The 57671-nt window shown below is 69.9% G+C and carries 44 protein-coding genes and 4 pseudogenes (1 of these 48 running past the window's edge); 32 read left to right on the plus strand and 16 right to left on the minus strand.

What is annotated here, in order from left to right; genetic code table 11:
* Nucleotides 1-69: 69 nt before the first annotated feature.
* Nucleotides 70-501 (minus strand): transposase family protein, encoded by a 432-nt coding sequence (locus tag ACLZN2_RS39420; RefSeq protein ID WP_416984417.1) that lies wholly within the window; start codon nt 499-501, stop codon nt 70-72.
* Between the two features lie 529 nt (nt 502-1030).
* On the opposite strand from ACLZN2_RS39420, the gene ACLZN2_RS39425 reads away from it, so the two are divergent.
* The 3 genes from ACLZN2_RS39425 (at nt 1031) to ACLZN2_RS39435 (ending at nt 2220) form a co-directional block, all read left to right on the plus strand.
* Nucleotides 1031-1420, plus strand: a complete 390-nt coding sequence (locus tag ACLZN2_RS39425) for a hypothetical protein (protein ID WP_416984418.1) — start codon at nt 1031-1033, stop codon at nt 1418-1420.
* A gap of 297 nt (nt 1421-1717) precedes the next feature.
* Complete coding sequence (locus ACLZN2_RS39430) at nt 1718-1948, plus strand: hypothetical protein (protein WP_416984419.1); 231 nt, start codon at nt 1718-1720, stop codon at nt 1946-1948.
* Nucleotides 1948-2220, plus strand: a complete 273-nt coding sequence (locus tag ACLZN2_RS39435; protein ID WP_416984420.1) for a hypothetical protein — start codon at nt 1948-1950, stop codon at nt 2218-2220. Before ACLZN2_RS39430 ends, ACLZN2_RS39435 begins: the two co-directional genes overlap by 1 nt.
* A gap of 314 nt (nt 2221-2534) precedes the next feature.
* Here the strand turns inward: ACLZN2_RS39435 and ACLZN2_RS39440 are convergent, their stop codons facing one another.
* Nucleotides 2535-5084: a GH32 C-terminal domain-containing protein gene (locus ACLZN2_RS39440; RefSeq protein ID WP_416984421.1), complete on the minus strand. Its 2550-nt coding sequence runs from the start codon at nt 5082-5084 to the stop codon at nt 2535-2537.
* A 353-nt stretch (nt 5085-5437) separates the two neighbouring features.
* Between ACLZN2_RS39440 and ACLZN2_RS39445 the strand changes: the two genes are divergently transcribed.
* The 9 genes from ACLZN2_RS39445 (at nt 5438) to ACLZN2_RS39485 (ending at nt 19204) form a co-directional block, all read left to right on the plus strand.
* Nucleotides 5438-6445 (plus strand): LacI family DNA-binding transcriptional regulator, encoded by a 1008-nt coding sequence (locus ACLZN2_RS39445; RefSeq protein WP_416984422.1) that lies wholly within the window; start codon nt 5438-5440, stop codon nt 6443-6445.
* A 188-nt stretch (nt 6446-6633) separates the two neighbouring features.
* Nucleotides 6634-7641, plus strand: a complete 1008-nt coding sequence (locus tag ACLZN2_RS39450; RefSeq protein ID WP_416984423.1) for a LacI family DNA-binding transcriptional regulator — start codon at nt 6634-6636, stop codon at nt 7639-7641.
* A gap of 479 nt (nt 7642-8120) precedes the next feature.
* Nucleotides 8121-9419, plus strand: coding sequence for an extracellular solute-binding protein (locus ACLZN2_RS39455; RefSeq protein WP_416984424.1), 1299 nt, complete (start codon nt 8121-8123; stop codon nt 9417-9419).
* 51 nt (nt 9420-9470) lie between these two features.
* Nucleotides 9471-10457 (plus strand): carbohydrate ABC transporter permease, encoded by a 987-nt coding sequence (locus ACLZN2_RS39460; RefSeq protein WP_416984425.1) that lies wholly within the window; start codon nt 9471-9473, stop codon nt 10455-10457.
* A 6-nt stretch (nt 10458-10463) separates the two neighbouring features.
* On the plus strand, nt 10464-11348 hold the full coding sequence (locus tag ACLZN2_RS39465; protein WP_416984426.1) for a carbohydrate ABC transporter permease: 885 nt from the start codon (nt 10464-10466) through the stop codon (nt 11346-11348).
* A 65-nt stretch (nt 11349-11413) separates the two neighbouring features.
* Nucleotides 11414-13714: a glycoside hydrolase family 3 N-terminal domain-containing protein gene (locus ACLZN2_RS39470; protein WP_416984427.1), complete on the plus strand. Its 2301-nt coding sequence runs from the start codon at nt 11414-11416 to the stop codon at nt 13712-13714.
* A gap of 72 nt (nt 13715-13786) precedes the next feature.
* Nucleotides 13787-15265 (plus strand): glycoside hydrolase family 32 protein, encoded by a 1479-nt coding sequence (locus tag ACLZN2_RS39475; protein WP_416984428.1) that lies wholly within the window; start codon nt 13787-13789, stop codon nt 15263-15265.
* 73 nt (nt 15266-15338) lie between these two features.
* Entirely contained in the window at nt 15339-18275 is a 2937-nt protein-coding gene (locus tag ACLZN2_RS39480; RefSeq protein WP_416984429.1) for a discoidin domain-containing protein, read from the plus strand.
* Between the two features lie 122 nt (nt 18276-18397).
* The gene (locus ACLZN2_RS39485) at nt 18398-19204 is read left to right on the plus strand and encodes a hypothetical protein (protein WP_416984430.1); all 807 of its coding nucleotides are present in this window, start codon (nt 18398-18400) and stop codon (nt 19202-19204) included.
* Between the two features lie 86 nt (nt 19205-19290).
* Here the strand turns inward: ACLZN2_RS39485 and ACLZN2_RS39490 are convergent, their stop codons facing one another.
* Complete coding sequence (locus tag ACLZN2_RS39490) at nt 19291-21369, minus strand: RICIN domain-containing protein (protein ID WP_416984612.1); 2079 nt, start codon at nt 21367-21369, stop codon at nt 19291-19293.
* A gap of 215 nt (nt 21370-21584) precedes the next feature.
* On the opposite strand from ACLZN2_RS39490, the gene ACLZN2_RS39495 reads away from it, so the two are divergent.
* Nucleotides 21585-22664 carry a LacI family DNA-binding transcriptional regulator gene (locus ACLZN2_RS39495; RefSeq protein ID WP_416984431.1) on the plus strand — a complete coding sequence of 360 codons (1080 nt, stop codon included), beginning with the start codon at nt 21585-21587 and terminating at the stop codon, nt 22662-22664.
* Nucleotides 22665-22698: 34 nt separating this feature from the next.
* Here ACLZN2_RS39495 and ACLZN2_RS39500 read toward each other — a convergent pair whose 3' ends face one another.
* Together ACLZN2_RS39500 and ACLZN2_RS39505 are read right to left on the minus strand one after the other, a co-directional pair.
* A complete protein-coding gene (locus ACLZN2_RS39500) occupies nt 22699-23310 on the minus strand; it encodes an RICIN domain-containing protein (RefSeq protein ID WP_416984432.1) in 612 nt (203 codons plus the stop codon).
* Nucleotides 23283-23678, minus strand: a pseudogene (locus tag ACLZN2_RS39505) (hypothetical protein); the annotation flags it as partial. The gene ACLZN2_RS39500 and the pseudogene ACLZN2_RS39505, both read right to left, overlap by 28 nt.
* Between ACLZN2_RS39505 and ACLZN2_RS39510 the strand changes: the two are divergent.
* Entirely contained in the window at nt 23653-23802 is a 150-nt protein-coding gene (locus ACLZN2_RS39510; RefSeq protein ID WP_416984433.1) for a hypothetical protein, read from the plus strand. The pseudogene ACLZN2_RS39505 and the gene ACLZN2_RS39510 overlap by 26 nt on opposite strands.
* A 20-nt stretch (nt 23803-23822) precedes the next feature.
* On the opposite strand, the pseudogene ACLZN2_RS39515 reads toward ACLZN2_RS39510, so the two are convergent.
* The 3 genes and pseudogenes from ACLZN2_RS39515 to ACLZN2_RS39525 all read right to left on the minus strand — a co-directional run.
* Nucleotides 23823-24323 (minus strand): annotated as a pseudogene (locus ACLZN2_RS39515) (MGH1-like glycoside hydrolase domain-containing protein); the annotation flags it as partial.
* Nucleotides 24324-24416: 93 nt separating this feature from the next.
* The gene (locus tag ACLZN2_RS39520) at nt 24417-25724 is read right to left on the minus strand and encodes a HupE/UreJ family protein (RefSeq protein ID WP_416984434.1); all 1308 of its coding nucleotides are present in this window, start codon (nt 25722-25724) and stop codon (nt 24417-24419) included.
* Nucleotides 25725-25744: 20 nt separating this feature from the next.
* Nucleotides 25745-26881, minus strand: coding sequence for a DUF3500 domain-containing protein (locus ACLZN2_RS39525; protein WP_416984435.1), 1137 nt, complete (start codon nt 26879-26881; stop codon nt 25745-25747).
* Nucleotides 26882-27154: 273 nt separating this feature from the next.
* Between ACLZN2_RS39525 and ACLZN2_RS39530 the strand changes: the two genes are divergently transcribed.
* Together ACLZN2_RS39530 and ACLZN2_RS39535 are read left to right on the plus strand one after the other, a co-directional pair.
* Nucleotides 27155-27859 carry a response regulator transcription factor gene (locus ACLZN2_RS39530; protein WP_416984436.1) on the plus strand — a complete coding sequence of 235 codons (705 nt, stop codon included), beginning with the start codon at nt 27155-27157 and terminating at the stop codon, nt 27857-27859.
* The gene (locus ACLZN2_RS39535; RefSeq protein ID WP_416984437.1) at nt 27856-29949 is read left to right on the plus strand and encodes an ATP-binding protein; all 2094 of its coding nucleotides are present in this window, start codon (nt 27856-27858) and stop codon (nt 29947-29949) included. Before ACLZN2_RS39530 ends, ACLZN2_RS39535 begins: the two co-directional genes overlap by 4 nt.
* Before the next feature lie 9 nt (nt 29950-29958).
* Here the strand turns inward: ACLZN2_RS39535 and ACLZN2_RS39540 are convergent, their stop codons facing one another.
* A complete protein-coding gene (locus ACLZN2_RS39540; protein ID WP_416984438.1) occupies nt 29959-30873 on the minus strand; it encodes a helix-turn-helix domain-containing protein in 915 nt (304 codons plus the stop codon).
* 327 nt (nt 30874-31200) lie between these two features.
* Between ACLZN2_RS39540 and ACLZN2_RS39545 the strand changes: the two genes are divergently transcribed.
* The 10 genes from ACLZN2_RS39545 (at nt 31201) to ACLZN2_RS39590 (ending at nt 41579) form a co-directional block, all read left to right on the plus strand.
* Nucleotides 31201-32223, plus strand: coding sequence for a phenylacetaldoxime dehydratase family protein (locus ACLZN2_RS39545; protein ID WP_416984439.1), 1023 nt, complete (start codon nt 31201-31203; stop codon nt 32221-32223).
* Between the two features lie 15 nt (nt 32224-32238).
* Complete coding sequence (locus ACLZN2_RS39550) at nt 32239-33792, plus strand: amidase (protein WP_416984440.1); 1554 nt, start codon at nt 32239-32241, stop codon at nt 33790-33792.
* Nucleotides 33789-34481 carry a nitrile hydratase subunit beta gene (nthB, locus tag ACLZN2_RS39555; protein ID WP_416984441.1) on the plus strand — a complete coding sequence of 231 codons (693 nt, stop codon included), beginning with the start codon at nt 33789-33791 and terminating at the stop codon, nt 34479-34481. The genes ACLZN2_RS39550 and nthB overlap by 4 nt, the downstream gene beginning before the upstream one ends.
* Nucleotides 34482-34483: 2 nt before the next feature.
* Nucleotides 34484-35095: a nitrile hydratase subunit alpha gene (gene nthA / locus ACLZN2_RS39560; RefSeq protein ID WP_416984442.1), complete on the plus strand. Its 612-nt coding sequence runs from the start codon at nt 34484-34486 to the stop codon at nt 35093-35095.
* The gene (locus ACLZN2_RS39565) at nt 35092-35502 is read left to right on the plus strand and encodes a nitrile hydratase accessory protein (protein WP_416984443.1); all 411 of its coding nucleotides are present in this window, start codon (nt 35092-35094) and stop codon (nt 35500-35502) included. Before nthA ends, ACLZN2_RS39565 begins: the two co-directional genes overlap by 4 nt.
* A gap of 129 nt (nt 35503-35631) precedes the next feature.
* Nucleotides 35632-36525 carry an alpha/beta hydrolase gene (locus tag ACLZN2_RS39570; protein WP_416984445.1) on the plus strand — a complete coding sequence of 298 codons (894 nt, stop codon included), beginning with the start codon at nt 35632-35634 and terminating at the stop codon, nt 36523-36525.
* Between the two features lie 69 nt (nt 36526-36594).
* On the plus strand, nt 36595-37302 hold the full coding sequence (locus ACLZN2_RS39575) for a TetR/AcrR family transcriptional regulator C-terminal domain-containing protein (RefSeq protein WP_416984447.1): 708 nt from the start codon (nt 36595-36597) through the stop codon (nt 37300-37302).
* A gap of 137 nt (nt 37303-37439) precedes the next feature.
* Nucleotides 37440-38429 carry an NAD(P)-dependent alcohol dehydrogenase gene (locus ACLZN2_RS39580; protein ID WP_416984614.1) on the plus strand — a complete coding sequence of 330 codons (990 nt, stop codon included), beginning with the start codon at nt 37440-37442 and terminating at the stop codon, nt 38427-38429.
* Nucleotides 38430-38545: 116 nt separating this feature from the next.
* Nucleotides 38546-39337, plus strand: a complete 792-nt coding sequence (locus ACLZN2_RS39585; protein WP_416984448.1) for a hypothetical protein — start codon at nt 38546-38548, stop codon at nt 39335-39337.
* A 184-nt stretch (nt 39338-39521) separates the two neighbouring features.
* Nucleotides 39522-41579, plus strand: a complete 2058-nt coding sequence (locus tag ACLZN2_RS39590; RefSeq protein ID WP_416984616.1) for an alpha-galactosidase — start codon at nt 39522-39524, stop codon at nt 41577-41579.
* A 54-nt stretch (nt 41580-41633) separates the two neighbouring features.
* Here ACLZN2_RS39590 and ACLZN2_RS39595 read toward each other — a convergent pair whose 3' ends face one another.
* Nucleotides 41634-42821, minus strand: coding sequence for an FG-GAP repeat domain-containing protein (locus tag ACLZN2_RS39595; RefSeq protein ID WP_416984449.1), 1188 nt, complete (start codon nt 42819-42821; stop codon nt 41634-41636).
* 285 nt (nt 42822-43106) lie between these two features.
* On the opposite strand from ACLZN2_RS39595, the gene ACLZN2_RS39600 reads away from it, so the two are divergent.
* Both ACLZN2_RS39600 and ACLZN2_RS39605 read left to right on the plus strand, forming a co-directional pair.
* Entirely contained in the window at nt 43107-44258 is a 1152-nt protein-coding gene (locus tag ACLZN2_RS39600) for a glutathione-independent formaldehyde dehydrogenase (protein ID WP_416984451.1), read from the plus strand.
* A gap of 122 nt (nt 44259-44380) precedes the next feature.
* The gene (locus ACLZN2_RS39605; RefSeq protein ID WP_416984452.1) at nt 44381-46765 is read left to right on the plus strand and encodes an FdhF/YdeP family oxidoreductase; all 2385 of its coding nucleotides are present in this window, start codon (nt 44381-44383) and stop codon (nt 46763-46765) included.
* Here the strand turns inward: ACLZN2_RS39605 and ACLZN2_RS39610 are convergent.
* The 5 genes from ACLZN2_RS39610 to ACLZN2_RS39630 form a co-directional block, all read right to left on the minus strand.
* Nucleotides 46746-48665, minus strand: a complete 1920-nt coding sequence (locus ACLZN2_RS39610; RefSeq protein WP_416984453.1) for a hypothetical protein — start codon at nt 48663-48665, stop codon at nt 46746-46748. The two genes, ACLZN2_RS39605 and ACLZN2_RS39610, sit on opposite strands and share 20 nt — an antisense overlap.
* 61 nt (nt 48666-48726) lie before the next feature.
* Complete coding sequence (locus tag ACLZN2_RS39615) at nt 48727-49626, minus strand: LLM class flavin-dependent oxidoreductase (RefSeq protein ID WP_416984454.1); 900 nt, start codon at nt 49624-49626, stop codon at nt 48727-48729.
* 88 nt (nt 49627-49714) lie between these two features.
* Nucleotides 49715-50806 (minus strand): glycoside hydrolase family 5 protein, encoded by a 1092-nt coding sequence (locus ACLZN2_RS39620; RefSeq protein ID WP_416984455.1) that lies wholly within the window; start codon nt 50804-50806, stop codon nt 49715-49717.
* A gap of 162 nt (nt 50807-50968) precedes the next feature.
* Nucleotides 50969-52009 (minus strand): rod shape-determining protein, encoded by a 1041-nt coding sequence (locus ACLZN2_RS39625; RefSeq protein ID WP_416984456.1) that lies wholly within the window; start codon nt 52007-52009, stop codon nt 50969-50971.
* Nucleotides 52010-52839: 830 nt separating this feature from the next.
* Complete coding sequence (locus ACLZN2_RS39630; RefSeq protein ID WP_416984458.1) at nt 52840-53052, minus strand: DUF397 domain-containing protein; 213 nt, start codon at nt 53050-53052, stop codon at nt 52840-52842.
* A gap of 1115 nt (nt 53053-54167) precedes the next feature.
* Between ACLZN2_RS39630 and ACLZN2_RS39635 the strand changes: the two genes are divergently transcribed.
* Both ACLZN2_RS39635 and ACLZN2_RS39640 read left to right on the plus strand, forming a co-directional pair.
* Entirely contained in the window at nt 54168-55349 is a 1182-nt protein-coding gene (locus ACLZN2_RS39635; RefSeq protein WP_416984459.1) for a hypothetical protein, read from the plus strand.
* 24 nt (nt 55350-55373) lie between these two features.
* The gene (locus ACLZN2_RS39640) at nt 55374-55991 is read left to right on the plus strand and encodes a YdcF family protein (protein WP_416984460.1); all 618 of its coding nucleotides are present in this window, start codon (nt 55374-55376) and stop codon (nt 55989-55991) included.
* Nucleotides 55992-56115: 124 nt separating this feature from the next.
* On the opposite strand, the pseudogene ACLZN2_RS39645 reads toward ACLZN2_RS39640, so the two are convergent.
* Nucleotides 56116-56409 (minus strand): annotated as a pseudogene (locus ACLZN2_RS39645) (MMPL family transporter); the annotation flags it as partial.
* Between ACLZN2_RS39645 and ACLZN2_RS39650 the strand changes: the two are divergent.
* Both ACLZN2_RS39650 and ACLZN2_RS39655 read left to right on the plus strand, forming a co-directional pair.
* Nucleotides 56300-56626 (plus strand): annotated as a pseudogene (locus ACLZN2_RS39650) (DUF6245 family protein); the annotation flags it as partial. The pseudogenes ACLZN2_RS39645 and ACLZN2_RS39650 overlap by 110 nt on opposite strands.
* A gap of 139 nt (nt 56627-56765) precedes the next feature.
* Nucleotides 56766-57671, plus strand: partial view of an arylsulfotransferase family protein gene (locus ACLZN2_RS39655; protein ID WP_416984461.1) — the 5' portion only. The gene runs 765 nt beyond the window's last position; the window shows 906 of its 1671 coding nt (coding positions 1-906); the start codon lies at nt 56766-56768; its stop codon lies off the right edge, out of view.

The raw sequence follows: 57671 nt of genomic DNA on the forward strand, positions 1-57671 counted from the left end.
CCACAGTCGTAGCCGCCTGGTCAGGCCACGACCAGCCCGACAGCCCCACCCGAAAGCCCGAAACGGGCATCACGTCACGTACTGCCCTCTGAGTTCGGCGGCGGTCCGCTCGCCGAGGGCTCTCAGGTGTCGCAGCAGGGTGTTGGACATGCGGGTGTCGACGTGAAGGGCCTGTTCGGACTTGCCCTTTGGGCGGCGGACAGGGATGAGGATGCCGATGCCCGCACCGATGTAGCCCTTGTCCGCCAGGGTGGGCAGGCCGTCGGCCGCCGCCTTGTACAGGGCGGGTAGGGCGTGGATGCGGGCGGCGGTGATGTCCGGGGTGGAGCCCGGCTCGACGTCGGAGACCCACAGTGGCGTGCCGTCCGGGGCCGACAGGAACTGGACGTTGCCGCCGAACGCCTTGTGCTTCTGGCTGAACCACAGGTCGTTTCCGTTCTCGCGGACGCCGGCGAGGCGGTCCGATTCGACCAGCGTGCCGTCAAGGATCACGTGCATCATGCCCTCGCGCTGACACCGGCTCAGGACTTCATGCAGGTCAGGGGCCTGGTCGGCGAGGACGTCGATGCCTTCGTGCAGGTAGGGTACCCGGTGGCCTGGGAGACGCCGGCGTCGCGGGCCAAGCAGTGCACGCAACCGCGCTCGCGGAACCAGCGCAGCACCAGCACGGCCTGCCGAAACGGTCCGAGCGCCCGGGAGCGTCTTGGAGTTCCGATCCGGCGCCGGTGGGTGGCCAGCAGGCGAGCGAGGAACTCCACCACGTGGCGCGGAACGTCGAGCGTGGCAACGTAGGTGACCAACGTGAAGCCTCTGGTTGCTGCGGACATGATCTTGGCAGACCTGTCCTACCAGGGGCTTCACGTCTGTCCGCCGCCAGGTCCCACACGCCCGATCCATACCGATCGAGTCGGTTCGGCGCCTGTCCCTGAACCGAGTGCCCAACGGATCTCAGAGCTGGGGCGTGCCCCTACTGGCCGTGCTCAGGGGAGAATCCGCGTCTGTCGCGTTTCCGACGCAGTACCGTGGGGCGGTGGATGAGACGGCAGCCCCGATGACGGGTATGACGATCAGCGTTCGAATGCGCCAGGACGTGGTGATCGTCGATCCGGAGCGCTTTGTCGCTTCGGCCCGCGCGGCGTACCGCGAAGCCTCCCCTGAGATCACCGAGGAGAGGGCAGCCGAGGACATCCGCGATGTCTACGACGCTGTATGGGCTCTGCTGGACCGCTTCGGTCGGCTCGCAGCCGACGCGCCGACGTCCGCCGGACTCCCTGGCCGACGAGTTCTGGACCGCCCGGACGGACTCTCCCCTGCGGGCGAGTGCAAGCGCATCGTGCTGAACGATCCGCAACCACTGCAGGACTACGGCTGCTTCATGCCCGAGGGGTATGACCCGTTCGCCATCCCGCCAGGTATGTGATGCCGTCCGCCGCGACAGGCTACTTCGCGAAGATCATTTCGCTGAGAAAACCTCAGTGACTACACCACTCGGCGGGACGCCATCCCAGGCCGGACGTCATGGGCGCGCCCTACTGGTCACCGCTCGCAGGGCCCGCAGGGACCGGCACGCAGCGCCCCGCGATTGGGAGGCAGGGGAAGCCTGGGAACCCGTGGGCGCCATGGTCCGGCCCTACGTCGCCCACCTGGGCGAGGCGCCCAGGAACGTCCGGACAGGCGCCGAGGCGGGGCCGTGGGCAGGCCACTGGGGGAATGCCTGATGAGCGGAAAACACCCCTTGATTGGCAAGCAAGTGAGCGGCCCAGACGGGAAAGTCGGCATTCTTACCGACGTCATGGGCACGACTGCATATCTGCGCCCGGAGCGTGGCGGGCGGGGATGGCCTGTGCCCCTCGGCGACGTCGAGCCGGTAACCGAGAAGGCCCAGGACCGTGAAGCAATGAGCGTCAAAGTGGCCGAAGCAAACCGGCGCAGCCGAGGGGAACTGTGATGCGCGCGTTGATCAAAGCGGCTCAATGGACGCTGGGGCCGGAAACCGGCGAGGGCGCCCCGCAGGGCATCTACTCGGCGGAGTGCATGACGTGTGGGGCACAGGCGCAGCCAACTGACAATAAATGCTTGCCTGTTGAGGTCTGGACTTTGAAGCACACGGGCCTGAATCCGACACACCGTCAGTTCAGGGCAACGGCGGAAACCTTCTGGTGCGTGACTCCGGCAGAGGGCAACCCCTACCGCGAGAACGACACAGCCCAGGGCGCCTAGCACGCTCCGCCCTGCGGAGGCTGGAAGAGGACAGGGGCCTACGCCGCTAGGCGCCCGCCCAGGCGACCCCCGACCTGGCCGGGCAGCGCCCCCAACTGTGCGAGCAAGGCGCGCAGTTGGGGGCGCCTTGCCGTGCGCGTCCAGACGCGCGACCGGTCACGGTCTAGTCACGGTTTCTGACCCGGTAGAGTGCCCATATGCAGCCGTTCCCGCAGGTCACGGCCAGGTTCCCCCTAAACTGCGTCCCCTTCGCTCGAGCGGGGGGACCCCCATGACGCCGCGCGCTGATCCGACCGGGGATATGACACAGGCTCTCAGCGCCAGATGGACTTCAGCTGCCACGCCTGCATGTGGTCGAGGGTGGCGGTGCCACCCTCGGCGAAGGCGTCGACGCCGGTGCTGGAGGGGTCGGGGAAGATCTGGTCGGTGAGGGTGACCTGTTCGCCACGGCTGTTCTGGGCGTAGACCTCGACGGAGGAGGCGTCGACGAGGACGCGCAGGCTCAGCCGGCCGCCGTCGAGTGCGAGGGGGGCGCGCTGGACGCCGGAGAAGGTGGGGTCGAAGTCGGTCGCGCCGGAGTTGCTGCGGTCGATGTAGACCTCGCCGGTCGCGGTGTCGTAGCCGATGCGGGTGCGCTGTCCGGCGCCGGTGCGGACGTCCAGGCCGGCGCGGTCGGCACTGCCCGGGGTGAGGTCGGCCTGGAGTTCCAGGCTGCCGCCGTCCACCGCGAGGGGGGTGGCGGTGTTCTCGACCTGTGTGGTGGGCAGCTGGGTCCGGGCGCCGCGCAGGCCGGTCAGTTCGCGGACCGGCTGCTGGATCAGCCGGACCTTGCCGTCCACGGTCCGCAGGGAGAGCTGGCGGGGGAAGGAGTCGGCGCTGCGCCACGGGCTGGTGGGGATGGCCTGCCCGTAGTTCCAGTTGTTCATCCAGGCGATCATGACGCGGCGGCCGCCGGGGGCGTCGGTCCACGTGTTGGCGGCGTAGAAGTCCGCGCCGTAGTCGAGCCAGTGGGCCCGCTGGGTGCTGGTCAGGGCGGGCTTGTCGGCGACGGTGAACTGGTCGGCGAGGATGTGTCCCCAGCCGCCGGAGTTGGCGTCCACTATCTGGATCCGGGCCTTCTTGCCCTTGTGGGCCATGGTGTTGAAGGAGGCCCAGTCGAGGGCCTCGGAGCCTGCGCCGGTGGCGCTGTCGACGACCTCGCCGTCGACCAGCAGGTTGACGCCGGTCTGGACGGAGGGAATCTTCGCCTGGGTGTCGGAGAGGACGACCTGGTCGAGGTTGATGTGGCCCCAGCCGCCCGTGTTGGCGTCCACGACCTTGATCTGGGCCTGCTTGCCCTGCAGGTCGGACAGGTCCCAGGAGGCCCAGCTCAGGGCTTCGCCGTTGGATCCGGTGGCGGAGCGCACCACCTGGCCGTCCACGATGAGCTCCACCGCGGTGGGGGCGTCGGAGCTCGCCGGGTGGTAGCCGCCGCCGATGAGGAAGTCCAGGTACTTCTTGTCGATGGTGAAGGTCGGCGAGGTGAGAGTACCGGTGGTGGCGTCGCCGTTCAGGTAGCTGTTGACCAGGCCGTTGCCGAGGTAGCCGGAGACCTGGCCCTGGTCGGGGAGGGTGCCCTGGGCCGGTCCGGTGCCGAAGGCCTCGCCGGTGGCGGTCCAGTCGCCGATGGGGCTGGTGTAGGTGCTGCCCTCGAAGTCGGCGAGGGTTTCACCGGTGGGCGCCGGCACGTCGCCCAGGACGGCGTCGGGGTCGTACGGGTGGTCGCCGCCGCCGATCTTGAAGTTGAGGTAGTCGCCGGTCACCGTGAACTCGGGCGAGGTCAGCGTGCCGGTGGAGGCGTCGCCGCCGTGGAAGCTGTTGGCGAAGGCCTCGCCCTCGAAGCCGGTGACCTGCGACTGCCAGTCCACCGCCCCGGTCGCCGGCGCGCTGCCGAACGCGTCACCGGTGGCCGTCCAGTCGCCGAACGAGCCGGACTCGAAGTCCTGCGTGACGGTGCCGCTCGGCGGCGTGTACGAGCCGGTGTCGTCGGAGGTGAACTTCTTGCCGTCGAAGTCGCCGACGAAGTACTGGGCGCCGGAGCCGCCCGCGATGCCGCCGGGGTTGAGGTTGACGGCCAGCACCCACTTCGTCTTCTTCGGGTCTCCGTCGACCTGGAGCGGGAACAGGTCGGGGCACTCCCACACCCCGCCGGTGGCGCCGGCCGGGCCGAAGTCGCTCTGGTGGGTCCAGTGCTTGAGGTCGGCCGAGCTGTAGAAGGCGATCTTGTGCTGGTCGGCGAGGGAGACCGCCATCAGCCAGCGCTGCGTGGGGGCGTACCAGAAGACCTTGGGGTCGCGGAAGTTGTTCGAGCCGATGTCGAGCACCGGGTTGTCGTGGTACTTGGTCCAGGTGGTGCCGCCGTCGGTGCTGTAGGCGAGGGCCTGCTGCTGCTTGCCGGAGGCCTTCTGCGCGCTGGTGTAGACGGCGACCAGTGGAGGGTTCTTCCTGGTCCCGAAGCCGGTGGTGTTGTTCCTGTCCAGTACGACGCCGCCGGAGAAGATCATCTCCTGGTCGTCCTGGGGGATGGCGACCGGGAGCTGCTTCCAGTGGACGAGGTCGGTGCTGACCGCGTGGCCCCAGGAGATGTTGCCCCAGCTGTTGCCGGACGGGTTGTGCTGGAAGAACAGGTGGTACTGGCCCTTGTAGTAGATGAGGCCGTTGGGGTCGTTCAACCAGTTCTGGGCCGGGGTGAAGTGGAACTGGGGGCGGTACTGCTCGTGGTAGAGCGTGTCGGCCGTGGCGGGAGAGGCGGCGACCAGGCCGAGCCCGGACAGGACGGCCAGCGCGGCCAGGAGTCTGCGGCGCGGACGAATGGTTCTGGACATGGCGCTCCTTGCGGGCGGGCGGGCTTCGGCTCAGCCGGAGGGGACTGACGCGTGACGAGAGACGCTTGACGCGTGTCGGGTGCGGGCACGGGCGGCGGCTCCGCCGTGGCCTCGTCCAAGGCCGCGGGCGAGCCCGGCGTGTGGGGCAGCACGCACCGGCAGCTCCAGTCAGCGGGCTGGAAACGTTTCGCCGAACGTAAGGGCACGACGTCGCCGAAGTCCAGACCCTGTGCAGGAAAACTTCTGAATGCGAGGATCGGGACGGCTGCGCGGTGCCATCGACCGCAGCCCGTCGACCCCGGGAGAAAACGTTGCCCAGCCAGCACAAGGACACAGGTCGGCGACCGGCGACCATGCGCGACGTCGCGACCATGGCCGGGGTGGGCATCGCCACCGTCTCGCGGGTCGTCAACGGCAAGCCCGTCACCCCTGACCTGGCGGAACGGGTGACGCGCGCCGCCGAGTCGCTCGGCTACCGTCACGATCTGACGGCCAGCAGCCTGCGCCGCGCGGACCGCCGCACCAGCACCCTCGGCCTGGTCCTGGAGGACGCGGCCAACCCCTTCTCCGCCGCGCTGCACCGCGCGGTGGAGGACGCCGCCGCCGAGCGCGGCATGCTGGTCCTGGCCGGGTCCACCGACGAGGACCCGGTCCGTGAACACGGCCTGCTGAAGACCTTCACCGCCCGCCGGGTCGACGGCCTCATCGTGGTGCCCACCGGCCGGAACGACACCGACCTCGACGCGGCCCGCCGGGCCGGCACCCCCGTCGTCTGTGTGGACCGCCGCACCACGGCGCCGCAGGTGGACACCGTGACCGTGGACAACCGCGCGGGCGTGCGGGCGGCGGTGAAGAGGCTGTACGAGGCGGGTCACCGGCGTATCGCCTTCCTCGGGGACCTCCGCTCGATCTGGACCGCCGAGGAGCGGTACGCCGGCTTCGTGGAGGGGCTCGCCGAGGTGGGGTGCGTCCTGCATCCCTCGCTCGTCAGGCGCGGTCTGCACGGCGCGGAAGCCGCCCAGGAGGCCACCCGCGGACTCCTGGCCCTCGCCCACGCGCCCACCGTACTGGTCTCCGGGCAGAACCTCCTGACCCTCGGGGCCCGCACGGTCCTGCAGGAGCTTCAGCTGCAGCGCCGTGTAGCGCTGATCGGCTTCGACGACCTGCCCCTGGCCGGCCTGCTCGAACCCGGCATCTCGGTGATCGCCCAGGACCACGCCGCCATCGGCCGGGAGGCCGCGAACCTGCTGTTCGACCGGCTCGGGGGCGGGGGAGAGGGCGGACCCGCCCGGCACCGCGTGCTGCCCACCCGCTACCTCGCCCGCGGCTCCGGCGAACTCCCCGCTCCCGAGGACGCCTGACGAATTCCCCGTGAACGAGTTGTTTCCGGTGTGTTGACCGGGTGAGCCTCTCGGTGCTTCACTGCCGGAACCGGTACCGAAACCGGTTCCGGCACCGCTCCCGGTACCGGTTCCGGAGATCTCCGTACGATCGGCTCTTCGGTGCGGGAGAACGTCTTCCGCCTCTGCGTGGAGTGAGAGGAGGTGGCATGGGAGTCACCATCGCCGACGTGGCCGCACGGGCCGGCGTCAGCAAGACGACGGTCTCGCGAGTGCTGAACGGCAAGGGCGAGATCAACGAGAACACCGTCCTGAAGGTCCGCGAGGCGATCTCGGAGCTGGGATACGTGCCGAGCGCCGGGGCAGTCGGGCTCGCACGCGGCACCACACAGATGATCGGCATGCTGGTCCCGGACATGGCCTGGGCCTGGGCCGGCATCGTGCAGGCGGTCGTCGAGACGCTGGAGACCGAGGGCTTCGGGCTGCGCATGCTGACCTGGAACCGCGGTGAGGAGTCATTGCGCAGACTGGGCCTGCAGGTCGCCGCCAAGTCGTTCGACGGTCTGCTGGTGATAGAGCCCGAGGGCGCCATGGGATACATCACCGAACTGCACGAGGCGGGGCTGCCGGTCGTACTGATCGACGACCGCTTCCAGCGGCCGGGATTCCCCTACGTGGCCACCACCAATCGGGAGGGAGGCGCGCAGGCAGCACGGCACCTGCTGGACATCGGGCGCCGTCGTCCTCTGGTGGTGACCGGTCCCGAGACGTTCGGCTGCACTCGCGAACGGCTGGGCGGCTTCGTCGACGTCTATGCGCAAGCCGGGATCGAGATCGACCCACGCGGCGTCGTCCGCGGCGACTTCCAGTTCGAACGCTGCCGGAGCGCGGTCGCAGGCGCTCTCGCGGACGGCCTGGAGTTCGACTCCGTCTTCGCACACAACGACCCCTCGGCGGCCGGCGTCCTCGCCGCCCTGCACGAGGCCGGTCTCTGGGTTCCGCAGGATGTCGCCGTGGTGGGCTTCGACGATGTCGAGATGGCGTCGTACACCTATCCGGCACTGACCACCATCCGCCAGCCGATGCGGGAGATGGGCGAGGCGGCGGCACGTCTGCTGCTGGACCATGTGCGCGGATCGCCGCAGGCCGCCTCCTCGCGCATCATTCCCACCAGCCTCGTCATCCGTGGCTCGACGTTGACGCCGGGCTCGAACTGACGCCACGCGATCGAGACGCGCACAGCGTCGGCGTCTCACCGAACCGTCCGTCTCCGCCGTCCTGCCCAGCCCCGCGGGCGGGGACGGACTCCATCCGGCCAAGCGGCCGACCCGCCCCGCCTCGGGCAGGCCGGTAGGTCGTCCAGCTCTCCCTGAGGCCGCTCCACGCAGCGGCCCCGACCGGCCCGCTCGCCCGCCGGCCGACTTCACCACCCGTCCCGCGGGGGCGTGTTCACGCGTCACTGCCGAGGTGCCGTTTCCCTCGATGCCTTCCCGTTCCGGCACACCGAACGGTGCGCCTCGCCCAGCCGCTTCCGGCTTCGCGTCGGACGCGCCCGCCGCGACCCGCGGCTGACCCCCGATACCGCTGCCCCCGCAGGCGGCCCCCGCACATGGGCCGACCCATACGGGCGACCGTCCCTTTCCTCACCTTCGCCCCCCCTCGCGCCTGTATCGCCTCAACGGCAAGGAGCTGCACCATGCGTACCCCTACCCGTCACACCGTCAGAACCGTCCAGGCCCTGTGCGTCACCGTCACGGCGGCCCTCGTGGCCACCGGCTGCGGCCGCAGCGCCGACTCCGACTCCGGCAAGGACGCGCCCGCGAAGATCAGCAGCGGCAAGGCCACGGGCAAGGTCGTCATGTGGTCCATGGGCGACACCGACAAGAACCTCGCGAGCCTGGCCGAGAAGTTCGAGCAGGAGAACCCCGACGTCACGGTCCAGATCACGGCGGTGCCCTGGGACGCCGCCCACGACAAGCTGACCACCGCCATCGCCGGCGGCAACACCCCGGACATGTCCGTGGTCGGAACCACCTGGATGGCCGAGATGGCCTCCATGAACGCCTTCGAGGCCACCCCGACGTCGATCGATTCGTCGGACTTCTACCCCGGCCAGTGGGACACCACCAAGTACAAGGACACGTCCTACGGCGTCCCGTTCATCGCCGACACCTCCGCGGTCTACTACCGCACCGACATCACCACGAAGGCCGGCATCGAGGGCGCCCCGGCCGGCGACCGGGACGGATACCTGAAGGACCTCAAGGCCATCCAGGCCACCGCGGGCAAGGAGAACCCCAAGCTGCGCTACGCCACCGGTCTGGTGATGGGCTTCAACTCCTGGCTCTTCTGGGTGCCGATGGTCTGGCAGCAGGGCGGTGACATCTACGACGCCACGACCGGGAAGTTCACCTTCGACTCGCCCGAGGTCGCCAAGGCGCTGGAGTACTACGCGAGCGTTCCGCAGAAGGGCATGGCGCCGACCGACAAGGCGGACAACATGCAGCTCTTCCGGGACGGGCTGATCGCCACCTACCAGGAGGCCGGCTGGGCCGGCGGCAGCCTCCACAAGGACGCCCCGGAGCTGGACGGCAAGTGGAAGACCATGCCGGTGCCGTACAGCGAGCAGGCTGCCGGGTTCGCCGGTGGCAGCGACCTGGCGGTGTTCAAGGACGCCAAGAACCCCGACGCGGCATGGAAGTTCGCCCAGTTCCTGACCGAGCCCGCCAACCTCGCCACCTATGCCAAGGCCAGCGGCAGCCTGCCCCCTTCGCCCCGGGCGTGGACGGAGGGGAAGCTGACCGAGGACGAGAACATGAAGGCGTTCGCCGAGCAGCTCGAGGTCAGCAAGGCGCCGCCCGCCATCACGACCTGGCAGCAGATCGCCGACGCCATCGACTCCGAACTGGAGAAGCTGACCCTCGGCAAGGCCACCGTCGCCGAGGTGCAGAAGGCGCTGCAGTCCAAGGCCACCGGCATCGGCACCGGCCGCTGAGCGCCGCCACGTGAGCACCCCCGATACGGACGGCACCCCCCACACGGACGGATGACATCCATGTCCACGAAAACGCTCCCCGGGCGGGGCGACACCGGCAAACGGATCACCGCGCAGCCGGAGCGGAGCGCCGGTCGCCGGCCCCTCGCGCTCCGGCACTCGGCGCGGGGCAGGCAGGCACGGGCCGCCTGGATCCTCGCCGCCCCGTTCCTCGCCCTGTTCGCGGCCTTCATGCTGCTGCCGGTGGCCTGGTCACTGCTGATGAGCCTGACCGACACCAAGAGCGCCGACCTGCGCACCCCGCTGAACGTGTCGTTCATCGGCCTCGACAACTACGTACGGCTCTTCCAGGACGAGCAGTTCCGCCACGCCCTGCGCAACACCGCCGTCTTCGTCCTGGTCGGCCTGCCCCTGACGCTGGCCGCCGGGCTCGCCGCGGCGGTCGCCCTCGACCGCGGCATCCGCCGCTTCCGGGCCGTCTTCCGGGTCGGCTTCTACCTCCCGGTGATCACCAGCATCGTGGCCGTCGCCGTGGTCTGGAGGACGCTTCTGGAACCGCGCTCGGGCCTGGTGAACACCGTCCTGGGCTGGTTCGGCGTCGACGGCCCCTCCTGGCTGGCGGACACCCGCTTCGCCCTGCCCGTCATCATCCTGATGGCCGTGTGGCGCAACCTCGGCACCGTCATGATCATCATGCTGGCCGGGCTGCAGTCCGTGCCGCAGTCCCTGATGGAGGCGGCCGAACTTGACGGCGCCGGCGCCTGGCAGCGGTTCTGGCGGGTCACCTTCCCGCTGCTGCGCCCCGCCCTGCTGCTGACCGCGGTGACCACCGGCATCGGCTATCTGCAGTTCTTCGACGAGCCGTTCGTGATGACCCAGGGCGGCCCGCTGGACTCCACCCTCTCGGCCACGATGTTCGCCTACAACCAGTTCGGCAACGGCAACTACGACGTGGCGTCGGCCGCCGGCTACGTCATCTTCGTCCTCATCGTCGCGCTGACCGTCCTGCAGTTCCGGATGCTGCGAGACAAGGACTGATGCCCCATGACCACCGTCGTTTCCACCGCCGGCCCGTCGGCCACGGACAAGGCCATGAGGCGCCGCCGCGTCCGGCAGACCTGGGGCCACCCCTGGCTGTACCTACCGCTCGTCGGCGCCCTGCTGCTGATGATCGCGCCGTTCCTGTGGATGCTGTCCGGCTCCTTCAAGCCCGAGGCCGACATCCGCAGGGTTCCGCCCGTCCTGATCCCCACGGCGCCCACGACCGCCAACTACGGCGAGCTGTTCAGCAGGCTCGACTTCACGAGCATGTTCGCCAACTCCGTGATCGTGGCCCTCGCCGTCACCGCCGGAAACCTTCTCTTCTGCTCGATGCTCGGATACGCCCTGGCCAAACTGGAGTTCCGCGGCAGGCGCGCCGTGTTCGCCCTGGTCATCGCGACCCTCATGGTCCCCGGCCTGGTCACCTTCGTACCGCTGTACGTCCTGGTGGCCAACATGAAGCTGACGGGCTCCCTGCTCGGGCTGATCCTGCCGTTCCTGGCCACCCCCTTGGGGGTGTTCCTGATGCGGCAGTTCATCTCCACCCTGCCCGACGAACTCATCGACGCCGCCCGCGTCGACGGCTGCCGCGAACTCGCCATCTTCGCGAGGATCATCCTGCCGCTGACCAAACCGGCCCTCGCCACCCTCGGGATCATCACCTTCCTAGGCTCCTGGAACAACTTCCTGTGGCCCCTGGTCGTGGCCCAGAACGAGAGCCAGTACACCCTCCCCGTCGGCCTCGCCCTGGCCAGCAGCGGACAGTCCTTCACCCGCTTCGGCATCCTGCTCGCCGGCGCCGTGGTCGTCCTGCTGCCAGTGATGATCGTCTTCCTCCTCTTCCAGCGTCAGTTCGTGGCCGGCATCGCCACCACCGGCCTGAAATGACGCCCCGGCGCCCGCCGCCGGACATCGACTCTCCGCCCCTCACGACTCATCACCTGGAGAACAACGTGGGACAGCCGGTCCGCACCGCCGTGTACCTGGACCCGGAAGCGACCGTGGAAGCGAGAACCGAGGACCTGCTGTCACGGATGACCCTGCCGGAGAAGGTCGGGCAGTTGCTGATGCTCGACGCACAACACGGGGACCTGACGGACACCGTGTCCGCCAAGCTGGCCGGATCGGTCCTGCACGTGCCCCCCGCGCTGATGCCGCAGGCCATGGAACTGGCCCGGCGGACCCGGCTCGGCATCCCGCTGCTGACAGCCGACGACGGCATCCACGGCCACTCGTTCTGGCCGGGCGCGACCATCTTCCCGACCCAGCTGGCCATGGCCTGCACCTGGGACCCCGCTCTGCTCCACCGGGTCGCCCGTGCGGCCGCGACCGAGATCGCGGCGACCGGAATCCACGGGACGTTCTCCCCGGTGCTGTGCATCACCCGCGACCTGCGCTGGGGCCGGATCAACGAGACGTTCGGCGAAGACCCCTTCCTGATCGGTGAGTTGGGAGCCGCGATGGTGCGCGGCTACCAGGGTGAGGGCCTCGGCGACCCGACGGCCGTGCTGGCGTACGCCAAACACTTCGCGGGCTACTCCGAGACCCTGGGCGGGCGCGACGCCAGCGAAGCGGACCTCAGCCCGCGCAAGCTGCGCTCGTGGTTCCTGCCCCCGTTCGAGCGAGCGGCCCGGGCCGGCTGCCGCGCCTTCATGCTCGGCTACCAGTCGATCGACGGGGTGCCCATCACCGCGCATCAGTGGCTGATCAACGATGTCCTCAAGGGCGAGTGGGGCTTCACCGGAACACTGGTGACCGACTGGGACAACGTCGGCCGGATGGTCTACGACCAGCGGGTCTGCGCCGACCACGTCGAGGCGGCGGCGGTCGCCGTCAACGCCGGCAACGACCTCATCATGGCCACGCCGGAGTTCTTCGAGGGCGCGCAGGAGGCGGTCGCCCGCGGCCTGATCGTGGAGAAGCAGATCGATGACGCGGTACGACGGGTTCTGCGGCTGAAGTTCGAGCTCGGGCTCTTCGAGGACCCCCGCGTCCCCGACCCCGAGCGGCAGGCGCGGGTGATCGGCTGCCGCGCGCACGCCGACCTCAACCTCGAGACCGCCCGACGCTCCCTGGTACTGCTGCGCAACGACGGCACCCTGCCCCTCGAAGGCGGGCTGACCCCGGACGGAACCGACCGCGCCGCGAGCCGGGGAACACCGCGGACGATCGCGGTCATCGGCCCCAACGCCGACAGCACGGAAGCCATGCTCGGCGACTGGGCGGGCGCCACCGGCCAGGTGCCGTGGATGCCCGAAGGACATCCACGCGAGACGGTGGAGACGGTGCTGGACGGGCTCCGCGCCGTCGTCCCCGCCGACTGGACCGTCACGCACGCCCGCGGAGCCGACATCGAAAGCCCCGCCTTCAACCCCGACCAGTGGTCCCTCGGGCCCGACGGACAACCGCAGCCGCCCGTCTTCACCCCCGCCCCGGTCGACGAGGCACAGCTTCGGGAGGCCACCGCCGCGGCCCAGGCCGCCGACTACGCCGTCGTGGTCGTGGGGGACACCATCGCCCTGACGGGCGAGGTGCGCTCCACGGCCACCCTCGACCTCCAGGGAGGCCAGATCCCGCTGCTGGACGCGGTCGCCGCCACCGGCACGCCCATGATCGTGGTGCTGCTCCAGTCCAAGCCGAGCACCCTCCCCGACTCGGCACTGAACGCGGCAGCGCTCATCGAGGCGTTCAACCCGGGCATGCGGGGAGGCCGCGCCGTCGCCGAACTCCTCCTCGGACTCGTCGAGCCCAGCGGCCGGCTCCCGGTCTCCTTCGCACGCCACGTCGGACAGCAGCCGGTCTTCTACAACCAGGTGCGCGGCCAGCACGGGGACCGCTACGCGGACCTCACCCAGGACCCCCTGTTCGCCTTCGGCGAGGGCCTGAGCTACACCACCGTCACCTACTCCGACCTCGCCGTGCACGAGGACGACGTCTGCGCCGACGGCGCCGTCCACGCCACGGTGCGACTCACCAACAGCGGAAGCCGTCCTGCCCTGGAGACCGTCCAGGCGTACGTCAGCGACCTGACCACCAGCGTCACCTGGGCCGAGCAGGAGCTGAAGGGTCTCACCCAGGTCGAGGTCCCTCCCGGCGACAGCCTGGACGTCGACATCAGCATCCCTGCCGCGCACTGCTCACTCGTCACAGCCGACAACCGCCGCGTGGTCGAACCAGGTGAGTTCATGCTCCGCGTCGGCCCCAGCTCACGGCGGGAGCAACAGCTCAGCGCGGGATTCCGCATCCGGGCCTGAAGTCCGACGCCCGGCTGCCCCTCGGAGCAGCCGGGCCACCCGGCCCGGCCTGACATACCGAAAGGCACGCGTGTGTCCACTCCCTCCCCCGATCCGCACCACCCCGTGGCGCACCTGCGCCCGCCCCGCAACTGGGTCAACGACCCCAACGGGCTGGTCTTCCACGACGGCCACTACCACGTCTCCTATCAATACAACCCGTTCGGGGCGACCCACGCGAACCTGCACTGGGGCCACTTCCGCAGCTCCGACCTGCTGAGCTGGGAGCCGTTGCCGATCGCCCTGGCCCCGACCCCCGGTGGTGTCGACGCCGACGGCTGCTTCTCCGGCAACGCCGTCTCCGACGGCGACCGGCTCGTCGCCTTCTACTCCGCGCACCGCGAGGACCGCTCGTTCCAGCACCAGCCGGTCACCTGCGCCGTCTCCCACGACGGCGGCGTGACCTTCAGCCCGCGAGGAGAAACGATTATCCCCGCATGGCCCGAGGGCTGCGCCATGTACCGCGACCCGTACGTCTGGCGCGACGGCGACGGCGACGGCTGGCGGATGCTGGTCGGCGCCGCCCTCGAGGACGGCCGCGCCGCCGCCCTCCTGTACGAATCGCCCGACCTGGAGAACTGGACCTACCGAGGACCCTTCGCCACCCGCCACCCGGAGCCCGTCGGCGGCACCGAGCAGCTCACCGGCGACGGCTGGGAATGCCCCCAGTACCTCCCTGCGGTCGACGGCCGCGGCGCCCTCCTCTTCGGCACCTGGACCGAACCCACCGGCCCCATGAGCGTCGCGGCCCTGATCGGCGAGGAGCACGACGGCCGCTTCGAGGCCGGCCCAGCGGTACCCCTCGACCACGGCCCCGACTGCTACGCACCCGCCCTGCTGCGCGCACCCGCCGGCCGGTGGCTGCTGTGGGGCTGGTCATGGGAAGCCCGCGACGAAGCCTGGGCCGTCGCGGACGGATGGGCCGGCGTCCTCACCCTGCCCCGCGAGATCCATGTCGACGACGCCGGAACGCTGCGCCAGCAGCCCGCCGCCGAACTCCTGGCCCTGCGCGGCGACCACACCGTCCGGGCCGCAGGCGAAACGCACGGCCCGCAGCCGGTGAACCTCGGCGGCGTGGGCAGGGCCTTCGACCTGACGGCCCGTCTGGAGCCCACCGGAGACGCCGGCCTACGGCTGCTCACCACCCCGGACGGATCCGAGTACCTAGATCTCCGTCTCGACGCCGAGGCGGGCGAACTGGTCGTCGACCGCGACCACGCCTCGCTGGACCCCCGGGCCCAGGGCGGCTCCTACCGGATGCCCTGCCCGGCCGGCCGACCCGTCGATCTGCGCGTGGTCGTCGACCACTCCATCGCCGAGGTCTTCCTGACCTCCACCGGCCAGGTCCTCACCCTGCGCTTCTACCCCACAGGGCAGAGCCCGTGGCGACTGCAGGTCCGCAGCGCGCCTGGTGCGCACCTCGGCTACGCGGTCGACGCGTGGGAGCTGCGCCCACTCGTGATCAAGGATCCGAGCACCGGCGCCACAGAGCCGGCGCCGACGTCGCCGTAGAGCCGACTTCAACCCGTCATCAGCCCACCCGCCTTTCACAGTGCTGAACAGGCAACTCCAAGGAGGATCTCCCATGAGCTCGTACGGATTCGGACGACGCCGGTTCCTGACCACCGCCATCGGCGTCGCCGCCACCTGGACGGTTTCCGGGAACGCCGTCGCCGCCCCGCAGACGAAGCAAGCCTCTCCCGGCAGTTCCGTGAACGTCTGGCTGACGGACGTTTCGGCCGACAAATGGGTCGTCGGCCAGAGCGATGTGCTGTTCCGTACGAAGACGACGGACAATCCGCTGACGATCAAGATCGACGACAGCGTCAAGTACCAGAGAGTGCAGGGCTTCGGGGCGGCCATGACCGACTCTTCCGCCTGGCTCATCGACAAGCTGTCCACTGCTCGTCGAACGACGCTGATGCAGAAGCTGTACGACCCCTCGAAGGGCATCGGCCTCAGCCTGATCCGCTCCCCGATGGGCGCCACGGACTTCAACGCGTCCGGAAACTACTCCTACGACGACATGCCGGCGGGACAGACGGACCCGACGCTGGCCGAATTCTCCGTCAAGCACGACGAGGCGTACATCATCCCGGCACTGCGGGAGGCCCTCTCCCTCAACCCGTCCGCCAGAATCATGGCCAACCCATGGAGCCCGCCAGGTTGGATGAAGACATCGGGATCCCAGATAGGCGGCACCCTCAAGAGCGAGTACACCTCCGCGCTGGCCGACTATTTCGTGAAGTTCATCAAGGCCTACGGCGCAGCCGGCGTCCCCGTCTCCTACATCTCGCCGCAGAACGAACCCATGGGCACGCCCAGCTGGCCTGGCATGTTCCTGTCGGCCTACCAGGAATCCCAGTTGATCCAGGAGATCGGCCAGGCGTTCGCGGCCAACGGGATCTCCACGAAGATTCTGGCCTGGGACCACAACTGGGATGTGCCCTCGTACCCCGAGACGATCTTCAGTGACCCCGCTGCCGCCAAGTACACGGCCGGCACCGGATGGCACATCTACAGCGGCAACCCGACCTACCAGAGCCTGGTCCACAACGACTACCCGAGCAAGGAAACCTACATCACGGAAGCCAGTGGAGGCGTGTGGCAGGGCGACGACCGGACGGCGTTCGACGACGCGCTCGGCACCTGGATCATCAAGGGCATGCGCAACTGGGCGAACGGAGTGATGCTCTGGAACACCGCACTCGACCCCGACAGGGGCCCGCTCAACAGTGACACCAACGGCATCCCCATGTGCCGGGGACTGGTCACGATCGATCCGGCCAGCGGAGAAGTGTCCTACAACGTGGACTACCACGCCCTCGCTCACGCCAGCAGGTTCGTCAAGCCCGGGGCGTATCGCATCTACTCGAACACCCTCGGGGAAGGAAGCGTGGAGAACGTCGCGTTCCAGAACCCGGACGGATCGAAGGTCCTGATCGCGTACAACTCGGGGAGCGCCGCGAAAACCTTCAGCGTGGCGGACGGATCGCAGTCCTTCGACTACACCCTGGACGCCGGCGACGCCGTCACGTTCACGTATACGGGGCCCAGCCGGAGCGGCGGCACCCCCGCGGCGACCAACGTCTCCGATCCGACCCATGACTTCACGTTCAAGTCGCCGTCCGGTCCGATCACGGTCACGTACGACCCGGCACTCCTGCCCTACCAGAATGCCGTCCGCACCGGGAACACGCTGCTCACCTACTCCCTGCCGATCGGCGCTTCCGTCCGGACGCCCGGAACATCACTGAGCCGTGGCCACTGGACCGCCACCGCCTCGTCGAGTCCGGACTGGGGTGCGGCCGCGAACGCGATCGACGGCGACATCAACACACGGTGGAATCTCGGGCACGGGACGACGAGCGGCGACTGGTTCCAGATCGATCTGGGGAGCCCTACGAGCTTCAACAAGATCGTCTTCGCCACGGGCGAGAACAATTCCTTCGACTACGTCACCAAGTACCAGATATACGTCTCGGACGATGGGGCCGACTGGGGCAGCGCCATCGCGAACGGCAGCGGGAACATCGGGAAGATGGCCGTCACCCTGCCGGCCCGGACGGCGCGGTACATTCGCATCGTCTGCGCCGCGGCATCCGGTTTCTGGTGGGGCATCGGCGAAATCAACGTATACGGGTCTTCGAGTGGAACCGGCTCGATCTCGGCTCCGACAGCGGTGCCCAAGAGCCTCCAGCTGAAGACCTGGACCAGCTCGGAAGGGGCTCAGGTCGCCGTGGTGTTCAACGGGACCGCCACCAGTCAGAGTTTCCCGGTGTCCGCCGACGGCACGTACACCTATACGCTCCCGAGCGGGACTTCGGGGATGTTCACCACCCAGAAGCTGTCGAGCTTCCCCTCGCCGGTATTCAGCGGCCTGAAGCCGGATCAAGGAATACCGCGCTCCAGGTTCACCATCAGCGGATCCCACTTCGGCGACACACAGGGACTGGGCACGGTCCGTTTCGGATCGACCTATGCCGAAATAGCCGGCTGGTCGGACACGACCATCAGCGCCTACGTTCCGAGTGGACTTTCCGTGGGGACGTACGAGGTCTCGGTGAACGGAGCCAGTGGAGCAGACGCGGGTGGATCCTCGTTCGACGTCATCGACCTGGGTCCTGCGCTGTCGCGGACGGGTTGGACCGCAACGATGTCGGACACAAGCCCGTACGACGACGGCCCCGGGAACATGCTGGACGGCGATTCCGGCACCCGGTACAGCTCCGGAACGGGCCAGTACGACGGCCTCTGGATCCAAGTGGACATGGGGCAGAACCAGACGTTCGACAGGATTCTGCTGGACTCCGGTGGCAATATCGGCGACTACGCGCGAAGCGCAGACGTGTACGTGTCCACGGAGGGAACCGACTGGACCAAGGTTTCTTCCGTAACGGACGGCCAGCGAGTCGAGTTGGTGTCCTTCCCGACGCAGACAGCTCGCTACATCAAGGTCGTCAATACCGCCAATGTCGCGAGTAACTGGTGGTCGATCGCAGAGCTGACCGTCTACAGCTGACCCCAGGCCAGGGGGGCCGGACGTTGGTCCGAATTGCGTAACCGAACTACGTAGTTCTACGGGTCTCCCGTCCTCCACGGGGTGTGGATCATGTTGCCGTTCCCAGGAGACATGGAGGCGATGTGGGGCGTGGCAACAACAACTCCTGCCTTGGTGTCGCCCTCGCGTGGTTCCTGTTGCTGTTTCTCTGGAACGCGGTCGGTCATTTCCTGGCCCTGCCGTTCGTCATGTCCGATCCGAAGTTCCGGACCACCGGCCCCGGCCACCTGGGCGTGTACGGCGTGCCCGTCCTGGTCGCCGCGCTCGTCGTCGCACTGGCGAGCCGGACCCGCCCCCACCTGTGGTGGATCTACGTCGCCCGTACGACGTCCCTGGTCGTCCTCGCCTGGATGGGCGCGGCCTGGGCCGAGGCGACGGCCGACGCGCCCGAGGGGAACTACAGCACCCTGGTGCCCCTCACGGCGGGTTGTGTCGCCTTCGCCCATCACCGGGCGCTGCTGTGGTGGGACAGGGGCGGACTCAACGGGGGGCGTCGCCGTCCGGCGGCCGGGGAGGTCTGGCTCGCCATGGTGCCGTACCGGGAGTCCGAGACCGTGGACAAGCACTACTGCGTGATCATGCGGAGCGGGCTGCGGTACGCCGAGGTCATGCAGATCACCAGTCAGGACAAGTCCCACAGGTCCGACCACATCCGCATACCCAACCAGGGCTGGAACGAGGGGTCGGTCAAGGAGCCCTACGTCGAGATCGGCCTCCCGCCGCGCAGGGTGCCGTACGGCGACTTCATCAACGACAGGCCCAAGGGCCGCTGCCCGAAGTCGACCTGGCGACAGCTCCGGGCGCGGCGTCCCGAGAGCGGACACTCCGAGCTGCGGAAGGTGTGGTCGGAGCTCGCCCGGCAGGTGGAGCGCCTGAAGGGCCGTCCCTGACCGCAGCGATCCGGCCGACCGCCCGATCGGACGGGCCGGGGAATCCGGCCCGTCCGTCGGTCGTGCCGAACGGTGGGATCAGTCCGTCAGTTGAGTGTCCACCGCTGGTTGGTCCCGCCGTTGCATGTCCACAGGTCGATCTTGGTCCCGTTGGCGGTGCCGTTGCCGACGGCGTCGAGGCAGAGGCCGGAGAGGTTGTTGGTGACGGTGCCGTTGGAGTTGACGGTCCACTTCTGGTTGGTGCCGCCGGTGCAGTCCCAGATGATGACCTTCGTACCGTTGGCCGTGCCGTTGTCGTTCGCGTCGAGGCACTTGTTGCCGTACACCACGAGTTCGCCGCGCGATGTCGAGGTGAAGGTCTGGTTGTGCCCGCCGACGCAGTCCCACAGGGTGAGCTGGGTGGCGTTGGTGATGGTGTTCTTGGCGAGGTCGAGGCAGCGGCCGGAGCCCGCCCCGATGATCTCGTTTCCGTTGGTGCCCGCGATGCCCTGGAGCAGGACGGCGTCGAGGTTGGGCGCCCAGGCGCCGCTGTTGGAGAACTTCAGGGTGTTGGTGGCGCCCTTGGCGAGGCCGACCAGCACGGAAACGGTGCCGGGGGTGGTCCAGGAGCCGGTCGGCGGGAACGAGACCACCGTGGGCTGCTGGCCGTTGACCTGCAGCGTGGCCGTACGGGCGGTGCTGCCACCGTTGACGTAGGCGATGGTGGCGAGCTGCACGCCGGAGGCAGCGGCACTGACGTTGTTGAACGTCAGGGTGTTGGCGGAGCCGTTGCCGATCCAGCCGACCAGCGAACCGTTGGAGCAGGACGCGCAGGTACCGGTGGCGGCACTGCCGGCCAGGGTGTTGGACGAGGACTCCGCCTCGTAGGTGATGCCGGATCCCTCGGTGCCGGACACGGTGAGCAGCACCGCTTCACCGGCGGGGACAGTGGCGGAGTAGCCGGTCGCGAAGCTGCCCGCGTCGGTCGCCGTCCATACGTCGCGCACCGTGGCGGATGCCGTGGTCAGGCCCATGTCGGCCCAGCGGGCGGTGATCGACGCCGAGGACGAGGTGCGGTTGAGCAGCAGCACGGCACGCTTGCCGGTGCCCGACAGGACCTTGCTGTAGACCTGCAGGCCCTTGGTGTCCTCGGCGACCTTGACCCCCTGGAGGCCGCGGGCGTCCTGGTCGATGGCGATGACCTCGGAGTTCCTGAGGATCGACGCGGTGGTGGCACTCATGGTGGTGAGGTTGTTGCCGGCCAGCAGCGGAGCGCCGGAGATCGCCCACAGGCTCATGTGGGTGCGGTTCTGGGCCGCGGTGAAGCCGTTCATTCCGACCATCAGCATGTCCGGGTCGTTGTAGTACCCGGTGTGCTGGGAGGAGGGGTGCAGCGTCTTGTCGAAGTTGGCCAGCATGTTGGCCGTGGACGGGCTGTTGCCCCAGAAGATGATGTCGGTGCTGGTACGCCACATCCGGGCCGTGCCCGCGCCCCAGTTCCAGGGGTTGCCGGTGCCCCACTCGCAGAAGGAGAGGACCAGCTTGCGTCCGGTGATCGCGGCCGCGGCGTCGTTGGCGGCGCTGATCGCCTTGTACGTCGTTTCCTGGTCGAGGCCCTCCGCGTTGCCGCCGCACCAGTCGATCTTGACGAAGTCGAAGCCCCACTCCTGGAAGGTCTGCATGTCCTGCTGGTAGTGGCCTTCACTCCCGGTGTTGGGCGCGGCGGGTCTGGTCGTGGGGTAGTAGTAGCCGCAGCCCTGCTTGCCCGCGTCGGTGTAGATGCCCGCCTTCAGGCCCTTGCTGTGGATGTAGTCGGCCATGGCCTTCATGCCGCCGGGGAACAGGCTCTCGTCGGTGACGATCTCGCCGTCGCTGTCGCGGGCGCCCTGCCACCAGCCGTCGTCGATGTTGACGTACGTGTAGCCGGCGGCAGCCATGCCGGACGAGACGAGGGCATCGGCCTGGGCCTTGATGGTGTCGTAGTCGATGCTGCTGGCGAAGCTGTTCCAGGAGGCCCAGCCCATCGGAGCCGACGGAACCGGGATCTGGTCGGTACTCACGGCGACTGGCTCGGTCCGGCCGATGTCCACCGACGGGGTGCGGCCACCGCCCAGGGCGACCAGCCAGGCGAGAGCCAGGCTGAGGACCAACGCCCGGACGGCAACAGGTCTTGTCCAGTGAGTCATCATGTTACCGTTCACACTTCTTCTCCAGGCTAGGCAGCAACTGGGCAAGCGGATGGCGTGTCAGTGACGCAGGGGAAGTGTGAACGGTAACATTTGGCCCTGGCAATACTCCGCGTGGAACTTTCCGGGCGGCGCGGCCTGGAGCGGCCGGAGAAGATCATCACCGCTGCGGGTACGGTATGACCGTCGATCCCAGACGAGGAGCCGTCCGCACCATGCAGGAAGCGACCCCCGCCCCCCGCTCCGAAGGGGGACCGCGGACTCCGAAGGCCGTCGGCATCCGGGACGTCGCCAAGGAAGCGGGCGTGTCCCACCAGACGGTTTCCCGGGTCGTCAACGGCCACCCCCGGGTCAAGGAGTCGACCCGGGCCCGGGTCCTGAACGTCATCGCCGCGATGGGATACACGCCCAATCGGATGGCCCAGGCCCTGGCCGGCGGTGCGGTGCGCTCGGTGACCGTGCTCACCTCCGACACCTCCCTGTACGGTGCCTCGGCGACCCTGAGAGGCATCCTGGAGGCGGCGAGGGCGGCCGACTTCGCGGTCGGGGTCAGCGTGCTCGACACCGGCTCGGCCCGGCAGCCCGCGGATGTCGCGGCCCGGGTCAGCCGGCCGGGGGAGGCGGTACTGGTGATCGCCTTCGACGCACCGGGCGTACGGGCATGGCAGGCGCTGCCCACCGGGTTCCCGGCAGCGGCGGCGGTGGAAAGGCCCGAGGACGGCCGCCCCGGTGACCGGCCCGAACTCTGGCTGGACGACCGGGCGGCCGCCGCCCAGGCCACCCGTTATCTCCTGGGCCTCGGCCACGAGACCGTGCACTACCTCGCGATCCCGTCCTCCACCACCCGCATCGGCCAGCGCACCGAGGGCTGGCGCGATGCCCTGCGGGCGGCCGGCAAGCCCCTCCCGGAACCGCTCGACGCCGGCTGGAGCCCCCGCTCCGGCTACCTCGCCACCCGCTCCCTGCTGGTCGACCCGTCGGTCACGGCCGTGCTCTGCGGCAACGACGACCTGGCACTCGGTGTACTCCGCGCGGCCAGGGAGGCGGGCCGTGACGTACCGGGCGACCTGAGCGTGGTGGGCTTCGACGACGCCCCCCACGCCGCCTACGCGCACCCCGCCCTGACCACCGTCCGCCTCGACTTCGAAGGCCTGGGCCGGGGCTGCTTCGGCCTGCTCCACCGGCTCCTCGAGCCCGGTACCGCCCCGGCCCTGCCCCTGTGGGCCGAGCCGGAGCTGATCGTGCGGGAGAGCAGCGGCCCGGCCCCGTCACGGCGGGACCGGGCCGAGGGCTGAACTCCTGTCGGTCCTCTTCGTACCGACGGGTCCGTCAGGAGTTGAAGGGCGTGGATCCGTCGGCCGCGGCGATGCGCCACAGATGGTCGGCGGTGCCGTTGTCGTCCCACTGGAGGGCCGGGGCCCCGGACGCGGTGGACATGTTCTGGATGCCCAGGACCATGCCGCTGTTCTTGTTGACGATCTTGCAGTAGCCGCCGCCCGCGTCCACCAGCGACCAGAGGTGGTCGGCGGTGAGTGTGTCACCCCACTGGAGCGCCGTGGCTCCGGCGGTCTGGGAGGCGTCCTTGATGCCGAGGACCTGGCCGCTGTTGGTGTTGAAGATCTTGTGGTAGCCGTTCTCGGCGGGGACGATCTTCCACCGGTGGTTGGCCGTGGCGCCGGCCGTCTGCTGCTGTGCGGCGCCTCCGGGGGCGATCGAGGAGCCGGAGATGCCGAGCTCCAGGTTGCTGTTCTTGTTGATGATCTTGACGTTCGGTGTCTCCGGGTACCAGGACTCCAGCTCCGTGACGCCGACGAACTTGCCGGACTGCGGGGTGAAGACGACCCGGAACTGGGAGCCGTGACGGTCGGGAAGGTGACCTCGTTGACGTTGTTCGCCGCCGGCGCGGCCGGGCTCTTCACCTGGTTCGGGACGTTCACCCACGAGCCGTTGCTGAGGTACTGGACCGTGTGGCTCGCCGGGACGCGGATGTTCGCGCCGTCGTCGTAGGTGTAGAACTTCACCTCGTTGATCTTGCGCGATGCGCCGAAGTCGACGCCGAGGTGGTCGGTGGTGTTCGGCGAGCCGGAGTTGGTCCACCGGTCGTCGGGGATCTTGTCGTAGCGGATCCAGCCGTCGGTGGCCCGCAGCGGGGCGTCGAAGGTGGTGGGCTTGCAGGTCTGCCCGCTGTGGCAGTGCGGGCCGTTGAAGACGGTGTTGGTGTAGGAGGCGAAGGCCTTCGGGTAGGGCTGGGTGATGGTGCGGCCGAGCCAGTCCTGTTCGGCGGTGAGCGGGTTGGCCGCCACGTTCATCAGCCGGGTGGCCGCTGCCGGGGTGACGGGGGCGGCCACGTTCACCGTGGTGTTGGCGACCGTCGAGGACTGGTGGATGCGCACACCGTCCTGGAAGATCTGCAGACCGCTGCCCTTGCCGTAGTGGGTGCCGTCGCGGTCCCAGCGGATCGAGTAGGTGTGCCCGTGGTACGGCAGCGACTCCACCGCGAAGTAGTCCCACGTGGACGGGACCAGCGGCTTCAGCACCAGCGTGTTGTCGGCCTGCGGCTTGATGCCCAGCAAGCCGGTGAGCACCAGGTCGTTGAAGCTGGAGTGGTTGTAGTTCTCGCTGAAGTTGAACCCGTCGTAGATCCACTCGCCGGTGTCACCGTTGGCGGCCTCGGCGATGTAGGGCTTGCCGTCCTTGTGCTGGAGGTCGGCGAACTGGGCCGGCATCGTCTGGTAGTCGGCCTTGGTGACGTAGCTCTGCGCGGGGTGGTCCTGGAGCAGGTTCGCCAGGCCGGTCAGGACCTGGCTCGTCTGGTACGGCCAGCTCGGGCCGTTCCAGTGGCAGCAGTTGGCGTCGTCGCGCTGCTGCGAGGCGGGGATCGCCTGGTAGTTGAAGTACGGGTTCGCCGTGATCCGGTCGAGTTCGGCGTAGTTCGTGCCCTGGGCGAACTTCAGCGTGTTGGCCCCGCCTTCATCGGGACCTGCACGGTGACGGCCTGCGACTCCGAGAAATCGCTTCCGGTGCGTTCTGGTGCTCTTGACGCTCTCTCAGAGCCCGTCGTGGGCGTCGGCCGAGGTCCGTGGTGCGGTGCGTCGGGCGACGACGGCCAGCACCGCCACCGTCGCGGCGACGAGCAGCGGGTGTTCGACGAGCCATGTCTGGATGCCCTCGAAGGGGTCGGACGGCACCAGGGCGGCGCGTTCGAGGATCCACGAGACCGAGAACACCAGGCCGACCACGGCCACGACGACGCGGAACGCGGGGTAGACAGCCGTGCGGGCCAGGACGACCAGCGACGGCATCATCAGCGCGACCACGAGCAGTTGGGTCAACTCGATACCCAGGTTGAAGCCCAGCAGCGTGGTCACGAGCGAACCGCGGTCGAGGCCGAGGTCGCCGATGAGCGAGGCGAACGCCAACCCGTGCACCAGCCCGAAACCGCCCGCGATGAGCGCCTCGCCACGGGCCACCAGGGGCCGGACGGCATGGACCGCGGAGACCGCGATCGACAGGGCGATCAGTGTCTCGACCGGCCGGGACGGCAGGTGGAGCACGCCCGCCGCCGCCAGGGCGAGGGTGAGCGAGTGACCGACGGCGAACGCCGTGACGACGTGCACGACCCGGCCGACGGCGCGCCGGACCGACGGGGCACTGCGCCATCGGCCTCCCGTGGCCACCAGCGGGGCCGGGATGAGCAGCATCAGCAGGAACAGCAGGTGATCGGCTCCCTCGCCGATGTGCTCGATCCCCAGGCCCGCCGTGGCGGCGAAGCCCCGCAGCCACGAGCCCCCGCCCGCCGGTACCTCGAGGCTCTTGGTCGTGTAGTCGAAGATCCCCAGCGTCCGGGCGTCGCCGGCCTTGAGGATGCCGCGGTCGAAGTCGTGGCGGACGGTCGCGATGATCTGGTGGGTCAGCAACTCCTCGACGATGACGTCGTACCGCAGGACGAAATCGGTGACCCGGCCGTCGGGCGGACGGATCTCGAGCGGGTAGACGAGGTGCGGCGTCCCGTCGATCGTACGGACCGATCCCGTGCCGAGCGTGACGGTCCAGGCCCGGTCCTCGTCGCCGACGGCGCTGATGTGCGCGGCCGTGTACTTCTTGAGGAACGCCCGGTCGGCGCCGAGGACGCTGTCGCGGGTGAGGTCGCGGTCCACGGCCACGGCCAGCCGGTCGACGGGCAGCTGCACCTCCCCCTCGACCCGGTCGTCGCCGATGTCGAGGAGGACGGCCGACGTGCTCATCGGATGGGCGCCGGCCGGCGACGCGAGGCCGCCGACCAGCAGGGGCACCGCGATCAGGAACGCGGACAGGAACGCGGACAGCGCGAACAGCGCGGACAGGAGACGTTTCACTGCGCGGGGCCCTCGTCCGGTCATTCCCAGCCGTAGTCGGCGGTCTCGTCCCGGAAGATGGTGTGCTGGTGGACGCCGCCGGTCTCGGGGCCGGGCTGGTTGGAGAACTCGATCCAGGCGGACGGTCCGTCGAGACGTACGTACGTCTGCGTGTTGTCGAGCGTCGTGCCGCCGCTCCAGCCGATGTAGGTCTCGTCGTACTCGGACACGTACTTGGCGAGGAGCCGCGCCGCGGCCTTCTCGTCCAGGTCGTCGATCCACGCCTTCAGCATCGCCGTCACCTTGGCCTGCTGCTTCTTGGTGAGGTCGGCGACGAGGACGCCCTCGGGCTGCGCCGGGAAGGGGCCGTCGTGGCGGGGGCCGAGCAGCAGGTCGTCGAAGCTGCCGTCGATCTCGGCCGCGGCCAGCTCGGTCTCCGTCAGGGACTGGATCGCCCCGATGGTGCCGGTCCGCTTGTCCGCCAGGGGGGCGTAGAACTTCTCCTCCCAGTCGAACTCCATCGGCTCCACCGCGGTCAGGGTCGGGGAGATGCTCACGTTCCTGCCGGCGTAGGTGATGTTGTACGCCGCGTGGTGGCCGCCGTACTGGACCGTGAACTGCCCGGTCCTGCTGGGCTCGCCGAAGAACGCGATGTAGTACCACTCCGAGCCGAAGTGGACGCGCCCGTTGCCTCCGCCCAGCGAGGCGAGGTAGTCGTCCGCCTTGCGGATGTCGACGAGTTCCTTGTAGCCCTGCTTGCTGAGCGCGGCCTCCATGAGCTTCATCACCGCGGCGTCCTGTGCCTCGGTGAGATCACCCAGCTTGAGGCCGTTGCGCTCCACGACGGGGATCGGGAAGTTCGACCAGCCGGTCTTCTTGGCCGCGTCGCCGAAGTCGTACAGGACGGTGTCCTTCTGCTCGTCGGACAGCGTCGCGAGGAACGCGTCGGCGGCGGCCACGACCTGGGCGGTGTTCGCGCCACCGGCGCCCGAGGACGCCTTCACGGGCGTGGTCCTTCCCGTGGTCAGGGCCGCCGAGGAGGAAGAGGCCGTGGAGTTCTGGGCGGCGCAGCCGGTGACACCGAGGGCGACGCACACGGCGAGGGCGATCGCGGTGCGGCGTACGGGTGCCTGCGGGGCCCTGCGGGCAGGGGAGGCGGCGGGGGAGAGGGGGGACATGGGACTCCTGTGGGGTGTGCGGTCAGAGCCTGTGTCATATGCCCGGCCAGGCGTCGCGCGCCCGGCCGGGGATATGACACAAGCTCTCAGGGGGTCCCATGCTGTGGGAGCGACCTCAGAACCCGGCAGGAGCCGTTCTGGAATTCGGCAAAGTCCGGATGCCTTCCCGGACTGGCCGGAACTGGCCACCATGTCACCGGAGTTGCTGTCGTCACACTGTCGATGTTCTGTCCACCGTCGAGCGCGTGCGGGACGGGCGGCCATCATGAGCGGGTGCCGAACCGAATCCTCATAGCCGACGACGACCGCGCGATCCGCGAATCCCTCACGCGGGCCCTGGAGTTGGAGGGGCACGACGTCGTCACCGCCGCCGACGGCGTGGAAACGCTGACCCGGGTCCGTCAGGACTCCTTCGACGCCCTGGTGGTCGACGTGATGATGCCCCACGTCGACGGACTGGCCGTCTGCCGTGTGCTGCGCGCCGACGGCGACCGCACCCCGATGCTGCTGCTCACCGCCCGCGCCGACACCGCGGACCGGGTCGCAGGCCTGGACGTCGGCGCCGACGACTATCTGCCCAAACCCTTCTCGGTGCGCGAACTGCTGGCCCGGCTAAGGGCGTTGCTGCGCCGGGCCGAGCTGACCGCGGGCGGGGGCGAAGGGTACGGGACCGGTCGGTCGCCGCTGCGGATCGCGTCGCTACGACTCGACCCGGCCGCCCGGCGTGCCTGGTGGGCCGAGCAGGAACTGCTGCTGTCGAGAACGGAGTTCGACCTGCTGGAACTCCTGGTCCGCAACGAGGGCATCGTGCTCGACCACGCGAGCGTGTACCGGCAGGTCTGGGGCCGGGACGTGGGCACGGACGCCAAGAACCTGGCCGGCTACATCGGCTATCTGCGCCGCAAACTCTCCGACGCCGGTGCGCCCGACCTGATCCGCACCGTGCGTGGCGTGGGCTACGCGGCCAGGCGCCCGTGAGCCTGCGCTCGCGGCTCGCGCTCGCCTTCGCCGTCGTCGGCGCCGTGGTGGCGGTCCTGGTGGGACTACTGAGCTACCGCGCCGCCGCCGACCGCGTCATCGCGGAGATCGACCGCTCCCTACGGTCAGCCACGCTCGCAGCGGCAGAGGACCTGCCCCTGACCCCGGCCCCGGGCTCGGTCCCGGCCCCGGACGCGGCCTCGGCCCCCGGCTCCGCCCCGGGCTCGGTCCCAGACTCGGCCCCGGCCTCGGACGCGGGCCCGGGCCCGGTCCCGGACGCAGGCTTGGTCTCGGCGTCGGGCCCGGCCTCGGACGCGTGCTCAGGCTCGGTCCTGGCCTCGGACCCGGGCTCCGCCCCGGCGTCGGACTCGGACGAGGACCTGGCCCCGGCCCCGGCCCCGGCCCCGATCTCGGACCCGGACGCGGACCCGGCCTCGGCTCCGGAGGCAGACCTGGACGCGGACCCGATCTCGGCTTCGGACGCGGTCCCCGTCCCGGACGCGGACGCGGGCGCGGCCTCGGCGCCCGGCTCGGTCCCAGGCTCGGTCCCGGACGCAGGCTTGGTCTCGGCGTCGGGCCCGGCCTCGGACGCGTGCTCAGGCTCGGTCCCGGCGTCGGACCCGGACGCGGACCTGGCCCCGGCCCCGGACCCGATCTCGGACCCGATCTCGGACCCGGACGCGGACCCGGCCTCGGCTCCGGAGGCAGACCTGGACGCGGACCCGATCTCGGCTTCGGACGCGGACCCGGTGTCGGACCTGGCCCTGGGCTCGGGCCCGGGCTCGGTGTTGGGTCTGGAGGCGGGGCCGGCGTCAGGTCAGGTCGCGGGCTCGGGGCCGGGCTCCGCCGGCGAGTCGTTCGCGCCGGGGGCGGATCTCTTTCCCGGGGCGGATCGGCCTGGTCCGGGTGATGAGGAGGAGTGGCGGCCGGTCGTGCGGGTCGTGGCCCGGGACGGGACGTCCAGTCATCTGGGCGGCCCGCGCGTCCCGTTGCCGGTGTCCGACACCTCCCGTGACCTCGCCTCCTCCGGTGCGTACGGGCAGTCGCACACCACCGAGGTCGTCGTCGACGGCCGTACCTACCGACAGCTGACCACCGCGCTCGGCGGGGACCGCGGGGCCCTTCAGGTGGCCGTACCGGTCGACCAGACGCAGTACGTGCTGGGCGGTATGGCGCGGGAGATCACCGGCGTCAGCCTCGCGGTCCTGGTGGCCGCGGCGGGTGCCGGCCGGCTGCTGGCACGGCGCATCACCCGGCGCCTGGTACGGCTGGCCGCGGTCGCCGAAGAGGTCAGCGTCGAGGGGCACGTCGACGGTTCCGGCCTGGAGAGCGGGCGCGACGAGGTCGGCCGGCTCTCGGCGTCGTTCAGCAGGATGCTCGCCCGCCTCGCCGTCGCCCGCGAGGCCCAGGAGAGGCTGGTGCAGGACGCCGCCCATGAGCTGCGAACGCCGCTGACCAGCCTGCGCGCCAACGCGGAGGTGCTGCGCCGGGTCACCGAGCTCGCCCCGAACGCGCGCGACCGGCTCCTCGACGACGTCGAGGGCGAGACACGGGAACTGGGCCGACTGGTCGACGAACTCGTCGAACTCGCCCTGTCCCGCGCCCGCGACGAACCCGAGGAACCCGTCGAACTGGCCGCGGTGGCCCGGCGCGCCGCGCAGCGCGCCTACCGGCGCACGGGCCGACTGGTCCTGGTCGACGCGGACGACCGCGTGGTGCGTGGCCGCCGTCAGGGACTCGAACGCGCGGTGGGCAACCTGCTGGAGAACGCGGCCAAGTTCGACACCGCCTCCGAGGCCGCACCCGACGACGACGAGCCGATCGAGGTGCACATCCACGGTGGTGTGATCACCGTCTGCGACAGGGGACCGGGTATCCGCCCCGGCGACGAGGAGCGCGTCTTCGACCGCTTCTACCGCGCCGACACCTCCCGCGGCCTGCCCGGCTCCGGGCTCGGCCTGGCCATCGTCCGTGACGTCGCCGAGGCCCACGGCGGCTCCGTCTTCGCGAGAACCCGACCCGGCGGCGGGGCCGCGGTCGGGTTCACCGTGGACACTGCCCGGCTCCTGCCGCCCGAGGAACAAGGCTGACGCCGCCGCCTACCGGTTCAGTTCGCGGTAGCGGCTCGGGCTCACTCCGTACCGGGACTTGAAGGCTCTGCTGAAGACGGCCAGGTCGGCGAAGGCGAAGCGGGAGGCGATGTCGGTGAGGGGCCAGTGGGCGTTCTGCGGCGACAGCATGGCCTCGCGGCAGGCCCGCAGACGGCGCAGGCGGATCGTGGCCGCGACGGTCTCGCCGAACCGGGCGAACAGCCGGTGCAGCGTCCGGGGCGAGATGAAGAACGCCTGGGCGATCTGCTGAGGTGTCAGCTCGGCGTCGTCGAGGTGGGCGTCGATGTACCGCAGGATGGTCTCGCGGAATTCCAGTGCCCGGGAGTCCGGATCGCCCGGGTCGCTTTCCTCCAGCGCGGCGGTGATCGCCAATTCCGCTATTTCGTCGGCCAGTCTGATCGCCCCACCGGACGACACGTCCCGATCATGGATGAGAAGACCCGACAACAGCGGGGAAAGCAGTTGTCCCACCGCGGAATCGGCCCGGACCGTTCGCGCCGTCAGCTCCTGCGACCGTGTTTCGCTGAGCGGAATCGATTCCCGTGGCCAGGTGAAGACGCGCAGATGCCAATCCGGGCGCAGCTGCCAGGTGAACGGTCGCGCGCTTTCGTAGATCGCGAAGTCTCCCGGCTTTAGCGTGCAGGTCCGCCCGTCCTGGATCAGTTCGCCCTCGCCCGCTACGACCATGCCGATCTGCATCAGGTCGAGAGGCTGACGCGAGGTCAGCCGGCCGGTGCGGTCGAACGTCTGGGACGTGGCGAGGACATCGGCCGCCATGAGATGCGCCAGCCGGCGCGTGCGCACGGTTCCGGTGAACCGCCCGGAGTCGTCCGGTCTGATGTCGAGCGCCACGAAGGTGTCCCGGATGGCGTCGGTCCAGGCGCCCAGGGAATTGGTTCGCACGATCTCCGTGAGGCGCCGGCCTCCGCCGGCGGTCTCCGCGTGCGCAGGACCCGGCTCGCTCCCGCTCACGAGGCTCCTCCTCCCACGTGGAGTGCACGGTAGGAGCACACGAGGAGCTGGTCAATACACATGGGTTCCTCTCATGAAGATCCCGATCTCATAGGAGGAACCCACAAGATCCCGACAATGGCGCAGAGCGTCAAACCCGTTGTCTCCCAGCGACAAACACCCTGCTCCGGGCCGCCGTACGGTCAATCACCGCCGACCTGAGCTGGAGGCCCAATGCCACGCCATATTCGCGTCACCGACTCGGAACCGCGTTTCGAAATGTGGTCGACCACGTATCCCGAAGGGGTCACCGAGATTCTGTTCGCCCAGTTCGGCGTCCAGGCCCCGAGCCTGGACGAGGCGAACAAGGCGATCGAGGAAATGCTTCCGCTGTTCGGCGCGGACGCGCAGCCGACGGTTCTCGACCGGGGCCAGTACACCGACGCCTACGGGTACGCGAACGCCACGCTCATGGCGTACTGGTTCGCGCCGGGGGACTACGAGCGGTGGGCCGGGCAGGACGCCGTCGAGGCATTCTGGGCGTCGCGGCCGGTGAGCGGTCCCCTCGGGTACTACCGCGAGACCGCGACGATACCCCGCGACCACATCGAGACGCTGTACACCCCGCACGACCCCAAGGAGTACGACACCCCCGGCATCGCCCAGCACGTGGAGGTCGGGCCGACCAAGGTGCACGACTACTGGGGATCGGCGCGGGACCGTATCACCGCGTCGCAGAGCGACGAGCTCGAAGGCGCGCTGTACGCGTACACCCCGACCACCGAGGAGACGCTGGGCAGGCGGGTCTCCGTCACCGTGCCGGGCAACGTCTGTCTGATCCGTACGGCCCAGGACTGGCGCAGGAGCACGGTCTTCAAGGACGACTACTTCGCGAACGTCGACCCGGTGAAGGACGTCGGTGTCGACTACCTGGCCACCCACCCCGACACCGGCTGTCTGCAGACCCGCAAGATCCGCGAGCAGGCCCTCGACGGCGAGATCATCGACCGCGCGTGCACCGTCGGCTGGTTCCTGTCCCTGGAACACCTGATGACCTGGTCCCGCGGCCACCGCAGCCATCTGGAGATCTACGGCGCCTTCTTCCAGATGATGCAGGGCAAGGACGGTCAGCCGATGGACATGTCGCTCTGGCACGAGGTCTCGGTGATCCCCGAGGGCGGCGGATCCGCGGAGTACGTCAACTGCCACAACCGCACCGGCTTTCTGACCGTCCTCGACCACACCCCCGTCCTCGACCACACCCCCGTCCTCGACCACACCCCGGCGCACGTCGCCGGTTAGCGGAGGAGCCGCACCATGTCGTCCCTGCCTCCGCCCGACCTCGACCGGCTGGCCGCCCTGGACCGGCACTTCCGCTTCGGTCTGTCCCCGGCCGAGCTCGCCGAGTACGCGCCCGCCGTCGAGGCCTCGCTGGCCGCCTCCACCGCCGTCGAGGAACTCTACGCACGCACGAGCACACCGGCGCCCGAGCGGTCCTGGGCACCGGCCCGGCCGGAACACAACCGCCTCGGCGCCTGGTACGTGACCACGTCGCTCACCGGGTCGCCGGACGGCCCGCTCGCCGGGCGCACCGTGGCGATCAAGGACAACGTCGCCGTGGCCGGCGTACCGATGATGAACGGATCCCGCACGGTCGAGGGGTTCGTGCCCCGCCAGGACGCCACCGTGGTCCGCCGGCTGCTCGACGCCGGCGCCACGATCACCGGCAAGGCCGTGTGCGAGGACCTGTGCTTCTCCGGCGCCAGTTTCACCTCGCGGCCGGGTCCCGTGCGCAACCCGTGGGACGAGACCCGCAACGCCGGCGGGTCCTCCAGCGGCTGCGGCGCCCTGGTGGCCGCCGGTGAGGTCGACCTCGCCGTCGGCGGGGACCAGGGCGGCTCGATCCGTATCCCGAGCGCGTTCTGCGGGATCGTCGGACACAAACCGACGCACGGACTGGTGCCCTACACCGGCGCGTTCCCCATCGAGCGGACCATCGACCACCTCGGGCCGATGGCCCGCACGGTGGCCGACGCCGCGGCCCTGCTCGGCGTACTGGCCGGCCCCGACGGCGCGGACCCCCGCCAGCCGAGCGTGCTCGACCCGGTCGACTACCCGGCGGCCCTCACCGAACCGGCGTCCGGACTGCGCGTCGGCGTGGTCACCGAGGGATTCGGTACGCCCCTGTCGGACCCGGCGGTCGACGCCTCCGTCCGGGCCGCGATCGACGTCCTGCGCGCCGCCGGGCTCGACGTGGCGGAGGTGTCGATCCCCTGGCACTCCGACGCCATGCACGTGTGGAACGTGATCGCCACCGAGGGCGCCGCGTACCAGATGCTCGACGGCAACGCCTACGGCATGAACACCGACGGCTTCCACGACCCGGAACTGATCGCCCACTTCGCACGGCAGCGGCTGGAGCGCGGCGGCGAGCTGTCCAGGACCGTGAAGCTGGTGGGGCTGTCCGGGCGGTACACCTTCGAGGTGGGCGGCGGGAAGTACTACGCCATGGCCCGCCGTCTCGTCCCCGAGGTGCGCGCGGCCTACGACGACGCGCTGGCCCGGTACGACGTGCTGGTCATGCCCACCCTCCCGTACACCGCGACCGCCCTTCCCCCGGCCGACGTCTCCCTGGGCGACTACCTGGCCATCGCGCTGTCGATGGTCGGCAACACGGCCCCGTTCGACGTGACCGGCCACCCGGCCTGCACCGTTCCGGCCGGACCGGTCGGCGGGCTGCCGACGGGCCTGATGATCATCGGCCGGCGCTTCGACGACGCCACCGTCCTGCGGGTGGCGCACACCTACGAACAGGCCGTCGGAGGGTTCCCCGCACCGCCGGTCCCCGCAACCACAGGGAGCACCGCATGAACGGCGTATTCGACCTCGGCGGCACGGACGGGCTGGGCCCCGTCCTGACCGAGGAGAACGAACCGGTCTTCCGCGCCGAGTGGGAGAAGGCGGCGTTCTCCCTGTTCGCCGGCTGCTTCCGGGCCGGACTGTTCAACGTCGACATGTTCCGGCACGGCATCGAGCAGATGGACCCGGCGGAATACCTGCTGTCCAACTACTACGAGCACTGGGTGCACACCGCCGAGCACTTCGCGGCGAAGGCCGGGATGATCGACCCCGCCGAACTGGACCAACGGACCGCGTTCTTCCTCGCCCACCCGGACGCGGGGCTGCCGCGGCGCGACGACCCGGAGCTGCTGGCCTTCGTCGACGCGGCCGTCACCGGCGGCGCGCCCGCCGCGCGCGAGTCGGACAAACAGGCCCGGTTCAAGGTCGGCGACGTGGTCGCCATCGCCAGTGACAGCCCCGCCGGACACACCCGCCGGGCCCGTTACGTCCGCGGCCGCACCGGTGTGGTCACCGGAGCGCACGGCACCTTCATCTACCCCGACAGCGCCGGCAACGGCGGCGGTGACGCGCCCGAGCACCTCTACACCGTCCGCTTCAGCGCGCGCGAGCTCTGGGGCGAGAAGGCCGGCGACCCCAACGCCACCGTCTGCTACGACGCCTGGGAGCCCTACATGATCCCCGCCGAAGGGAAGAACTGACCATGGCACCGACCGACACCCGTCTGCGGACGCAGGCGGAGATCACCGCACGGGTCAAGGCCCTGGAAGCGATGCTGATCGAGAAGGGCGTCCTGACCACCGCCGCCGTGGACCGGCTGGCCGAGATCTACGAGAACGAGGTCGGGCCGCAGCTGGGCGCCAAGGTCGTGGCGCGGGCCTGGAGCGACCCCGACTTCAAGGCCCGGCTGCTCGCCGACGCCACCGGAGCCTGTGCCGAGATGGGCATCGGCGGCCTCCAGGGCGAGGACATGGTCGTGGTCGAGAACACCGACACCGTCCACAACGTGATCGTCTGCACACTGTGCTCGTGCTACCCGTGGCCCGTGCTCGGCCTGCCGCCCAACTGGTACAAGGCACCGCCGTTCAGGGCCCGTATCGTCCGCGAGCCGCGCAAGGTGCTCGCCGAGGACTTCCGGTTCCCGATCCCCGACTCGGTGGAGATCAGGGTCTGGGACTCCAGCTCCGAACTGCGCTACTGGGTGCTGCCGCGGCGGCCCGAGGGCACGGACGGGCTGAGCGCCCTGGCCCTGGAGGCGCTGGTCACCCGGGACTCGATGATCGGCGTCGCCCCCGTCGCCGCCCCGGCGTCATGACCGCCCCGCAGCGGCCGGACGCCGCGGCACTCGACGACACGCGCCGCCGCGTGGAGGACCTCGTCTGCGGTCTCCCCGGTGCCGACCGGCCCTTCGACGAGCCGTGGGAGCTGCGCGCCTTCGCCCTGGCCGTCGCCGCCCACAACGGCGGCCACTACGCGTGGAGCGAGTTCCAGCTATCCCTCATCGAGTCCATCCGGCGCTGGGAGAAGGAGCCGGACGGCGAGCCGTGGAGCTACTACGCACACTGGCTCGCGGCCCTGGAATCCGTCCTCTCCGGTCAGGGAACCCTGTCGCAGGACACGCTGGAGGAGCGGACCCGGACCGTGCTGGCCACGCCCCGCGACGCGGGCCACCACCACGCCCGCCGCGACCCGGTGGCGGTCGCACCGGCCCGAGCGGCCTGACGAGGCCGGGCCCGCTCCCGTGGGCGGGCCCGGCCGGGGAGTACCCAACCGGGTCCACAGGGTGCATCATCAGGAATCGCATTAACAGGAATCCTGATACTTGAAACCTTGTAGATCTGGAGCGGGACCATGTCATTCAGCTCAACCGTCCAGGCCAGAGGCGTCCAGCTGCTGTTCGGCCGCATGATGTCCCGTGTGCACAAGGACCTGCGGGCCACCGACGTCGAGACGCACACCGAAGCACTCCGGGTGGAGACCGGCGCCGGCCCGGTGGCCTGCACCGTCTACCGTCCCGCCGCCCCGGCCGCGGCTCTCGCCCCCGTGTACGTCAACTTCCACGGCGGCGGCTTCGTGGTCGCCCACCCGGAACAGGACGACCACATCTGCCGCTCCATAGCCGCCACGGCCGGCTGCGTCGTCATCAACGTCGACTACGCCGTCGCCCCGCAGCGGCCCTTCCCCGTACCCGTCACCCAGGCCTACGACGTCACCGCCTGGGTCGCCGCGAACGGCACCGCGGGCGGCTGGGACGGTACGCGGCTCGCCGTCGGCGGACACAGCGCCGGAGCCAATCTGACCGCCGCGGTGTGCCGCCTGGCCCGGGACCGGGGCACCTTCACGCCTCGCCTCCAGATCCTCGACTCGGCCCCGCTCGACCAGCTCGCCGACCCCGCCACCAAGCGGTCCCTCATCGCCAAACCGCTCCTCAGCCCCCAGCTGATGCGGATCTTCACCGACGCCTATGTCCCCGACCCCGCCGACCGGGCCCATCCGCTCGTCTCGCCCGGACTGGCCGACGACCTCGCCGGTCTGCCGCCCGCCCTGGTCATCACCGCGGAGAACGACCGCCTGCGCGACGAGGGCGACGCCTACGCCAAGGCCCTGGAGGCCGCGGGCGTCCCCGTCACCCACCGTGTCTTCGAGGGCGTCGACCACTACTTCACCCACACCGGCCCGGTGCCCGCCGGGAGGGAGGCCATCGAGCTGATGGCGACCACCCTGCGCACCGCGCTGAGCGACTGACGCGCCGGGCGCGGTAACTTCGTCGGCGGGAGGGGTGGGCGTTTTTGGGGGGCCCGCCGTACGAAAGGGGTGGTGGAGATCAGCACACAGGCCGGCTCCGCCTCCGCCGCGCGGCAGCGCGTGCCCCTGAGCAGGGAGCGGGTCCTGGACACCGCCGTCGCCCTGGCGGACGAGGGCGGGGTCGACGCGCTCAGCATGCGCAGGATCGCGCAGGCGCTCGGTGTCGTGCCCATGGCGCTGTACAAGCACGTGGCCAACAAGAACGAGCTGCTGGACGGCATGATCGACGCCCTTGTCGGGGAGATCGACCCGCCGGCCGAAGGCGCCGACTGGAAGACCGCCGTACGCCGACGGGTGCTGTCGGCCCGCCGCATGCTGCTGCGTCACCCGTGGGCGCCCGGGGTCATCGAGGCGCGGATGAAGGCTAGGGTCACGCCGACGCCCGCCGTCCTGGCGTATCTGGACTCGATGATCGGGATCTTCCGGGCCGGCGGCTTCTCGGTCGACCTGGTGCACCACACGATGCACGTCATGGGCAGCCGGCTGCTGGGCTTCTCCCAGGAGCTGTTCGAGGAGACGTCCGACCGCGCGCCGGACCCGGACGCGCCGGCGCCCGAGGAGATGGCGGCGCGCTACCCCCACCTCACCGAACTGGTCATGGCAGTCGTCCATGACGAGGACTCCGTCGTCGGCTCGGGCTGCGACGACCAGTCCGAGTTCGAGTTCGCCCTGGACCTGACGCTGGACGGCCTCGAACGGCTCCTGCGCACGGCCTGAATCACGGTTCCGTCGCCGCCGCGGCACCCCTCACCCCTTGACGGGTGTACGCCGTACACCTACCTTGCCGTCAAGGAGGTGTACGGCGTACACCCGGGATGGGACGCGATGGGAATGGGGGAAGTCCGATGAAACCGATGAAGGCGATCGTCCAGGAACGGTTCGGCCCGCCGGACGTTCTGCGGCTCACGGAGACCGACCGGCCCGAGGCCGGGCCCGGCCAGGTGCTCGTACGGGTGCGCGCCGCCGCGCTCAACCCGTACGACTGGCACATGCTGCGCGGCGACCCGTACGTGGCACGGCTGATGGGAGGCATGGGGCTGACCCGGCCGAAGGAGAGGGTGGCCGGGATCGACGCGGCCGGACAGGTGGAGGCGGTCGGCGCCGGCGTACCCGGGCTCCGGCCCGGCGACGAGGTGCTGGGCTTCTGCCCGGGCGCCTTCGCCGAGTACGCGCGCACCACCCCGGACCTGCTGGTACCCAAGCCCGCGGGCCTGACCTTCGCACAGGCCGCGGCCGTACCGGTGGGCGCGGTGACCGCCCTGCGAGGCATCCGCACTGTGGGCCGGGTACGGGCCGGGCAGCGGGTGCTGGTCAACGGGGCGGCCGGCGGCGTGGGCACGTTCGCCGTGCAGATCGCCGCCGGCCTGGACGCCGAGGTCACCGCGGTCTGCAGCGCCCGCAACGCCGACCTGGTGCGCTCGCTGGGCGCCACCCACGTCATCGACTACACCCGGGAGGACTTCACCGAGCGGCGCGCGCACTACGACGTGATCCTCGACAACGTGGGAAACCACCCGCTGGGCCGGCTGCGCCGCGCGCTCACCCCGGCCGGGACCCTGGTGGCCAACGGCGGCGGCTCGCCCGGCCATGTGTTCGGGGCCGTGGGCTCCCTGCTGCGACTGGCCGCGGTCGACGTGTGCGTACGGCAGCGGCTCCGCCCGATCCTCCCGTCCGTCCCCTCCGGACCGGCCCGCGAGGACCTGCTCGCCGTCACCGCCCTCATCGAGTCCGGAAAGCTCACCCCGGTCGTCGACCGCACCTACGCGCTGGCCGACACGGCCGAGGGCCTGCGTCACGTGGAGCGGGGCCATGCGCGGGGCAAGGCCGTGATCAGGGTGGGGTGAGCGAACGAAGGAGGGGGCAACCGAGGGCGCCCCTCGTGGGTCTAGGCAGCGTGACACATCGTCAGGCCCGCCGTGACCAGGAGACGGCGGGCCCGAGCGTCCCGAAGGGGGAGTCCATGCGTATCCGTTCGGCCGTCGCCGTCGTATCCCTTGCCACCGCCGTGTCCGCCTCGGTGGTCCCGGCCGCCGCCCAGGCGGCGCCCCGGGTGCCGATCGGGGGGAGCACCTTCTCGAACGTCCTCGTCAACGGCGGCAAGGACATCGTGCTCGGCCTGACCACCAGGAAGACCGTCACCATCACCTGGAACGTCACCGACCCCGAGGGTCCCCTCGCGTCCTGGGCCTTTCTGTGGCACGGCCCCAACACCGACGACGCCGACAGCCACCTGCCGGCCTACCCGCCGGCGGGCACCTGCACCGTGTCGCCGACGGACCCCACCACCTCCGCCTGCACGATGAGCTTCGGGGTGGACGCCGCACGGGACCTCGACCACAACAGCCTGGCCGGCACCTGGAACGTGCTCATCGAGGCACAGGACGCGACCGACGACTGGACGGACGACGACGTCGCGGCCACGGTGAAGATCAAGCGGAACGCCAAGGCCACCGTCAACGCCTCGCCCGAGCCGGTGAAGAAGGGCCGGACCATCACGGTCACCGGCAAGCTGACCCGCGCCAACTGGGAGAGCGGCACCTACACCGGCTACCGGGGCCAGTCCGTGAAGCTCCAGTTCCGCAAGAAGGGCAGCAGCACCTACACCACCCTGAAGACCGTCACCACCGGCAGCGGCGGCACCCTGAAGACCACCACCAAGGCCACGAAGGACGGCTACTTCCGCTGGGTCTTCACCGGCACCGGCACCACCGGCCCGGCCACGGCCACGGGTGACTTCGTCGACGTGAGGTGAAGCGGCGGGGCGGGCAGGGGGTGACCGGTCACATCCCTGGGTAGGCTCCAGCCGTCGGACGCACGGACGAGGGGACACCGCGTTGGCCACCGCTGGCGAAGCAGCCGGGCAGTCCGTCCTCTGGTCCCATGACGTCCTCGGGCTGCACGCCTTCCTGGACCCCTCCGGGGCGGTCCGGCTGGGCATGCCGGGCCAGGACCGGGACGCCCTGCTCCCCCTTGTCGAGGTCACCGTCACCGGTCACGGCCGCACCTGGTCGGGGGAGCGGTTCATCGACACCGCCGTCGGTGCCCGCCTCGCCCTCCGGGGCCATGAGACGGTGACGGACGGGGACCGGCACTCCACCGCCTTCCGGCTGGCGGACCCGGAGACCGGCCTCGCCGCGCACCTCACCCTCGGGACCTGCCCCGGCGCCGGCTTCCTCCGCGCACAGGTGCGCCTGGTCAACGAGGGAAGCGCCCCGCTCCGGCTGGAGAGCGTGTCCACCCTGGCCCTCGGCGGGCTCATGGACATCACCGGCGCGATGGACGGTCCGACCCTGCACTGGGCGGACAACGAGTGGCTCGCCGAGTGCCGTTGGCGGCAGGCCCCCTTCCGCGACCGGGTCGTCTCCCTGAACCGGTCCGCCCACGGCCACGACGGACGCGGCTGCTTCGAGCGCTCCTCGCAGGGCAGCTGGTCCACGGGACGGCACCTGCCGGTCGCCGCGCTCACCGATCCGACGGGGCGCGCCTGGCTCTGGCAGATCGAGTCCAGCGGGGGATGGCGCTACGAGACCGGGGAACGCGAGGGCGCCGCCTACGTCGCCCTGTTCGGCCCCGACGAGGCACACCACCAGTGGCACCAGACGCTCGCCCCCGGGCAGGACTTCACCACCGTCCCGGCCGTGCTCGCCGGGGTCACCACCGGTGGTCTGGACGCCGCGTTCGGCGAACTCACCGCCTACCGCCGCCGGATGCGCCGCCCGCACCCGGACCACACGGCACTCCCGGTGATCTACAACGACTACATGAACACCCTGATGGGCGACCCCACCACCGACAAGCTCCTGCCGCTCGTCGAGGCGGCGGCGTCCGCGGGCGCCGAGGTGTTCGTCGTCGACGCCGGCTGGTACGACGACGACGCCCAGGGCTGGTGGGACGCCGTCGGCGCCTGGGAGCCCTCGGACAGCCGCTTCCCCGGCGGTATCCAGGAGGTCCTGGACGCCGTCAAGCGGCACGGCATGACCCCCGGCCTGTGGCTGGAGCCCGAGGTGGTCGGCGTACGCAGCCCGCTCGCCCGCACCCTGCCGCCCGAGGCCTTCTTCCGCCGGGGAGGCGTACGCGTCACCGAGCACGGCCGGCACCACCTGGACCTGCGCCACCCGGCCGCCCGCGCCCACCTCGACCAGGTCGTCGACCGGATCGTGGGCGACTGGGGAGTAGGCTATCTGAAGCTCGACTACAACGTCAACATCGGCCCAGGCACCGAGAACAACCCCGAGAACAACCCCGAGAACGGCACCGAGAGCGGCACCGGGAGCGCGGGCGCCGGACTGCTCGGCCACCACCGCGCCCACCTCGACTGGCTGGGCTCCCTCCTCGACCGGCACCCCGGGCTCGTCCTGGAGAACTGCGCCTCGGGCGGACTGCGCATGGACTACGCCCAACTCGCCGTCACCCAGCTGCAGTCCACCAGCGACCAGCAGGACCCCGCGCGCTACCCGCCCATCGCCGCCGCGGCCGCCACCGCGGTCACCCCCGAACAGGCCGCCGTCTGGGCCTACCCCCAGCCGCACTTCACCCCCGACGAGATCGCCTTCACCCTCACCGGCGCGCTGCAGGGCCGTATCCACCTGTCGGGATTCCTCGACCGCATGAGCCCGGAGCAGTCCGACCTCGTCCACCGTGCCGTCTCCGTCCACAAGGCGATCCGCCCGGAGATCCCCGGCAGCCTTCCGTTCTGGCCGCTGGGACTGCCCGCCTGGGAGGACACCTGGATCGCCTCCGGCCTGCGCGGCCCGGCCACCACCTGGCTCACCCTGTGGCGACGCGAGCCGGCCCCGGGGCACGCGCGCACGGCCGACGACAGCACCCGCACCCTCCCGATCCCGCACCTGCGCGGCACCCGCGTCCGGCCCACGGTCCTCTACCCGCCCACCGCCGACGCCACCGCGACCTGGGACCCCGGCCGGGCCCACCTCACCGTCTCCCTGCCGCGCCCCGGCACCGCCGTACTCCTCCGCCTCGCCGAGAACCACTGACCGAGGCATCTCCGCCAGGAGGTCGACCCCCTGGCGGAGATGCCGCAGGTGTCCTCAGCCGCAGGACCCGGTGAACACGTCCACCTCGTCGCTGCTGCTGCCCGCCACCACGAGGTCCTGGACGCCGTCGGCCGTCAGATCGGCCGCCGCCGCCTCGTAGGCCCCGTCGGCCGCCAGCTCGGTCAGCTCGGTCAGCTCACCGCCCGAGGTGCCCTGGAAGACGGTCACGGAGTTCCCCTTGAGCGAGGAGACGAGGACGTCCGTCACGTCGTCGCCGTCGACGTCGGCGGCGCCCACGGCGACCGGCAGGGCGGACGTCGTGTACGCGACGGAGTCCTCGAACGTGCCGTCCCCGTCGCCCGCGAAGATCTCCAGCGTGTTGGAGCCGTTGCTGATGGTGGCCAGGTCGGTCTCGCCGTCGCCGTCGAAGTCGCCCTGGGCGATGGAGTAGAGACGGGCGACACTGGCGTACTCGGTGACGTCCCCGAAGGTGCCGCCGCCGTTGCCGAGCGCCACGCCGACCCCGCCGGCGGTGGCGACACTGGCGGTGGCGATGTCGAGCGCGCCGTCGCCGTCGAAGTCGGTGAGGACCAGCCCGTGCGGCCTGGTCACGGTCACCTCCTCCAGGTCGACCGTGAACGATCCGGCGCCGTCGCCGTACAGCAGGCTCACCCCGCCGCCGCTCTCCTCGGCGACCGCCAGATCCAGGTTGCCGTCTCCGTCGACGTCACCGGGCACGAGGGAGCGGGCCCCCGCGCCGACCGTGTACTGGACGGACGCGTCGAAGGCGCCCGCCCCGGTGCCGAGCAGGACGCTGACCGTGCCGCCGTCGAAGTCGGCGGTGGCGATGTCCGGGGTGCCGTCGGCGTCGAAGTCGGCGATCACTGACTGGTACGGCTTGTCGCCCACCGCGTACTCGGTGGCCGCGTCGAAGGTTCCGTCGCCGTTGCCCAGGAGTACGGACAGCGAGTCGGCGTCGTTGTTGGCCGCGACGACGTCGGCGTTCCCGTCGCCGTCGAGGTCGCCGGTCACCACGTGCCGGGGGTTGTCACCGACGGAGGCGGCGGCCTTCGACTCGGTGAAGACCAGGTCGGACGAGCACGCGGTGGCCGTCGTCGTGGCCGTCGTCGTGGCCGTCCCGGTCGCCGAGGCCATGGCCGCGAGGCTGGCGCCCAGGGCTAACGCACCGGCGGTGCCGAGGGCCAGGATGCGACGGCTCCGGTGCTTCTTGTGACTGCTCATGGAAAGAGGGGGTGCCCTTCGTGTGGAGGGGGAGAGGCCCTGAGGACAGGCCTTGTCATGGGCACGGGAACCTAGGGTGTGCTGCTGTGATTCACGTGGGTCGGGACCGTGGTTTCGTATAGCGCGTGCAGCGTGGGCCGGGCAGGGGTTGCCGCCGTCGTGGCGACGGCGTTAGCTGGAGGTATTCAGCGGTACATCCAGAGCGCCAGGGTCACGAAACGGACCGAGGGGCTCAGCCTCGACATGGGTTCGCCTCACCCTGCGTTCGACGTGGAGGTGATCCAGGTGAAAGCCGTTGTCTACGACAAGCCCTTCAGTGTCACCGTGCGTGAGGTCGACGATCCTCGGATCCAGCACCCGAACGACGTGCTGGTACGGGTGACGTCGACCGCGATCTGCGGATCCGACCTGCACATGTACGAGGGACGCACGGCCGCCGAGGCGGGCATCGTCTTCGGCCACGAGAACCTCGGCATCGTCGAGGAGACGGGCGCCGGCGTGACCTCGCTGTCCAAGGGCGACCGGGTCGTCATGCCGTTCAACGTCGCCTGCGGGTTCTGCAAGAACTGCCTGGCCGGGAAGACCGGCTTCTGCCTGACGGTCAACCCGGGCTTCGCCGGCGGGGCGTACGGCTATGTGGCCATGGGCCCCTACACGGGCGGCCAGGCGGAGCTGCTGCGGGTGCCCTTCGCCGACTTCAACTGTCTGAAGCTGCCGCCGGGCAGTGAGTTCGAGAACGACTTCGTGCTGCTCGCCGACATCTTCCCGACCGGTTACCACGGCTGCGAGCTCGCCCAGGTGATTCCCGGTGAGAGTGTGGCCGTCTTCGGTGCCGGCCCGGTCGGCCTGATGGCCGCGTACTCCGCGCTGCTGCGCGGTGCCTCCAAGGTGTTCTCGGTGGACCGCGTGCCCGAGCGGCTCGCCAAGGCCTCGGAGATCGGAGCGATACCGATCGACTTCACCAAGGGCGACCCGGCGGCCCAGATCAAGGAGCAGACCGCAGGCGAGGGGACCGACAAGGGCGTCGACGCCGTCGGCTACCAGGCCCAGGCGCACGACGCGAGCCACGAGGAACCCGCCGTCGTCCTCAACACGCTCGTCGAGACCGTACGGCCGACCGGCATGCTCGGTGTCCCCGGCCTGTACGTCCCGGCCGACCCGGGCGGGCCCGACGACAACGCCAAGCACGGCCAGCTGCTGGTCTCCATCGGACGTATGTTCGAGAAGGGGCAGCGGATGGGCACCGGCCAGTGCAACGTCAAGCAGTACAACCGCCAGCTGCGCGACCTGATCATCGCCGGGCGGGCCAAGCCCAGCTTCGTGGTCTCCCATGAGCTGCCGCTGGAGGAGGCGCCGCTCGCCTACCAGAAGTTCGACCAGAGGATCGAGGGGTACACGAAGGTCGTGCTGCACCCCGGTCACGCCCTCGCGGCGTAAACCACCATCCAGCAGGCGGCGGGTCGACCGCCGGGCCGAGCCCGGCGGCCGGCCCGCCGTGAGCAGGTCTTCTCGCGGAACGGGGCACGGAACGGGGCACGGAAGAGGGCTACGAGGCCGCCATGACGGAAAAGCCGGAAAGGCCCGAGAAAACGGGAAAGCCGATCCACCCGACGGAACCGGTGAAGGTGACAGGACCCAAGCGGTCCAGCGTCGGCGTGCCCAGCATCGTCGCGTCCGCGCGCCACTCCCTGGCCGAGATGGGCCCGGGACGGAGCCTGCGGACGCTGCGGAGCCTGAACCAGGCCGACGGTTTCGACTGCCCGAGCTGCGCCTGGGGCGACCCCGCCCCCGAGCACCGCAAGACCGCGGAGCTCTGCGAGAACGGCGTCAAGGCCGTGGCCTGGGAGGCCACGCGCAAACGCGTCGGCGCGGCGTTCTTCGCCGAACACTCCGTCGCCGACCTGCGCGAGCGCGACGGCCACTGGCTGGAGTCGCAGGGACGGCTGACCCGGCCGATGCGGCTCGCCCCCGGCGCCACCCACTACACCCCCATCGCGTGGGAGGAGGCGCTCGCGCTCGTCGCCGACCGCCTGCGCGGCCTCGCCGACCCGGACCGGGCCGTCTTCTACACCAGCGGCCGTACGAGCAACGAGGCAGCGTTCCTCTACCAGCTGCTGGCGCGCCGGCTCGGCACGAACAACCTCCCGGACTGTTCGAACATGTGCCACGAGTCGAGCGGCGCCGCCCTGACCGAGACCCTCGGCGTCGGCAAGGGCCTGATCGCCTACGACGACATCGCCGACCACGCGGACCTGATCGTCGTCGTGGGCCAGAACCCCGGCACCTGCCACCCCCGGATGCTCACCGCGCTCGAACAGGCCAAACGGCGCGGCGCCCGGATCATCGCCGCCAACCCGCTCCCCGAGGCCGGGTTCGGCCGCTTCCACAACCCCCAGACCCCGCGCGGCCTCCTCGGCCGGGGCACCCGGCTCGCCGACCGCTGGCTCCCGGTGCGCGTCAACGGAGACCTGGCCCTGTTCGCGGGCCTGAACAAGGCGCTGCTCGCCCGCGAGGACGCCCGGCCGGGCTCCGCCCTCGACCACGACGTCATCGACCACGACGTCATCGACCACGACTTCGTCGACCGCTACTGCGAGGGCTTCGAGGCGGCGGCAGCGGCCTGGCGGGCCCTGGACTGGCGGCGCATCGAGACCATGGCCGGTCTGTCCCGCCGTACGATCGAGGACTGCGCGGCGGATGTGCTCGCCGCGGACCGTGTCGTCGTCTGCTGGGCGATGGGCCTCACCCAGCACCGCAACGCGGTGGCCACCATCCGCGAGATCGTGAACTTCCTGCTGCTGCGCGGCAACGTCGGACGCCCCGGCGCCGGACCCGCCCCGATCCGCGGGCACAGCAACGTCCAGGGCGACCGCACCATGGGCATCTGGGAGAAGATGCCGGACGCGTTCCTGGACCGGCTCCGCGACGAGTTCGGCTTCGAACCGCCCCGCGCCCACGGCCTGGACACCGTCGACTCGATCAAGGCCATGCGCGACGGCCGGGTGGACGTGTTCATGGGCCTCGGCGGCAACTTCGCCGCCGCCACACCCGACACCGAGGTCACCGAGGCCGCACTGGCCCACTGCGCCCTCACCGTCCACATCGCGACCAAGCTGAACCGGTCCCATCTGTGCCACGGCACCGAGGCGCTGCTGCTGCCCTGCCTCGGCCGCACCGAACGCGACCCGCAGGCCTCGGGGGAGCAGTTCGTCACGGTCGAGGACACCATGGCCATGGTCCACGCCTCGCAGGGCCGACTGCTGCCCGGATCGCCGGACCTGCGCAGCGAGGTCGCGATCATCGCCGGCCTGGGGCAGGAACTCTTCGGCGAAGGGCTCGGCTGGCGCGCCATGCGCGACGACTACGCCGTGATCCGCCGCCACATCGAGCACGTCGTCCCCGGCTTCCACGCCTTCGAGCAGCGCGTACGGCAGCCCGGTGGCTTTGTCCTGCCCAGGCCGCCGCGCGACTCCCGCACCTTCCCCACTCCGACCGGGAAGGCACGCTTCACCGTCAACCCGCCCACCGCCGCCGAAGTCCCGCCCGGACACCTGCTGTTGACGACCGTGCGGTCCCACGACCAGTTCAACACCACGGTCTACGGCCTCGACGACCGCTACCGGGGCATCGAGGGCGGCCGGCGGGTCGTCTTCCTCAACGGCGACGACCTGCGCGACCTCCGGCTGCGCGACGGCGACCAGGTCGACCTGGTGAGCGTCAGCCCCGACGGCGAGCGCCGCGCCCGGGGCTTCCGAGCCGTCCGCTACCCGACCCCACGGGGCTGCGCCGCCGCCTACTACCCGGAGACGAACGTGCTGGTCGCCCTGGACTCCACGGCGGAGACCAGTAACACACCAGCCACCAAGTCCATCCTGATCCGCGTCGAACCCTCCGGCGCCGAACCCACCGGCGCCGGGCCCCGGCTCACCCCACGCTCAGCGTGATCGCCCCGCTGTAGGTCCGGCCCGGCGCCGGCTCGGTCGGCGTCCCGTCCACGGTCATCGTCACCGCGCCCCCGTCCGGGCCCGTCACCGTGGAGTCCGCGTCGAGGGTGAGAACGCTGAGGTACGACGTCCCGGTCACCGCCCACCGCGAACCACCGGTCAGGGTGACCAGGACCCCGTTGTTGACGACCGGCTGGACGGTGTTGGTGACCTGGCCCAGCTCGGCGTACTCGGCGGAGCTGATGGAGTCGACGGCGTGCCGGGACACGGAGGCGGACAGGACGCCCTCGACGGTCGAGCCGTCGAAGGTCAGCGCCAGGTTCTGCCCGCTGCGGCGCGCGTTGAAGAAGTCGCCCCGCAGAGCGATCGCCGTGAAGGAGGCCGTCGTGTCGGCGGAGTGGACCTGGGTGACGTCGAAGGTGTCGTCGCGCACGGGGTCGCCGGTGGGCTCGGTGTACACGCCGTTGATGGAGCCGGGGTTGTCGGTCTCCATCAGCTGCAGCAGCACGCCGTTCTCGGCGCTGACGCCGGCGCCCTGGGAGCCGTCGACGGTGATGGTGGCGCGAACGGCCTTGACCAGAAAGGCGGTATGACGGGTCGTCAGCGCGGTCGCTCCGCCGATGTCCAGGGTGCCGGCCCCGTGCCACATCACGCCGAAGCCCCGGGAGTCGATCCGGCTGCCGCGCACGGGGAGTGCGGCCAGCTCGGCGTCCGAAAGTCCCAGCGAGAGTTCGGAGTTGAGGGCGGCGACCACCTCGGCGGTGCTGTCGCCGTAGGTCACCGTCCCGTTGGAGGCGCCGATGATCGTCGCATAGGTGCCGGCGTCGATCTCGCAGCCCAGGAGCCGTTCGTCGATGGCGCCGTCGGCGAAGGTGGCGTACCCCTCGTCGCCCAGGTTGGCGATCCGGCAATTGATCGCGGTGGCCCGGGAGTTGGAGGTGGAGTCGGTGGAGAACGCGCCCCAGGTCTCGGACTCGACGCACGAGGAGAGGTAGGTGGCCGTGGTGTTCGCACCGAGGAGGTTGACCGTGCGGACATTGCCGGAGATGCCCAGCCGCCACGGCACGACCAGCATGTTGGCGCCACCCGCCGGGACGTAGTCGGAGGGCAGGACCCCGTTGAGGCAGCGGATACGGGAGTTCTTGACCAGCAGGGCGCAGCCGTCCGCCGCGACCACACCGGTGCGTACGACACCGACGTTCTCGACGGTCACCCCGTCCAGCACCAGACTCGTGCCCTGGCCCGTCCCGACCACGGCGGCGCCGTCCCCGACGAAGTCGCAGCGGCCGTTGCCGGTGAAGGCGAACCGGGAGTTCCGCAGGTCGTAGGAGCCGCCCTCGGCCACGTACACCCCGTCGAAGGCCTCCCCGGTCGAGACGACCCGGACGCCGCTCGCCCCCGAGTCCGTCACCTGCCCGCCGGTCACGGCCGACAGCGCCGACCTGGTGGTGACCACCCCGCTCGCCCCGACGTACAGGGCCTGCCGGAGGGAGAAGGTGACGTTGGCGAAGGACGCCGTGGTCCGCTCGGCCACGGTCAGCACGATGTCGCCCTCGTACGCGCCCGGCGCGAGGGTCGTGCTCGTCGCCAGCGTCGGCGTGATCGCCGAACCGGTCTCCACTGCGTCGACGGTCAGCGTCAGGCTGTACCCGTCCGGTACGGCGAGCGTCCCGCCCTCGGCGATGGTGAGCGCGCTCAGCCGGGTCGTCGTGTCCAGTACGTACGTCTCGCCCGCACCCACCGACAGGGTGCCGGCCCGGGCAGCCGCGTGCGCGGGCGTCGGCAGCGCGGGCAGGGCGAGCGCAGCCGCGCCGGCGGCGAGGAGAGCCCGGACACGGGCCCTCATCGGCACACCGGAGGTGTCGGCTCCTTCGACGTCAGTTCCTTGGATGGGCTTCATGAGCCCTTCTCTAGTGTCGACACTAGAGACCAGTCAAGGGGATGTGTCTTGATTCTCAGGCTCAGATGTCGACACCAAAGAGGTCGGATCCGCGCCCCAGGGCCTCCAGCACGGCCGCCAGCTGTCCGAGCGGTTCCGGGCCGACCGGGCGCAGTACGACGGTGGAGGCGCCGGCCTTCGCCAGCTCGCCGATGTTCCCGGCGGCCTCCCGCGCCGTACCGGAGACGGTGAAGACCTCCTCCTGCGGGCGGCCGAGCCAGGCGCCGTGGCCCTCGGTGTGCGGGTGCAGGGTGCGGGACACCTCGTCGGGGTCGTCGCCGACGCAGGTGAACGAGAAGACCGTGAGGGTGTGTTCGGGCGTGGCGCCGCCCTTCGCGGTCAGCGCGCGAATACGGTCCAGGTCGCCCGGCCCGTGGCCCTCCGCGATCAGCGTGCCGTCCGCGACCCGCCCGGAGAGCTCCAGCGACCGGGGCCGTACGACACCCGCGACGACGGGCGGGACCTCGGCCGGCGGATGCACCAACTTGATGCCGTCCAGCCGTACTTCGCGCCCGTCCAGATCCACCCGCTCACCGCGCAGCAGCGCGCGCACCGAGGTGATCGTCTCCTCCAGCCGGGCCAGCGGGGAGCGGGGCGCGACCCCCGCCCGCGCCATCCACTCCGGCACCCCGTGCCCGATCCCGGCCACCAGCCTGCCGGGGAACACCCGTGCCAGGGTGGCCAGTTCCATGGCGAGGAGCGCCGGGCTGCGCAGCGGGGCGGGGGCGATCCCGATGCCCACGCGGAGGCGTTCCGTTGCCCCCAGCGCCACGGTGGCGGCCGACACCCCGCCGTTCCAGCCGAGGTCCTCCACCACCCACAGGTCGTCCACGCCGAGCGCCTCGGCCCGCCGGGCGAAGTCCGGCAGTCCCTCCGGCGCCCAGTCGCGGTCGTACATCACACCGATCCGTACGTTCGTCATGCTCCGGAACCTCTGTGTGGGGTGACAGGTGGATCAACGGCACGACCGGCCCGCCGTTGTCAGGGACGGCGGGCCGGTCTGTCCTGGGTCAGCCCTGGACGGGCTTGCCGCGGCCCCAGGCCCAGGCGAGGCGGTCCGCGCCGGACTGGTTGGTGGTCTCCAGCCATGGACGGCTGACCGGGCCGACGAGCTTCTGCAGCGAGTACGTGTCGTCGGTGCGCAGCCCCGGCCAGTACACCGAGCCCATCTTCAGCTCGCGGAAGGTGTCGGTGACGGCCTGGATGAAGTTGATGTAGTTGTTGTCCGGCGTCTTCACGTTGTAGTTCAGGCCGTCGGTCATCGGCGCGCCGAACTCGTCCGCCACGGTCCGGCTCGCACAGTCGCCGATGCGCACCTTCAGGTCGGCCACCCACTCGTCGTAGGTGGCGTACGACTTCCAGAAGCCGTAGTGGTGCAGGGAGAGGTACGTGCCCTTCAGGCGCGGGTCGGCGCAGACCGAGGTGACGTGGTCGTTGTAGCCGGCGCCGCTGACGAAGACCCGGCCCCGCGGCACGGACGTGTAGGTGTCGAGCCACTTCGCGGCGATGTCGGCCCACTCGGTGTCGGTGTAGCCGTGCGGCTCGTTCATCGGCTCGAAGTAGACGCGCTTGTCGTTCTTGTACGCCTTGACGACGTTGTTCCACATCGGCCAGTAGGCGGCCTCGTCGTCGATGTAGCCGTCCTTCTGGGCGCCGGTGCCCTCCCAGTACGACACGATGACCTTGAAGCCCTGGTCGGAGGCCGCGTCGATGACCCCGCGGTACGACTTCCAGTACGCCCCGTTGACCGTGTACGGGTTGATCGGCAGCCGGACCGTGTTGGCGCCGAGGTTGGCGCGGAAGGCCGCGATGACCCGGCTCGCCTTGGTGTACGTCTGCTTGTAGGTGTCCGAGGTCGACAGGCCGGACAGCTGCAGGAGGTCGTCGGCGAAGTTGTCGCGCGGGTCCGCCCAGTTCACGCCCTTGAACTGGGTCGTGTCGGCGGCCGGGGCGGCCTTGGCCGGGGCGGCGGAGGCGGGGACGGCGGCGAGGGTGCTGCCGACGGCCGCGGCCACGGCGACCCCGGCGAGGGCGGCCCGCAGACGGGGCGAGCGGGAGGAACGCGAGGAACGGGAGGAGGCTCTGACGGGGGTCTTGCGCATCGGCTTGCCCTTTCCGGACGACGATGTTTACGCAAACATCCCACTCCGTGCGTGGCTGATGTTTACGTAAACATGGCGGCGCCGGAAGCTTGGCACCCTGCCCGGTGATCGTCAAGGTTTCGCGCGCGTAACGTTTGCGCGTCGGCCGGTGAGCGAGGTCGCTCAGGAGGTCGCCAGCGGCCTGAGCGTCAGCGGCGCGATCCTGCCCTCCAGCATGGCGCCCATGCCCTGCGCGGCGCAGATGTCGGGCCGCTCCGCGATGTGCACCGGCATACCGGTGGCCTGCCGCAGCATGTGGTCGAAGCCCGGCAGCAGGGCGGAGCCGCCGACCATCATGATCCCCCGGTCCGCGAGATCGGCGACCAGGTCCGGCGGGCAGACCCGCAGCACCCGCCCGATACCGTCCAGCACGGCCGTCAGCGGGGTCTCGATCGCGTCCCGGACGGCGGCGGTGTCGACGAGCACGGAACGGGCGAGGCCCGTGGCCACGTCCCGTCCGTGGATCTCCGTGGAGGCCGGGCCGTGCGGGGTCAGGCCGTTGCCGGACAGGGCCAGCTGCAGCGGTCGTACGGACTGGCTCGGAAGCATCAACTCGTGCTCGTGACGCAGGTGTTGCACGATCGCGTGGTCCACCGCCTCGCCGCCCACCGGGATCCGCTCGGCGGTCACGATCGAGCCGAGCGAGAGCACCGCGATCTGGGTCGCGGCCGCCCCGCACACCATGATCATCGTGGCTTCCGGCTGCTCGACCGGCAGCCCGCAGCCGACCGCGGCGGCGATCAGCGTCTCCACCAGCTCCACCCGGCGCGAACCGAGACCGACCAGCGTCTCGATCGTGGCGCGGCGGGCCAGCGGGTCGGCGTCGTGCGGGGTGCAGGCGGCGGCCCGCAGGAACGGCTTGCGGCGCAGCTGCCGGCGGACCTTGTCGCCGAGCAGATGCCGCAGCATGCGCTGGGCCATCTCGATGTCGACGACCGTGCCGCCGGAGACCGGCCGCATCACCCGGATGTAGTCCGGGGTGCGGCCCGTCATCCGCTCGGCGAACTCGCCCACCGCGATCAGCGCGCCGGTACGGGTGTTCACGGCGGCGACGGACGGCTGGTCCACGACCAGCCCGGACCCCTTCACATACACCCGGGTCCGTGCCGCCCCCAGGTCGACGGCGAAGTGACAGCGGCGCAACTGCTCCAGACTGGCGGTCATGGCAGGTCCTCCCGAGAGCGCAGACCATGGGGCCGCCGAGCCGGCGGCCCTCTCGTGCGGGTGGGCCGCCGGACGGTCGGCCTCCTTCGCATCCTGCGGGGCGGGGAGGAGGGGCGCCTGTTCAAGGGGGCCGGGCGGGGTACGTCCGAACGGGACAAGGGCACCGGATGGAACGCTGAGCGCCATGGGAGAGGAAGCCGTCGGCCGCCAGATCGCTGTGTCGATGACGCTCTGGCGGCCGTGCGCCGAGAGTCCTCCGCTATCCAACATGATCGGGAGTCTCGCGCGTAGGGCTCTGGCGGCCTCGCCCGACCTGAGCAGGTTGGGCCGGACCTGGAGCAGGGCCCACACGCTGTGGATGTTCAGGTCCACGGCGGAGGAGGGCGTCGACGCGATGGGGGTCCCTCCCGCGCGAGCGCAGCCGAGCGTGGGGGAGTCGGCAACCGACGACAACGCGGCTGGGGGCACCCCCCTCTGGGGGTGGGGGTGCCCCCTCCGGGGGAGCGTGCCAGACCCCGCGTTTCTCGACGGCCAGGCGCCGCTCAACGTGGTGGGGAGCGGGACGCCCTGACGGACGGGCATGAGGGAACCCCGGTCGCCACCTGTGGCAAGGCGCCGACGGGGGGCGAAGGCGTGCAGGGTCAGTGCTCGCGCGGCCGGTACGGCAGCTGAGTGGCTCTGCCTCGCCAGGGTTCCGGACCGGGACACGGCGGGGGGTCCGGAGGGGAGACGGGCTCACCACAGAGCAGGCAGTAGCCCCAGCCCGTTTCGGGATCTGTCACACACCTGGCGCGGCAGCGCGGGCACTCATACATGGTCGCCCTCTCGGGTCATGTCGTGACGTCGTACTCCCCGGCCTTCACGGCGTTGGTGAACAGTGCCCAGGACTCCGCCGTCATGGTAACGACGGTCTCCGGGGCATTGCTGTCCCGAAAGGCGACCAGACCAGGAATGTTGGTAGCCACCTCCGGGCAGTTCTGAACCCCGGAACGCGGACGGCACATGGTCAGGCCGACGAACACGAAATCCGGCCGGTGATCCATCGTTTGTCTCCCTTCGTAGAGCTGCGGGGATTCGGTCCCCGCGCCGTGTTGCATCCGACCCCGATCGGATGCGTCCATACCGGGGCCGGAAATCCAGGTGCTGGGGCTCACGATGGTGCGTGGTGGCCTCACGTCGGGCGGATGGTTCGGGGGTCGTGCGGGTGTCCGTGGAGCAGATGGGTGCGCATGGCGAGGATCACGGAACGCGCCCTTGGCGGATTCCTCGACCCGATCACGTCCGCCATGCGGGCTCGCAGGTGAGCGCATGCGGGGCACGTGTCCGGGTCGGCCGGCCCGGAGCGAGGGGCTCGAAGATCTGGGGTCAGCACCGCTCCCCGCTTCTGGGCCAGGCGTACTTGGGGAGGTGGCGCGGGGGCTGCAGCGCTGTGCGGGGCGCCGTCATCGGGGGCACTCCAAGTGCCGGTAGCGAACGAGCGGACCGGCTGCGGACCGGTCGGTCGCGACCCGGCGGCACGGCTCAAGACTCCTGATCGGTTTCCTGCAGTCCGGGCACGTCTCCCCGTCGGGCGCGTAGGTCGTGTACTCATCCTGTCGCGCGTCGGTGTCCGTCCGTGCGCACCGGTCGCTTCCGCGAAGTCTGGCTGTAGCTTTGGGCAATGTCGTCAACGCCTTACCTGTTGATGGCCACGCCCCCGGACGTTCGCTGCGTCGCGGGGGTTCATTGCTGTCCGGCACGTGAGGAGTGCCGCCTCAAGAGCTTGGGCTGAGGGAAGCATCCGAGGGAACTGGTAACGGGGAACCCCGCAAGCCCATTTGGGGAACCCCGCTCCGGTCCGTTTGGGGTTCCCCTCTCTGCTCCCAGAGCTACGCTGGACAGTGATCAGTCCGGTTTCCCGCTAGGTGGCTGCATGGATGACCGTAGGACTCGGCGGAGTGGGTACCCGCTGACGATCCCCGATGCACTCCTCGAAAGCGAAGCCATGCGGCAAGCCTGTGCCACCCGGGACTTCCGAGAGATATTCCGACTCGTCAATCGCCGTACCGGCTCCAGCCACGCTGTGATGGCGGCGGCCGTCGGAAAGATGACCAGCTCCCGAGTCAGTGACATCATCCGTGGCGTCAGGGGTATCCGGGGACGTGAAGTAATCGAGCGTGTGGCAGACGGATTCGGCATTCCCGGGGAAATGCTTGGGTTGCCGGCACGCCCATGGGAAGGCGGGAGTAAAGCTGAGCAGGCGAATGTTGAGATTGCGTCTGCCCTCGAAGCGGCGGTACCACGGGATGATGAGAGGGTAACCGTGGACCGGCGTACTCTCGTCTCCGCCACTGCCGCTGCACTGTCGTTGTCCGCGACGCAGTTACATCGAGGGCAGCGCGTCATTCAGGCTCTCGAAATGATGGGAGGCGACAGTGCGAGCACGCTTCCCGTGGTCCTCGGTGAGCTGATTGATCACTACACTCTGACGCTTTGCTCTATGCCTCCGGCTGATGTGTACGACGAACTGCTTGTGGTCAGGGAATATGCAAGTCGATTCCTCGACACTGTCATGCCCGAGAGGCGGCGAAGGGAGATTGAGCTGTCTGTCGGCTGGATCTCCTGCCTGCTGGGTATAGCCGCATGCGACATGGGGGCGCATGCGGCAGCGCATATTTGGTGCGGTGACGCCGGACGGCGCAGTCAGGAAGTAGGACACCCGGAAATTTCAGGATGGGCAGTCCTGACGAAGTCGCTGATTGCCTTCTATCAAGGGCGTCCGCATCAGTCGGTGACCCTGGCATCACAAGGGCAGGGGCTCACTTCGAAAGGAACTGTGATTCATGCGAAACTAGCCACTCAGGAAATGAGGGCAGCAGCTATGACCGGCGACTCCGACCGTACGGAAAAAGCAAGGCGATATGCCGCAAAGGAAATGGCCGGACTGCCCGATGATGTGAAGATCGCAGGCGTCTTCTCGATTTCCCTCGGGGAAGATCCTCCGTATACGGCAACGTCCTTGATGCTGCTGGGGCGTCATGCGGAAGCAGTCTCCGCGACCCGCCGCGTAATTCAAACTCTCTACGGACCAGAGGCGCGGCAGCGTGATGAGCATCCGTCCAGCTACTCTCGCGCGTTGCTGATTCTCGGACTCGCCCAAGCCGGAGTCGGAAACCTTGACGAAGCAGTGTCCGCTGGGCACGCTGCTCTTGCGGGAAGCCGCCCTGCGTGGCCAACTGTAACGCTCGCCGGCAAGCTCAACCGTGTACTTGAACGCGACTTTGTAGACGCTCTTCAGGTGCAGGAATATCGCTCCCGATATCTGGAGGTGGAGCGTCGGCTGACCAGAAGAGCCGTTTAGCCACCCACTTGTCTGAGGGGTACGATGAGCAGCAAGCATCTCAGTGCGGATCAGATCCGCGAAATTGCGAGTTTCGTGGACATTGAGGCGCTGCCGCCGCAAGGTGAACCAACTGCCTACTTTCTCTTTGGGACGAACCAGAGGAAGCCGGTCGAAATTGCTGCAGAGCGGTACCATGAAGGACTGGCGCCGCTTGTCATCGCAACTGGAGGAATCAATCGGCACACTGGAATTGTAGAAGGTCAGGAGTTCCGCAGACTTCTCATTGGGCGGGGTGTTCCTGAATCTGCCATCCGCTGCGAGGATCGAGCCGCCAATACCTGGCAGAATGTAGAATTCTCCCTTCCCTATATACAGGAAGCGCTGGAATCCGGGTTGAGGGTCACGGCTGTCAGTAAGTGGTACCACCGTCGCACCCTTCATTGCCTGGCAACCTTGGCTCCGAAAATTGGCCCCTTTTATGCCGTCTCCTGGGAGCCCGTTTACGCGGGTCAGGTGGTCAATCGCATTGATTGGCCTCATATCCCGGATGGGAAGCGCCGGGTGATTCGGGAATGGGAGGAAGTCGCTCGACGTGTCGCAGAGGGAAGTTTCAAAGAGGTAAACCTTGTTGGTGGTGCTTGGCGGGCCGGCCACGGGTAATGGTGAGCTGGGCTCGTCGGACACCAGGCGAGGTGGCCCGGGACGGGGGTGAGGGCGCATCAGCCGGCCCGCGGTGCTGGTTCGGGAATTGGTTTCGCCTCCTCCGGGTGGGGGCGTCGCGTCGTCGGAACAGGGCGCTCGGCCACCACATGCAGCGGCCCGCGGCCAAGGTCAGCGCGGTGACCAGTACCGAGCGGACGACCAGGATGTCCAGCAGCACTCCGAACGCCACGCTTTCTCCTCTTTGGTGAACGGCTGAATTTCCCTGGACTGGTGCGCCGGCACCGCCTTGCACCGTGCCGCGGAGAATGGTCCTCCCCCCCAAGGGTGGGGCCGCAACGATCGAGATCACTCGGGCGGAATCCGCCTCGCACAGAATTCTGGAAGTTGAGGCCGGTGCTGTGTGGCGTGCACCCACAAAGAACGGGGGTCCTCGCAGGACGCGCGCTTGTGCGTCGCTTGCGTCGCCACTTCCGGAAGGAGCACGCGAGGCCCAGAGTCGGGAGGTCGGGCCGATTCCGCCGGCCGCCGCGCCGGCGGCGGCCGGGCCGCACCTGCTGCTCGGAATGATCGTCGCCGGCCAGGACGCCGTTGCCACCAGCGATGTGGACGCCCTGGCCGCGCAGGCCTGGCAGCCGGAGGCGGCCGCCGCGTCCGAATGGCCCACCGCATCGGCTTTCGACAGGCGCACGCACGCGGTGATGCCTAGCGTCACCAGAGGAAACCAGGTCATGGGATTCGGGCAGAGGCGCAAGGGCCGTAAGGAGACGGGAAATGACGGAGCGACATCTGGGGGCTCGCAGTGCGGGAAGAAGGCTGCGTCGCACCGCAGGGGTCTGCGTGCTGGCCGCTGGGCTCGCCCTCACGATCTGCTCGCCCTCCGCCGCCGCGGGTCCGCGACCGGACCGGCCGCGGCATTGCGCGACGGAGCCCGCTCCCCCGACCGGCAGCGCGACCACCCCGCCGCCGATCACCTCGGGCAGCGACGTGTGGAGCTTCATCTCCGAGCCGGGCCTTCACCCCCAGCGGGTGAAGGTGACGGCGCATCGGCCCGGGACGGCCCGGGGCAAGATCTTCGTCGGCCCGTATGCCATCGGCGCCGCGGTGGTCGGGCAGACGGGGGCACTGATCTCCGAGAATTCCGGCGATCCGGTCTGGTTCCGCCCCCTGTCCTCCCCCGACCTCCAGAACGCGGACTTCAGGGTTCAGACCTATCACCACCCCAGGTCCGGAAAGGCGCAGCGGGTGCTGACCTGGTGGCAGGGCTCCATCGCGATTCCGCCCACGTACACGAATCTGCCGGGCGGCGCTCCCGAACCGGGCGGGTGCTACTACGTCTACGACGATCACTACCGCCTGATCACCACGGTCTCCGCACATCACGGCTTCAACGCGGACGAGCACGAATTCCTCCTGACCCGCAGGGGGACCGCACTGTTCATCGCGACCAAGCCGGTCCCCATGGACCTCCGCCCCTACGGAGGTGCGGAGAACGGGGCCATCCTGGACAGCGAGATCCAGGAAGTCGACCTGGAAACAGGGAAGCTCGTCTTCTCGTGGGATCTGCTGGATCACCTGGACCCCGCCGATTCCCAAGTGCCGGCCTCCGACGCGGCGACGTCAGGCGGGGTATGGGACCCCTACCACCTGAACTCGATCGACGAGGGCCCCGGAGGGGAG

Origin of the sequence: Streptomyces sp. T028, assembly GCF_048159505.1 — a bacterium.
Lineage (GTDB): Bacteria > Actinomycetota > Actinomycetes > Streptomycetales > Streptomycetaceae > Streptomyces.

Coding starts and splice junctions, on each gene's coding strand:
- ACLZN2_RS39420 (WP_416984417.1), bottom strand. CDS start 501: ATGATGCACGTGATCCTTGACGGCACGCTGGTCGAATCGGACCGCCTC.
- ACLZN2_RS39430 (WP_416984419.1), top strand. CDS start 1,718: ATGAGCGGAAAACACCCCTTGATTGGCAAGCAAGTGAGCGGCCCAGAC.
- ACLZN2_RS39435 (WP_416984420.1), top strand. CDS start 1,948: ATGCGCGCGTTGATCAAAGCGGCTCAATGGACGCTGGGGCCGGAAACC.
- ACLZN2_RS39440 (WP_416984421.1), bottom strand. CDS start 5,084: ATGTCCAGAACCATTCGTCCGCGCCGCAGACTCCTGGCCGCGCTGGCC.
- ACLZN2_RS39445 (WP_416984422.1), top strand. CDS start 5,438: ATGCGCGACGTCGCGACCATGGCCGGGGTGGGCATCGCCACCGTCTCG.
- ACLZN2_RS39450 (WP_416984423.1), top strand. CDS start 6,634: ATGGGAGTCACCATCGCCGACGTGGCCGCACGGGCCGGCGTCAGCAAG.
- ACLZN2_RS39455 (WP_416984424.1), top strand. CDS start 8,121: ATGCGTACCCCTACCCGTCACACCGTCAGAACCGTCCAGGCCCTGTGC.
- ACLZN2_RS39460 (WP_416984425.1), top strand. CDS start 9,471: ATGACATCCATGTCCACGAAAACGCTCCCCGGGCGGGGCGACACCGGC.
- ACLZN2_RS39465 (WP_416984426.1), top strand. CDS start 10,464: ATGACCACCGTCGTTTCCACCGCCGGCCCGTCGGCCACGGACAAGGCC.
- ACLZN2_RS39480 (WP_416984429.1), top strand. CDS start 15,339: ATGAGCTCGTACGGATTCGGACGACGCCGGTTCCTGACCACCGCCATC.
- ACLZN2_RS39490 (WP_416984612.1), bottom strand. CDS start 21,369: ATGACTCACTGGACAAGACCTGTTGCCGTCCGGGCGTTGGTCCTCAGC.
- ACLZN2_RS39495 (WP_416984431.1), top strand. CDS start 21,585: ATGCAGGAAGCGACCCCCGCCCCCCGCTCCGAAGGGGGACCGCGGACT.
- ACLZN2_RS39525 (WP_416984435.1), bottom strand. CDS start 26,881: ATGTCCCCCCTCTCCCCCGCCGCCTCCCCTGCCCGCAGGGCCCCGCAG.
- ACLZN2_RS39545 (WP_416984439.1), top strand. CDS start 31,201: ATGTGGTCGACCACGTATCCCGAAGGGGTCACCGAGATTCTGTTCGCC.
- ACLZN2_RS39550 (WP_416984440.1), top strand. CDS start 32,239: ATGTCGTCCCTGCCTCCGCCCGACCTCGACCGGCTGGCCGCCCTGGAC.
- nthB (WP_416984441.1), top strand. CDS start 33,789: ATGAACGGCGTATTCGACCTCGGCGGCACGGACGGGCTGGGCCCCGTC.
- nthA (WP_416984442.1), top strand. CDS start 34,484: ATGGCACCGACCGACACCCGTCTGCGGACGCAGGCGGAGATCACCGCA.
- ACLZN2_RS39565 (WP_416984443.1), top strand. CDS start 35,092: ATGACCGCCCCGCAGCGGCCGGACGCCGCGGCACTCGACGACACGCGC.
- ACLZN2_RS39570 (WP_416984445.1), top strand. CDS start 35,632: ATGTCATTCAGCTCAACCGTCCAGGCCAGAGGCGTCCAGCTGCTGTTC.
- ACLZN2_RS39580 (WP_416984614.1), top strand. CDS start 37,440: ATGAAGGCGATCGTCCAGGAACGGTTCGGCCCGCCGGACGTTCTGCGG.
- ACLZN2_RS39585 (WP_416984448.1), top strand. CDS start 38,546: ATGCGTATCCGTTCGGCCGTCGCCGTCGTATCCCTTGCCACCGCCGTG.
- ACLZN2_RS39590 (WP_416984616.1), top strand. CDS start 39,522: ATGCCGGGCCAGGACCGGGACGCCCTGCTCCCCCTTGTCGAGGTCACC.
- ACLZN2_RS39595 (WP_416984449.1), bottom strand. CDS start 42,821: ATGAGCAGTCACAAGAAGCACCGGAGCCGTCGCATCCTGGCCCTCGGC.
- ACLZN2_RS39605 (WP_416984452.1), top strand. CDS start 44,381: ATGACGGAAAAGCCGGAAAGGCCCGAGAAAACGGGAAAGCCGATCCAC.
- ACLZN2_RS39610 (WP_416984453.1), bottom strand. CDS start 48,665: ATGAAGCCCATCCAAGGAACTGACGTCGAAGGAGCCGACACCTCCGGT.
- ACLZN2_RS39615 (WP_416984454.1), bottom strand. CDS start 49,626: ATGACGAACGTACGGATCGGTGTGATGTACGACCGCGACTGGGCGCCG.
- ACLZN2_RS39620 (WP_416984455.1), bottom strand. CDS start 50,806: ATGCGCAAGACCCCCGTCAGAGCCTCCTCCCGTTCCTCGCGTTCCTCC.
- ACLZN2_RS39625 (WP_416984456.1), bottom strand. CDS start 52,009: ATGACCGCCAGTCTGGAGCAGTTGCGCCGCTGTCACTTCGCCGTCGAC.
- ACLZN2_RS39630 (WP_416984458.1), bottom strand. CDS start 53,052: ATGGATCACCGGCCGGATTTCGTGTTCGTCGGCCTGACCATGTGCCGT.
- ACLZN2_RS39640 (WP_416984460.1), top strand. CDS start 55,374: ATGAGCAGCAAGCATCTCAGTGCGGATCAGATCCGCGAAATTGCGAGT.